At 69.1% G+C, this 54811-nt stretch carries 59 protein-coding genes (2 of these 59 cut by a window edge); 35 read left to right on the top strand and 24 right to left on the bottom strand.

The window, feature by feature from the left end; all coding sequences use genetic code 11:
• The 10 genes from LK533_RS12750 to LK533_RS12705 form a co-directional block, all read left to right on the top strand.
• A protein-coding gene (locus LK533_RS12750) for a murein hydrolase activator EnvC family protein (RefSeq protein ID WP_229363385.1) crosses the window boundary here: on the top strand, positions 1-650 show its 3' portion. The gene continues 529 nt to the left of window position 1, outside the view; the window shows 650 of its 1179 coding nt (coding positions 530-1179); its start codon lies beyond the left edge, outside the window; its stop codon occupies positions 648-650.
• Between the two features lie 80 nt (positions 651-730).
• Complete coding sequence (locus tag LK533_RS12745; protein WP_229363384.1) at positions 731-2068, top strand: S41 family peptidase; 1338 nt, start codon at positions 731-733, stop codon at positions 2066-2068.
• Positions 2068-2544 carry a disulfide bond formation protein B gene (locus LK533_RS12740; protein WP_229363383.1) on the top strand — a complete coding sequence of 159 codons (477 nt, stop codon included), beginning with the start codon at positions 2068-2070 and terminating at the stop codon, positions 2542-2544. Before LK533_RS12745 ends, LK533_RS12740 begins: the two co-directional genes overlap by 1 nt.
• Positions 2541-3077, top strand: coding sequence for a demethoxyubiquinone hydroxylase family protein (locus tag LK533_RS12735; protein WP_229363381.1), 537 nt, complete (start codon positions 2541-2543; stop codon positions 3075-3077). Before LK533_RS12740 ends, LK533_RS12735 begins: the two co-directional genes overlap by 4 nt.
• Before the next feature lie 40 nt (positions 3078-3117).
• Positions 3118-3522: a hypothetical protein gene (locus LK533_RS12730; protein WP_229363380.1), complete on the top strand. Its 405-nt coding sequence runs from the start codon at positions 3118-3120 to the stop codon at positions 3520-3522.
• An 84-nt stretch (positions 3523-3606) separates the two neighbouring features.
• Complete coding sequence (locus LK533_RS12725) at positions 3607-5094, top strand: hypothetical protein (RefSeq protein ID WP_229363378.1); 1488 nt, start codon at positions 3607-3609, stop codon at positions 5092-5094.
• A 162-nt stretch (positions 5095-5256) separates the two neighbouring features.
• Positions 5257-6504 carry a putative DNA modification/repair radical SAM protein gene (locus LK533_RS12720; RefSeq protein WP_229363376.1) on the top strand — a complete coding sequence of 416 codons (1248 nt, stop codon included), beginning with the start codon at positions 5257-5259 and terminating at the stop codon, positions 6502-6504.
• 67 nt (positions 6505-6571) lie between these two features.
• Complete coding sequence (locus tag LK533_RS12715) at positions 6572-7057, top strand: hemerythrin domain-containing protein (protein WP_229363375.1); 486 nt, start codon at positions 6572-6574, stop codon at positions 7055-7057.
• A gap of 1 nt (position 7058) precedes the next feature.
• Positions 7059-8456 carry a UdgX family uracil-DNA binding protein gene (locus LK533_RS12710; RefSeq protein WP_229363374.1) on the top strand — a complete coding sequence of 466 codons (1398 nt, stop codon included), beginning with the start codon at positions 7059-7061 and terminating at the stop codon, positions 8454-8456.
• A gap of 390 nt (positions 8457-8846) precedes the next feature.
• Positions 8847-9365: a biliverdin-producing heme oxygenase gene (locus LK533_RS12705; protein ID WP_229363373.1), complete on the top strand. Its 519-nt coding sequence runs from the start codon at positions 8847-8849 to the stop codon at positions 9363-9365.
• 8 nt (positions 9366-9373) lie between these two features.
• Here LK533_RS12705 and LK533_RS17995 read toward each other — a convergent pair whose 3' ends face one another.
• Positions 9374-11533: a histidine kinase dimerization/phosphoacceptor domain -containing protein gene (locus tag LK533_RS17995; protein WP_229363372.1), complete on the bottom strand. Its 2160-nt coding sequence runs from the start codon at positions 11531-11533 to the stop codon at positions 9374-9376.
• A gap of 101 nt (positions 11534-11634) precedes the next feature.
• Between LK533_RS17995 and LK533_RS12695 the strand changes: the two genes are divergently transcribed.
• On the top strand, positions 11635-12414 hold the full coding sequence (locus tag LK533_RS12695) for an SDR family oxidoreductase (RefSeq protein WP_229363371.1): 780 nt from the start codon (positions 11635-11637) through the stop codon (positions 12412-12414).
• A 42-nt stretch (positions 12415-12456) separates the two neighbouring features.
• On the opposite strand, the gene LK533_RS12690 is transcribed toward LK533_RS12695, so the two are convergent.
• Both LK533_RS12690 and LK533_RS12685 read right to left on the bottom strand, forming a co-directional pair.
• The gene (locus LK533_RS12690; RefSeq protein WP_229363365.1) at positions 12457-12912 is read right to left on the bottom strand and encodes an RcnB family protein; all 456 of its coding nucleotides are present in this window, start codon (positions 12910-12912) and stop codon (positions 12457-12459) included.
• Between the two features lie 126 nt (positions 12913-13038).
• Positions 13039-13530, bottom strand: coding sequence for an outer membrane protein assembly factor BamE (locus LK533_RS12685; RefSeq protein WP_229363364.1), 492 nt, complete (start codon positions 13528-13530; stop codon positions 13039-13041).
• Between the two features lie 117 nt (positions 13531-13647).
• Between LK533_RS12685 and LK533_RS12680 the strand changes: the two genes are divergently transcribed.
• The 10 genes from LK533_RS12680 (at position 13648) to LK533_RS12640 (ending at position 23238) form a co-directional block, all read left to right on the top strand.
• Positions 13648-14157 carry a ubiquinol-cytochrome C chaperone family protein gene (locus tag LK533_RS12680; RefSeq protein ID WP_229363363.1) on the top strand — a complete coding sequence of 170 codons (510 nt, stop codon included), beginning with the start codon at positions 13648-13650 and terminating at the stop codon, positions 14155-14157.
• Positions 14154-14675 (top strand): YceD family protein, encoded by a 522-nt coding sequence (locus LK533_RS12675; protein WP_229363362.1) that lies wholly within the window; start codon positions 14154-14156, stop codon positions 14673-14675. Before LK533_RS12680 ends, LK533_RS12675 begins: the two co-directional genes overlap by 4 nt.
• Before the next feature lie 52 nt (positions 14676-14727).
• A complete protein-coding gene (locus tag LK533_RS12670; protein ID WP_229363429.1) occupies positions 14728-15927 on the top strand; it encodes a spinster family MFS transporter in 1200 nt (399 codons plus the stop codon).
• A gap of 68 nt (positions 15928-15995) precedes the next feature.
• Complete coding sequence (locus LK533_RS12665) at positions 15996-17186, top strand: acetyl-CoA C-acyltransferase (RefSeq protein ID WP_229363361.1); 1191 nt, start codon at positions 15996-15998, stop codon at positions 17184-17186.
• 172 nt (positions 17187-17358) lie between these two features.
• Positions 17359-17976 carry a glycosyltransferase gene (locus LK533_RS17990; protein ID WP_324255299.1) on the top strand — a complete coding sequence of 206 codons (618 nt, stop codon included), beginning with the start codon at positions 17359-17361 and terminating at the stop codon, positions 17974-17976.
• Positions 17883-18728, top strand: a complete 846-nt coding sequence (locus LK533_RS17985) for a glycosyltransferase family 2 protein (RefSeq protein WP_324255298.1) — start codon at positions 17883-17885, stop codon at positions 18726-18728. Before LK533_RS17990 ends, LK533_RS17985 begins: the two co-directional genes overlap by 94 nt.
• Positions 18725-19810 (top strand): hypothetical protein, encoded by a 1086-nt coding sequence (locus tag LK533_RS12655; RefSeq protein ID WP_229363360.1) that lies wholly within the window; start codon positions 18725-18727, stop codon positions 19808-19810. Before LK533_RS17985 ends, LK533_RS12655 begins: the two co-directional genes overlap by 4 nt.
• Positions 19811-19850: 40 nt before the next feature.
• Positions 19851-20765: a sulfite exporter TauE/SafE family protein gene (locus LK533_RS12650; protein ID WP_229363359.1), complete on the top strand. Its 915-nt coding sequence runs from the start codon at positions 19851-19853 to the stop codon at positions 20763-20765.
• Positions 20762-21523: a TIGR02186 family protein gene (locus tag LK533_RS12645; RefSeq protein WP_229363358.1), complete on the top strand. Its 762-nt coding sequence runs from the start codon at positions 20762-20764 to the stop codon at positions 21521-21523. Before LK533_RS12650 ends, LK533_RS12645 begins: the two co-directional genes overlap by 4 nt.
• A gap of 80 nt (positions 21524-21603) precedes the next feature.
• The gene (locus tag LK533_RS12640) at positions 21604-23238 is read left to right on the top strand and encodes an ATP-binding protein (RefSeq protein ID WP_229363428.1); all 1635 of its coding nucleotides are present in this window, start codon (positions 21604-21606) and stop codon (positions 23236-23238) included.
• A 163-nt stretch (positions 23239-23401) separates the two neighbouring features.
• Here the strand turns inward: LK533_RS12640 and LK533_RS12635 are convergent, their stop codons facing one another.
• On the bottom strand, positions 23402-24886 hold the full coding sequence (locus LK533_RS12635) for a M23 family metallopeptidase (RefSeq protein ID WP_229363357.1): 1485 nt from the start codon (positions 24884-24886) through the stop codon (positions 23402-23404).
• Positions 24887-25251: 365 nt separating this feature from the next.
• Between LK533_RS12635 and LK533_RS12630 the strand changes: the two genes are divergently transcribed.
• The 5 genes from LK533_RS12630 (at position 25252) to LK533_RS12610 (ending at position 30317) form a co-directional block, all read left to right on the top strand.
• A complete protein-coding gene (locus LK533_RS12630; RefSeq protein WP_229363356.1) occupies positions 25252-27759 on the top strand; it encodes a helicase-related protein in 2508 nt (835 codons plus the stop codon).
• 25 nt (positions 27760-27784) lie between these two features.
• Complete coding sequence (locus LK533_RS12625) at positions 27785-28075, top strand: RNA-binding S4 domain-containing protein (protein WP_229363427.1); 291 nt, start codon at positions 27785-27787, stop codon at positions 28073-28075.
• A 36-nt stretch (positions 28076-28111) separates the two neighbouring features.
• Complete coding sequence (gene fdxA, locus LK533_RS12620) at positions 28112-28453, top strand: ferredoxin FdxA (protein WP_125959090.1); 342 nt, start codon at positions 28112-28114, stop codon at positions 28451-28453.
• Between the two features lie 248 nt (positions 28454-28701).
• Positions 28702-29235 (top strand): CarD family transcriptional regulator, encoded by a 534-nt coding sequence (locus LK533_RS12615; protein ID WP_125959091.1) that lies wholly within the window; start codon positions 28702-28704, stop codon positions 29233-29235.
• 392 nt (positions 29236-29627) lie between these two features.
• Complete coding sequence (locus LK533_RS12610) at positions 29628-30317, top strand: head GIN domain-containing protein (protein WP_229363355.1); 690 nt, start codon at positions 29628-29630, stop codon at positions 30315-30317.
• A 3-nt stretch (positions 30318-30320) separates the two neighbouring features.
• Here the strand turns inward: LK533_RS12610 and pdeM are convergent, their stop codons facing one another.
• The 3 genes from pdeM to LK533_RS12595 all read right to left on the bottom strand — a co-directional run bounded on the left by pdeM (position 30321) and on the right by LK533_RS12595 (position 33864).
• A complete protein-coding gene (gene pdeM / locus LK533_RS12605; protein ID WP_229363354.1) occupies positions 30321-30983 on the bottom strand; it encodes a ligase-associated DNA damage response endonuclease PdeM in 663 nt (220 codons plus the stop codon).
• A gap of 230 nt (positions 30984-31213) precedes the next feature.
• Positions 31214-33634 (bottom strand): ligase-associated DNA damage response DEXH box helicase, encoded by a 2421-nt coding sequence (locus LK533_RS12600; RefSeq protein ID WP_324255297.1) that lies wholly within the window; start codon positions 33632-33634, stop codon positions 31214-31216.
• A 44-nt stretch (positions 33635-33678) separates the two neighbouring features.
• Positions 33679-33864, bottom strand: a complete 186-nt coding sequence (locus tag LK533_RS12595; protein WP_229363353.1) for a hypothetical protein — start codon at positions 33862-33864, stop codon at positions 33679-33681.
• 101 nt (positions 33865-33965) lie between these two features.
• Here LK533_RS12595 and LK533_RS12590 point away from each other — a divergent pair, with 101 nt between their 5' ends.
• Positions 33966-34967, top strand: a complete 1002-nt coding sequence (locus LK533_RS12590) for a ligase-associated DNA damage response exonuclease (RefSeq protein WP_229363424.1) — start codon at positions 33966-33968, stop codon at positions 34965-34967.
• Here LK533_RS12590 and LK533_RS12585 read toward each other — a convergent pair.
• The 6 genes from LK533_RS12585 to LK533_RS12560 form a co-directional block, all read right to left on the bottom strand.
• Entirely contained in the window at positions 34943-36298 is a 1356-nt protein-coding gene (locus LK533_RS12585) for a chloride channel protein (protein ID WP_229363352.1), read from the bottom strand. The genes LK533_RS12590 and LK533_RS12585 overlap by 25 nt on opposite strands.
• A gap of 61 nt (positions 36299-36359) precedes the next feature.
• Positions 36360-37862, bottom strand: a complete 1503-nt coding sequence (rpoN, locus tag LK533_RS12580) for an RNA polymerase factor sigma-54 (protein ID WP_229363351.1) — start codon at positions 37860-37862, stop codon at positions 36360-36362.
• Between the two features lie 78 nt (positions 37863-37940).
• Positions 37941-38723: an LPS export ABC transporter ATP-binding protein gene (gene lptB / locus LK533_RS12575; protein WP_420705857.1), complete on the bottom strand. Its 783-nt coding sequence runs from the start codon at positions 38721-38723 to the stop codon at positions 37941-37943.
• Positions 38724-38847: 124 nt separating this feature from the next.
• On the bottom strand, positions 38848-39396 hold the full coding sequence (locus LK533_RS12570; RefSeq protein ID WP_229363350.1) for an LptA/OstA family protein: 549 nt from the start codon (positions 39394-39396) through the stop codon (positions 38848-38850).
• A gap of 6 nt (positions 39397-39402) precedes the next feature.
• Positions 39403-40041: an LPS export ABC transporter periplasmic protein LptC gene (lptC, locus tag LK533_RS12565; protein ID WP_229363349.1), complete on the bottom strand. Its 639-nt coding sequence runs from the start codon at positions 40039-40041 to the stop codon at positions 39403-39405.
• Positions 40042-40050: 9 nt separating this feature from the next.
• Positions 40051-40671: a ribonuclease D gene (locus tag LK533_RS12560; protein WP_229363348.1), complete on the bottom strand. Its 621-nt coding sequence runs from the start codon at positions 40669-40671 to the stop codon at positions 40051-40053.
• 354 nt (positions 40672-41025) lie between these two features.
• On the opposite strand from LK533_RS12560, the gene LK533_RS17980 reads away from it, so the two are divergent.
• Entirely contained in the window at positions 41026-41847 is an 822-nt protein-coding gene (locus LK533_RS17980) for a cold-shock protein (RefSeq protein WP_324255296.1), read from the top strand.
• A gap of 57 nt (positions 41848-41904) precedes the next feature.
• Positions 41905-42699, top strand: coding sequence for a glutaminyl-peptide cyclotransferase (locus LK533_RS12545; RefSeq protein ID WP_229363347.1), 795 nt, complete (start codon positions 41905-41907; stop codon positions 42697-42699).
• A 193-nt stretch (positions 42700-42892) separates the two neighbouring features.
• Here LK533_RS12545 and LK533_RS12540 read toward each other — a convergent pair whose 3' ends face one another.
• The 6 genes from LK533_RS12540 to LK533_RS12515 form a co-directional block, all read right to left on the bottom strand.
• The gene (locus LK533_RS12540; protein WP_229363345.1) at positions 42893-44509 is read right to left on the bottom strand and encodes a cisplatin damage response ATP-dependent DNA ligase; all 1617 of its coding nucleotides are present in this window, start codon (positions 44507-44509) and stop codon (positions 42893-42895) included.
• Positions 44510-44550: 41 nt separating this feature from the next.
• A complete protein-coding gene (locus LK533_RS12535) occupies positions 44551-45054 on the bottom strand; it encodes a DUF6265 family protein (RefSeq protein ID WP_229363343.1) in 504 nt (167 codons plus the stop codon).
• Positions 45055-45106: 52 nt separating this feature from the next.
• Complete coding sequence (locus LK533_RS12530) at positions 45107-45292, bottom strand: DUF1328 family protein (protein ID WP_229363341.1); 186 nt, start codon at positions 45290-45292, stop codon at positions 45107-45109.
• Positions 45293-45365: 73 nt separating this feature from the next.
• Positions 45366-45863 (bottom strand): Dps family protein, encoded by a 498-nt coding sequence (locus tag LK533_RS12525; RefSeq protein WP_229363339.1) that lies wholly within the window; start codon positions 45861-45863, stop codon positions 45366-45368.
• Between the two features lie 86 nt (positions 45864-45949).
• Positions 45950-46519 carry a hypothetical protein gene (locus tag LK533_RS12520; protein ID WP_229363337.1) on the bottom strand — a complete coding sequence of 190 codons (570 nt, stop codon included), beginning with the start codon at positions 46517-46519 and terminating at the stop codon, positions 45950-45952.
• A 14-nt stretch (positions 46520-46533) separates the two neighbouring features.
• The gene (locus LK533_RS12515) at positions 46534-46839 is read right to left on the bottom strand and encodes a hypothetical protein (protein WP_229363335.1); all 306 of its coding nucleotides are present in this window, start codon (positions 46837-46839) and stop codon (positions 46534-46536) included.
• 217 nt (positions 46840-47056) lie between these two features.
• On the opposite strand from LK533_RS12515, the gene rpmG reads away from it, so the two are divergent.
• The gene (gene rpmG / locus LK533_RS12510) at positions 47057-47224 is read left to right on the top strand and encodes a 50S ribosomal protein L33 (RefSeq protein ID WP_125959110.1); all 168 of its coding nucleotides are present in this window, start codon (positions 47057-47059) and stop codon (positions 47222-47224) included.
• A 31-nt stretch (positions 47225-47255) separates the two neighbouring features.
• Here the strand turns inward: rpmG and LK533_RS12505 are convergent, their stop codons facing one another.
• Complete coding sequence (locus LK533_RS12505; RefSeq protein ID WP_229363421.1) at positions 47256-47660, bottom strand: response regulator; 405 nt, start codon at positions 47658-47660, stop codon at positions 47256-47258.
• 39 nt (positions 47661-47699) lie between these two features.
• On the opposite strand from LK533_RS12505, the gene LK533_RS12500 reads away from it, so the two are divergent.
• The 4 genes from LK533_RS12500 to LK533_RS12485 all read left to right on the top strand — a co-directional run bounded on the left by LK533_RS12500 (position 47700) and on the right by LK533_RS12485 (position 50072).
• The gene (locus LK533_RS12500; protein WP_229363333.1) at positions 47700-47972 is read left to right on the top strand and encodes a DUF3572 domain-containing protein; all 273 of its coding nucleotides are present in this window, start codon (positions 47700-47702) and stop codon (positions 47970-47972) included.
• On the top strand, positions 47972-48598 hold the full coding sequence (locus LK533_RS12495) for an HAD family hydrolase (RefSeq protein WP_229363332.1): 627 nt from the start codon (positions 47972-47974) through the stop codon (positions 48596-48598). The genes LK533_RS12500 and LK533_RS12495 overlap by 1 nt, the downstream gene beginning before the upstream one ends.
• Positions 48599-48630: 32 nt before the next feature.
• Positions 48631-49092 carry a RidA family protein gene (locus LK533_RS12490; RefSeq protein WP_229363330.1) on the top strand — a complete coding sequence of 154 codons (462 nt, stop codon included), beginning with the start codon at positions 48631-48633 and terminating at the stop codon, positions 49090-49092.
• Between the two features lie 167 nt (positions 49093-49259).
• A complete protein-coding gene (locus LK533_RS12485) occupies positions 49260-50072 on the top strand; it encodes a TorF family putative porin (RefSeq protein WP_229363329.1) in 813 nt (270 codons plus the stop codon).
• A 292-nt stretch (positions 50073-50364) separates the two neighbouring features.
• On the opposite strand, the gene LK533_RS12480 is transcribed toward LK533_RS12485, so the two are convergent.
• From LK533_RS12480 to LK533_RS12465, 4 genes are all read right to left on the bottom strand, one after another.
• Positions 50365-50775 (bottom strand): DUF3035 domain-containing protein, encoded by a 411-nt coding sequence (locus LK533_RS12480; protein WP_229363328.1) that lies wholly within the window; start codon positions 50773-50775, stop codon positions 50365-50367.
• Positions 50768-51283: a signal peptidase II gene (gene lspA, locus LK533_RS12475; protein ID WP_229363327.1), complete on the bottom strand. Its 516-nt coding sequence runs from the start codon at positions 51281-51283 to the stop codon at positions 50768-50770. The genes LK533_RS12480 and lspA overlap by 8 nt, the downstream gene beginning before the upstream one ends.
• Entirely contained in the window at positions 51283-54153 is a 2871-nt protein-coding gene (gene ileS / locus LK533_RS12470; protein ID WP_229363326.1) for an isoleucine--tRNA ligase, read from the bottom strand. The genes lspA and ileS overlap by 1 nt, the downstream gene beginning before the upstream one ends.
• Positions 54154-54225: 72 nt before the next feature.
• Positions 54226-54717 (bottom strand): hypothetical protein, encoded by a 492-nt coding sequence (locus tag LK533_RS12465; protein ID WP_229363325.1) that lies wholly within the window; start codon positions 54715-54717, stop codon positions 54226-54228.
• An 89-nt stretch (positions 54718-54806) separates the two neighbouring features.
• Between LK533_RS12465 and rpiB the strand changes: the two genes are divergently transcribed.
• Positions 54807-54811 carry the beginning of a ribose 5-phosphate isomerase B gene (rpiB, locus tag LK533_RS12460; RefSeq protein WP_229363324.1) on the top strand. The gene runs 442 nt beyond the window's last position, so 5 of the gene's 447 nt are visible here — the first part of the coding sequence; it begins with the start codon at positions 54807-54809; the stop codon falls past the right edge of the window.

The raw sequence follows: 54811 nt of genomic DNA, 5'->3' as shown, positions 1-54811 counted from the left end.
GCCATCAGGCAGCGCTTGCCCTCCAGGCGCTCGGCACCAGCCGCCGCCGCCTGGAGGACGAACGCCTGCAGCTGGTGCGGGTGGAGGCGCAGCAACGGCTGCGGTCGCGAGACCTCGGCCGCATCGCGCTCGTCGAATCGGACCGCGCGATCGCGCTTGGCGAACGTGCCCGCGACATCGTCGACCAGATGGAGGAGAGCGAGGTTGCCGCCGTCACCGCGCACCAGCTGGAAACGCTGTCCGGCCCGCTGCTGCGCCCCGGCTCCGACGCCACGCCCTTCCACCGCTCGCCCTACCGCCTGCCGGTCGCCGGCCGCGTCGTCACGGGCTTTGGCGAAATCTCCGACGCCGGCGTACGCGCCCGCGGGCTGACGCTTGCGGTGGAGCCCGGCGCCCGCATCGTCGCCCCGCTCCCCGGACGCGTGCTCCTTGCTCGCAGCTTCCGCAGCTATGGCACCATCCTCCTGATCGACCATGGCGACGGCTGGACCACGCTGATCACCGGGCTCAGCCGCGCCAGCGTCGCGCGGGGCACGAACGTCGCCGCCGGTACGCCGCTCGGCATTGCGCCAGGCGGAGACGCGCCCCGGATCACCATCGAACTGCGCCGCCACGGCGAGGCGATCGACCTCGCCACCATGCTCGGCTGAGGCCACGCCCAGAGTTCCTTTTACGCAGCCTCGCTTTGACGCTATTCCGGTGCAGCATGTCCGTTCATAAGGTTCCCCGCATGGTTCGCCCGTTCCTTCAGGCCACTGCGATCGTGGGCGCGCTGGCGCTGGTTCCGATCGCCAACGGCGCGATGGCGCAGGTCGACAGTGACAGTTACCGCGAGCTCGACACCTTCATGGATGTCTATAATCGCGTGCGTGCCTCCTATGTCGACAAGGTCGACGACAAGGTGCTGGTGAAGGGGGCGATCCAGGGCATGCTCGCGGCGCTCGACCCGCACAGCTCCTATGTCGACGCGCTCGATTTCGACAACATGCGCATCGCGACCGAAGGCAATTACGGCGGCCTGGGCCTGACCGTCACCATGATCGACGGCGCGATCAAGGTCATCGCCCCGACCGAGGACACGCCGGCGGCACGCGCAGGTATCAAGGCCGGCGACTATATCACGCACATCGACGGCAAGCTGATCTACGGCGGCTCGCTGGACGAGGCGATTTCGCAGATGCGCGGACCCGCCAATACCAAGGTCACGCTGACGCTGGTCCGCCCGGGCCAGGAAAAGCCGATCACCGCTACCATGACGCGCGAGATCATCGTCCAGAAGCCCGTGAAGTGGGAGGTGAAGGACGGCATCGGCATCATCAACATCAACACGTTCTCCGCCCAGACCGGCGCCGACACCCGCGCCGCGGTCGCCGCGATCGACAAGGCGCTCGGCCACAAGCCGCTGGGCTATATCGTCGACCTGCGCGAGAACGGTGGCGGCCTGCTGAACGAGGCGATCGAGGTTTCCGACGTGTTCCTCGACCATGGCGAGATCGTCTCGCAGCGCGGCCGCGAGAAGACCGACATCGAACGCTATTATGCCGAGGCCGGCGACCTGACCCAGGGCCTGCCGATCATCGTGCTGGTCGATGCGGGCACGGCATCCGCGTCCGAGATCGTCGCGGGCGCGCTTCAGGACCATCACCGCGCGATCGTCATGGGCGAGCGGACCTTCGGCAAGGGCTCCGTCCAGACGCTGCTGCCGCTCGGGCCGGAGACGGCGCTGCGCCTCACCACCGCGCGCTACTACACGCCCTCGGGCCGCTCGGTGCAGGAGGGCGGCATCGAGCCCGACCTGAAGGTGCCGCAGATCTCCGACCCCGATTACAAGGACCGGCCGGTGTTCCGCGAGGCGGACCTGCGCCGCCACCTCATCAACGAAGCCAAGGTCGATAATTCGGTGCTGGAGGACGACGGCAAGCCCGATCCCCGTTTCACCGAGAGCGCCGAGGCGCTCAAGAAGCGCGGCATCGAGGACTTCCAGCTCCACTACGCCCTCCAGACGCTCGGCCGCCTGGGCCCTGCGCCGCGGGCGGTGGCGACGGCGACGCCGGCCCGGAAGCGTTGATGCGCGGCGGCAATCTTCAGGCGGCGCGCTGGCTCGCGCTGCTCGTCCCCGTGGCGTTGATGGCGGGCGCGCTCGGGTCGCAATATCTCGGCGGGCTCTACCCATGCGAGATGTGCCACTGGCAGCGCTGGCCGCATTATGCCGCCATCGTGCTGGCGCTGCTGAGCTTCGTGGCACCTCGCACCTCCGCGCGGGTCGCACTGGTGGTGCTCGCCGGCGTCGCCATTGCGATCAGCGGCGGCGTCGGCGTCTTTCACGCCGGCGTCGAATATGGGTGGTGGCAGGGCATCACCGGCTGCGCGACGCCGTTCTCGGGCAGCGGTGGCGACATGCTCGACGCGATCATGAAGGCGCCGGTGATCCGCTGCGACGTGCCGCAATGGACGCTGGCCGGAATTTCGCTCGCCGGGTTCAACGCGATCTTTTCGCTCGCCGGTGCGTTGGCAATCTTTGTGCTGGCAGGAAAACGCGCATGAAGCGATGGCGACCCGGCGACCGGCGGGAACCGGTCTCGCAGATGATCCGCGTGGATCAGGCGGGCGAATTTGGCGCGACGCGCATCTATGCGGGGCAGCTCGCCGTGATGGGCGATCGCACGCCGCTCGCGCGCGAGATCGTCGGCATGGCCAAGCAGGAGGAACGCCACCGCGCCTGGTTCGACGGCATGATCGCCGAGCGCGGCGTCCGCCCGACCCTGCTCCAGCCGTTCTGGAGCGTCGCCGGCTTTGCGCTGGGCGCGGTCACTGCCGCGATCGGCCCGGAGGCGGCAATGGCCTGCACCGCGGCGGTCGAGACCGAGATCGACAAGCATTACGACCAGCAGCTCGTTGAACTTCGCGATGAGGAACCGGAGCTGTCGGCCGCGGTGCTGGAGTTCCAGGCCGAGGAGCTGGAGCACAAGGAAGCCGCGCTTGCCCATGGCGCCGAACAGGCGATCGGCTATCCGGTGCTGTCGGCCGTGATCCGGCTCGGCTGCCGGGTGGCAATCGCCGCATCGAAACGCATATGAGATGTGCCGCGTTGTGACGGCGGCAACAGGAGAACGACCGATGGCGAAGTGGATGGTGATGGCGGCGATCGGGCTGGGTGCGCCGGTGCTGGGCCTGTCCGCCCCCGCGGTCGCGCAGAATGCCGCGCAGAACGGCGTGCTGGTCATCTATGGCAACGACAAATGCCCGACCAACGCCAATGGCGAGGAAATCGTCGTCTGCGTGCGCCGCGGCGAGGAAGAGCGGTTCCGCATTCCCAAGGAGCTGCGCACCACCGAGGCCTCGCCCGACCAGCAGAGCTGGGCCGTGCGCCAGCAGTCGGGGCTTGAGGCGGGCGCCACCGGCGTCGGCAGCTGCAGCACCGTGGGCGCCAGCGGCCAGTCGGGCTGCTTTGTCCAGAACGCCAACCGTTGGAAGGCGGAGCGCCGCGCCGCCAAGGCTCAGGCAGAGGCTGACGCGCCTTAAGCGGCGTCCAACCCGCGGCGCATTGCCTTGTCGCCGCTGCCGTCGTAGCCGCACCGTTCTTGGACGGTGGGTGACGGCGACGGCATGACGCGGCAGACGGGACTGAGACGCGATCCGATCGCCTGGGCCTTGTTCGTGCTGGTGTGGTTCTCCTGCGGCTGGTTCGGCTCGTGGGAGTTCAATCCCAACAACGCCACCCGCATGTACGCCGCCGTCTCGCTGGTCGAGCAGGGCGACGCCACCATCGATGAATATGCCGCGCTGACGATCGACCGCGCGCAGTTCGGCGACCATTTCTACACCGACAAGGCACCGGGCATGACGCTGATGGCGGTGCCCTTCGTCGCGCTCGCTGATGCGGTGACCGGCGACAATGCCGAGTTCCACCGCATCCGCAACGAAGATCCAGGCTTCAACCGCTTCATCAAGATCCGGGTCCGCCTGACCGCCGTCTTCACCTCCGCGCTGTTCGTCGCCATCGCCGCCATGCTGTTGTTCGACCTGGGCCGCGGCATCACCGGCAGCAGCGAGGCAGGGCTATTCGGGGCAGCCGGCTATGCGCTCGGCTCGATCGCCTGGGGTTGGGCGACCACCATCTTCGGCCATGCCGCGTCCGGCGCGATGCTGGTGATCGCCGTCTGGGCGGTGTGGCGCGGCACCCGCACGCCCGGCGGCACCCGCGCCAGCATCGGCTATGCCGCGATCGCCGGTCTGGCGCTCGGCTGGGGCGCGGTGATCGAGCCGCCTTTGGTGCTGGAGGCGCTGCCGATCGGCCTGTGGGCGCTGTGGCGGATGCGCGGATGGGCCTGGGCGCAGCGGCTGCCGGTGATGCTCGCTGCCGCCGGCGTCGCCCTCGTCGCGGTGCTGCCGCTGTTCGCCTACAACGCCTTTGCGTTCGGATCGCCGTTCCAATCCGGCTATTCCGGGGTCACCGACTTCGCCGGCATGCAGCAGGGGTTCTTCGGCCTCACCTATCCCAAGCCGCACGTGCTGTGGGAGATCGTGTTCGGCCCGCGCCGGGGCATCCTGTGGGTCTCGCCGGTGCTGGTGCTGGCGCCGATCGGCCTCGCCTGGCTCTACGGCGATCGCCGCCACCGCGACCTGGCCGTGCTCGCGATCACGCTGAGCATTCTGCCCTTCCTCTACAACGCCGCCTATTATTACTGGGACGGCGGCCATTCGACCGGCCCGCGCCATGCCGTCCCCGCGCTCGGCTTCCTAGCAATCGGCCTCGCCAGCTTCTGGTCGCTGCTGCGCACGCCGGTCGGCAAGCTGCTCGCAGCCCAGTTGCTGGCGATTTCGATCGCGATCAACCTGATGATCGCCTCGGCCGAAATCGCCGCGCCGGACTTCTTCGAGTACGCGGTCTGGCGCTCCGTCCTGTTGGAGCGGTTCGCGCCTGGCTACCTCCGCACCGTCGCCGACGAATGGCTGGGCTTCACGCCGTGGGAAGGCCTGGGCATCTGGGCGCTGGTCGCGCTGCCGCTGCTGGGATTCGTCGCGTGGTTGGCATGGCGCGCCGACGGCGGTTCTGTCGCTCTCTCACGACAGAAAGCCGTTCGTCCTGAGTAGCCATTGAGCGTAGTCGAAATGGCGTATCGAAGGATGCTTCGATACGGGCTTCGACAAGCTCAGCCGCTACTCAGCACGAACGGTGGATGCGAAGCGCTCGTCAACCTAACCCGCTGATCTTCCAGCCTTGCGCCACCACCCGTTCGAACATAGATAGAACAGATGGCGCAGCTCGACACCCGCGAAAAGCTGACGATCCTCGCGGACGCTGCGAAGTACGACGCCTCTTGCGCGTCCTCCGGTACCGCCAAGCGCAACTCGCGCGACGGCAAGGGGCTGGGCTCGACCGAGGGCATGGGCATCTGCCACGCCTATGCGCCTGACGGCCGCTGCATCTCGCTGCTCAAGATCCTGCTGACCAACAGCTGCATCTTCGACTGCCATTACTGCATCAACCGCAAAAGCTCGAACGTACGGCGCGCGCGCTTCACCGCGGAAGAGGTCGTGCGCCTGACCCTCAGCTTCTACCGCCGCAACTACATCGAGGGGCTGTTCCTCTCCTCCGGCATCATCCGCTCGTCCAACTACACGATGGAGCAGATGGTCGAGGTCGCCCGCTCCTTGCGCGAAGACCACGACTTCCGCGGCTACATTCACCTGAAAACCATTCCCGATGCCGATCCCGAGCTGATCCACCAGGCCGGGCTCCATGCCGACCGCGTGTCGATCAACGTCGAGCTGCCGACCACCAGCGGCCTCAAGCGCCTCGCGCCAGAAAAGTCGGAGACCCAGATCGAGGGCGCGATGGACGGCATGCGCACCGCGATCACCGACGGCACCGATGCGCGCAAGCGCTACCGCAGCGCCCCCCGCTTCGCGCCCGCCGGCCAGTCCACCCAGATGATCGTCGGCGCCGATGCCGCAACCGACCGCGACATCGTCGGCCGCGCCGCCACCCTCTACGACCGGTTCGAGCTGCGCCGCGTCTATTACTCCGCCTTCAGCCCCATCCCCGAGGCGTCGGCCGTGCTGCCGCTCCAGCGACCGCCGCTGATGCGCGAACACCGGCTCTACCAGTCCGACTGGCTGATGCGCTTCTACGACTACAAGCCCGACGAGGTGCGCGCCGCCGCCGACGACGCGACCGGCATGCTGCCGCTCGACATCGATCCCAAGCTCGCCTGGGCATTGAAGTTCCGCGACAACTTCCCCGTCGACGTCAACCGCGCCCCCCGCGAGGCGCTGCTGCGCGTGCCCGGGCTGGGCGTGAAGGCGGTCAACGCGATTTTGTCCGCCCGTCGCTGGCGCCGCCTGCGCCTCGACGACGTCGCCCGCCTCACCGTCTCGATCAAGAAGCTTCGCCCCTTCCTCATCGCCGACGACTGGCGACCGCTCGCACTCGCCGATCGTGCGGAGCTGAAGCCACTGGTCGCGCCCAAGAAGCAGCAGCTGGAGCTGTTCGCCGCCTGAGAGTGATTCGCGGGTGAAACGCCGCGCGCCGCCGCCGGTTGTCCCGTCGAACCCAGGGAGGATCATCATGGCGGACGCCCGCATCTACCAGGATCTGAAGCGCGACCACGACAAGCAGCGCACCATGCTCGCCGAGCTCGGTGACTTCACCACGCCTGCCGAAGAACGCCAGCAGCTGTTCGAGGAGTTCCGCCTCGAGCTGCAGAGCCACGCCGCCGCCGAAGAGGAGTCGCTCTACGCAACCATGCTCGGCGACCCCGAACTTCGCGACGACGCCCGCCACTCGGTCTCCGAGCACAAGGAAGTCGACGACGTGCTGGGCGAACTCATGAACCTCGAGTTCGACTCGGACGAATGGAAGGAGAAGTTCTTCCATATGCGCCGCCGCTACGAGCACCACATCGACGAGGAGGAGGAAGAGATGTTCCCCGCCGCCGCCGAGGAGCTGGACGACGCGACCGAAGAAAGGCTCGCCGACATCTACGAGGACCGCAAGCCCAAGGAGCTGGAGGAAGCCCGCGCCAACCCGCCCGGCAGCGACGAGCGCGAGTAACGTGCGCGGCGTCACCCTTCCGGCCCCCGATGATTTCGACGCGTGGCGCGACGCCGCGCGCGGGCTCGCGGCCGAGGGGGTGGCGCCCGACCAGGTGGTGTGGCGCACCGGCGACGCGGTCGCGGACCTGTTCGCGCAAGGGGCGCCCGAAGCACCCCCGGCGGCCTCCCCCGCAGGCCCCGGCTTCTCGGTCCCGCGCGCCTTCCTCGATCTCGCCCGCGACGTGGTCATGTCCTCGGCGCCCGATCGCTTCGCGCTGCTCTACACGCTGCTGTGTCGCCTCCGCACCCAGCCCCGGCTGATCGAGGACCGCGCCGACCCGCTCGTCCGCAAGCTGGAAGGCCAGGCCAAGGAAGTCCGCCGCGACATCCACAAGATGCGCGCCTTTTTGCGCTTCCGCGAAGTGCCGGAGGACGACGGCACCAGCCGCTACGTCGCCTGGTTCGAGCCCGAGCACCATATCGTGCGCGCCAACGCCGCCTTCTTCGTAAACCGCTTCGCCAGCATGCGCTGGTCGATCCTGACGCCAGAAGTGTCGCTGCACTGGGACGGCGAGTTGCTGACCGAAGGCCCCGGCGCCACCCGGGCCGACGCGCCCGAGGGCGACCCGGTCGAGGAGGTGTGGAAGACCTATTACGCCTCCATCTTCAACCCGGCGCGGCTCAAGAAGGGCGCGATGCTGAAGGAGATGCCGCGCAAATATTGGAAGAACATGCCCGAGACCGCGCTGGTCGGACAGCTGATCGCGGGCGCCCAGGCACGAGAGGCTGGCATGATCGACAAGGCCCGCACCCAGGTGGGCGGCAACATCCAGGCCGCATGGGAGGCGCTGCGCGAAGAGGCGATGGGCTGCAAGCGCTGCCACCTGTGGAAACCCGCAACCCAGACCGTGTTCGGCGAAGGCCCGGTCGACGCACGGCTGATGTTCGTCGGCGAACAGCCCGGCGATCAGGAGGACTTGGCCGGCAAGCCCTTCGTCGGCCCCGCGGGCCAGATGTTCGACCGCGCGCTCGCCCAAGCCGGCGTGGACCGTAGCACCGTCTACGTCACCAATTCGGTCAAGCACTTCAAGTTCGAGCCGCGCGGCAAGCGCCGCATCCACGCCAAGCCCGATGCGGGCGAGATCGACGCCTGCCGCTGGTGGATCGAACAGGAAACCGCGCTGGTGAAGCCGCAGGTGACGGTAGCCCTTGGCGCCACCGCCGCCCGCTCGCTGTTGGGTCGCACCGTCACCATCAGCCGCGAACGTGGCCAGGCGATCGCGCTCCCCAGCGGCGGCGAAGCATGGATCACCGTCCACCCCAGCTACCTCCTGCGCATCCCCGACAAGCCCAAGGCCGAGGAAGAATACGCCCGCTTCGTGGAAGACCTCCGCATCGCGGCGGCACGGCTGGGGTAGCGGCGGCCCTCCGTTGCCTGCGCCGGAAAGCTGGGACGCTGCGCCTCCAATCCAGCCGCGGCACGGCCGGAATCCAGGGCAGGCAGAGCAACAGCGGTCCTCGTGTAGAAACCCTGGGCTCCTGCCTTCGCAGGAGCACGCAAGCGCCTGAGAGATCACGCCGTTCGTCCGCTCGCGAACTGAGCCGCCGGCTCGGCTCGCGGCGTTCGCGAGACCTGCTTACTCCCAATCCGTGCTCCTGCGCAGGCAGGAGCCCAGGGTTTCAGAGCGCCTCGCGCTGTTCTGCCGCTTCAGCTGATCCCGGGATACGGCACTCAGGACACTAGGCTGCAATCCCCCTCCCCACCCATCAGGCTCGACCGCGGCGCCGCCCCTGTCTAGACCGCGCGCATGCTCGCCAGCGCCACCCTCCGCGAAACCACCCGCGCCGCCCACGACCGGGTCGATGCCGCCTTTGCGCGCTTCGACCTGCAGAGCCGCGACCGCTACGCCGCCATGCTGGTGGCGCACGCCCGCGCGCTCCCCGCAGCCGAAGCGGCGATGGCCGCCGAGCCCAGCCTGCCCGCCTGGAGCCCACGCACCCCGCTGCTGGAGGCAGACCTCCACGACCTGGGCTGGGCGCTGCCGCCCCGGCTGCCGCTGGCGCTCCCGCCCGGTGCCGCTGCCCTCGCGGGCCTCACTTATGTGATCGAAGGATCCCGCCTGGGCGGCGTCTATCTCGCGCGGCAGGTCGGCACTGGCCTCCCGGCCCGCTATCTCTCCGCCGCGCATGGCAAGGGGGATTGGCGCGCGCTGCTCGCCTGGCTCGACCGCGCAGGCGAAAACGGGGGCAACGCCTGGATCACGCAGGCGCTCGCCGGTGCCGCCGCTGGCTTCACGCTCTTTCAGCAGGCAGCCGAAGCCGCCTGACGGCAGGGTCAGCCCCGCCGGTCCTCGATCGGCGCGGACAGGATCACGCGAAGCCCGGGTTTGTTGTCTTCATAGATCAATTCCCCGCCCAGGCGCCCGACCAGCGCACTCATCATCCGGCTGCCAAAGCCTTCGCCATTGCCGCTCTTGCCGCGGCCCTGATCCTCGACGATCAGCCGCAGGTCGGCGCGGTGCTGCTCCAGCATCACGGTGATCGGACCGGTGCTGCCGGGATAGGCATATTTGGTCGCGTTGATGACCAGCTCGGTCGCGATCAGGCCGATATCCACCGCACGACCGGTCGGCACCAGCACCGGCGCCAGGTAGACGCGCAGCGCCGATCCCCAATCCGCGCCCAGCGAGCCGCGCATGTCGGCCATCAGCTCATCGAGGTAACGGCTCAGCTCCACCGCTTCGACCTGATCGTCGCGATACAGGCGGCGATGCACCAGCGCCACCGCCGACAGCCGCGCCTGTGCCTCGGTCAAGTGGCTGGTCAGCGCCGCATCGCCCACCGCACGCGCCTGCATGCCCAGAAACGCCGACACCAGCTGCAGGCTGTTCTGCACGCGATGGTTCACCTCGTGCATCAGCACGTCCTTCTGCCGCAGCAGCAGCTCCTGCTCCTGGTTCGCGACCGACAGCTGGCGATTGAGCTCGCGCAGCCGCGCACTCTGGCGCAGGTCGTGCAGCACGCCGCGCAACCGGTGGGCGGCGTTTACTTCTTCAAGTGTCCAGCGGCGCGACTGGCCACGCACGATCTGCGACCAGCTTTCGAACGAGGCGCGCGGCGTCAGCACTGCCCCCGGTACGGCCTCGACGGCCTTGTGCGGGTTGCCCGCCCAATTGACGCGCTGCACTTCTTCCATGCGGAACCACAGGGCCACGCAATCAATGCCGTCGATCGGCATGGCGAGCAGCCCGCTCCCCACCGCGGCATAGCGCTCGGCCGGCGCAAACACCGTGGCCAGTTCCCGGCTGACGACCAATCCGCCGCCCTGTCCGATCACCCATTCGGCCAGCTCGAGCAACTCCGGTGCTTCCGGACAGTGGCCGCTGCGCGTGACGGTCTCGCCGCAGACCAGCGCAAAGCCGTCCGCGTCCAGGAAATCCGCCATTTCCTTGCCGCACTTGCCCAACTGGATCCGCAGCGGCACGTCGTCGGTCAGCCGCGCCGTCACCATGTCCTCGCCCGCGTGCAGCCGCAGCCGCTCGCGATAGCTTTCGGCCTCCTCCTGCGCGCGGATCTGGCGCGCGAGACCGCTTGCCAGCGCTCGTGCGGCAGCGCGGACCTCAGGGTCCATCCGGCGCGGGCTGCTATGGTGGCAGGCGACCAGCCCCCACAACACGCCGTCGCGCACGATCGAAATCGACGCCGATGCCCCGACCCCCATGTTGCGCAGGTACTGCACATGGATCGGCGACACGCTGCGCAGCGCCACGTCGGACAGGTCGATGCCCGCCAGATTCGCCGAACGGGGCCGGATCGGCGCCGGCACATAGTCCGCATCCGGAATCACTCGCACCCGGTTGCGCACGTAGAGCGCCCGCGCCTGGCGGGGGATGTCGGACGCCGGGAAATGATGGTTGAGGAAGCTGTCCAGGCCCTCCGCGCGATCCTCCGCCAGCACGACGCCCGCGCCATCGTCCAGGAAGCGGTAGATCATTACCCGGTCGAACCCGGTGAGCTGACGGAAAGCGAGCGCAGCGCGCTCGCACAGCTGCAACAGGTCGGCGGCACGCTCGAACGTGGCGGCCGAGCGCTCCAGCCCGACCAGCACCTCGCCCGCCGATCGCGGGGGAAGGGGCGTCGGCTCCAGCTCGACGATCAGCATGTCGCCGGACCGATGCAGGCTGGCCTCCAGCAAACCTTCGGGCGCAGCCACCGGCGCCAGGCGCAGCGTTCCGCCCGGCCCCACGTCCGCCCCTTGCAACAGCGTGCCGACGTCCTGATCGATCAGCGCCTCGATAGGCTGGTCGAGCCAGTCCGGCGTCAGCCGCGTCTCCAGATCGCCCGCACCCGCCACGGTGCGCAGCGTCGCTGCATCGACGATCAGCATCAATCCATGCGGCTGGATCGCACCCGATTGATGAATGGGCTCCCGATCGCAGGCGGTAAGATCCTGGCCAAGCGGCGCGTCACTCTGGAACTTCTCAACCGTCGTCACGCGCTACTCTACCCATTGACCGGCGTCTAAAATGCCGCATGCGGGCTGGTAACGCAAATGTCCGCGCGCGTCGCCGGATGGACAACAGACGGGAGCAGAGCATGGATCTTGGTATCGCCGGCCGGACGGCCATTCTTTGTGCCTCCAGCGCGGGGCTCGGCCGCGGCTGTGCGGAGGCGCTGGCCCGCGCCGGCGCCCGCGTCGTCCTGAACGGCCGCGACCCGGCACGGCTCCAAGCGACGGCAGCGGCACTCCGGGCCGAAACGGGTGCGGAGGTCATCACGATCGCCGCCGACGTCGGCACCGAGGAGGGCCGACAGGCGCTGCTCGCCGCAGCACCGGACGCCGACATCCTGGTCAACAACAATGCCGGCCCGCCGCTGCGCCCGTTCGAAGAGCTGGACGCTGACAAGATCCGGGCCGGGCTGGAAAGCAACCTCGTGACGCCGACGCTGCTCATCCACGCGCTGCTGCCCGGCATGATCGAGCGGCGGTTCGGCCGCATCGTCAACATCACCTCCGGCTCGGTGAAGATGCCGCTCCCCGGCCTCGACCTGTCGAGTGGCGCGCGTGCCGGGCTCACCGGGCTGGTCGCGGGCGTCGCGCGGTCGGTCGCCCACGCGAACGTCACGATCAACAACCTGCTGCCGGGTTCATTCGACACCGACCGCATCGCCAGCATCGTCGCCCAGGCGGCTGCAAAATCCGGCGCCACCGAGGCCGAGGAACGCGCCAGGCGCGAAGCCTCGATCCCGGCAAAGCGGCTCGGCACCTCGGCCGAATTCGGCGCTGCCTGCGCCTTTCTCTGCTCGGCCCAGGCCGGCTACATCACCGGTCAAAGCCTGTTGATCGACGGCGGCGCCTTTCCGGGAATCCTGTAGCCCCGCACGGGCGGCCGGGATCGCAACCCCGGCCGCTCGCCGTTACCAATAGAAGCCGCGGATCACGTCAACGACACGGCCGCGGCGCTGGTCGACCAGCAGCACGTCGTCATAGTGGCGCACCCACCGCTGGCCGGGGCGCACAGGCGGCAGGCGATAGCGCCACGGATCGGCGATCACGTAGCGCGTGCCGTAATAGGACGGCGCGATGCGGCCGCCGGCGCGAAAGGTGGAATAGCGGAACGGCGCCTGCCAGCCGCCACGGGCATAGAGCCGGCGGTTCTGAGTGCGATAGTCACGCCAGTCGTTGCGGCCCCAGCGATGGTCGCGGGCATAGCGGCGATCGTCCCGGCGCCATTCGCCGCGCCGCTCGACATGCCGGTCGCCGGGTCGCTCGAACCGGGGATCATAGCGGGACTGGGCGCTGGCCGCGGCAGGATTCGCCACGCCCGACAGCGTCGTAGCGGCGGCCAAGGCAGCAAGGATCAGGGTACGCATCACAACCTCCTCTTACACAGCGGGACCATGCCCGATGCGAAGAGGAATAGGCGTGCGTCGCTGAACGGGCGGCAAACCGCCTGGTCAGCGAAACGAAAGCTGCGCCACGCGGCGCAGCCGCCGTTCTTACTGCTGGTTCGGGTTGCCGCTGCCCGCGCCACCCATGCCGGCGGCGCCCACGGTGCCGATGTTGCCGAACAGATCCTGGAAGAAGCTGTGATGGCGGCCCAGCGTCGGCGTCTTCTTGCCCGTCGGGCTGATCGACGCGACCTGGTCGAGGCCCGTACGATCGATCGCCCGAACCGTGCCGTTCTGGTCGAAGCGGACACGGATCGTGGTCTGTTCGACCGGGTTTGGCCGGTTGAACGCCAGGTTGCGGCTGTCGCGCGACAGGTAATACCATTCGCTGTCGCCGCCGCCGAACTGGCTGGTGAAGGTCGGACGGCCCAGCGTGCTGGTCACCGAGTCGCGATTGTCGACGCCTGGCTGGACGGCGTTCACAAGGTCGGCATCGATCACATAGCCCTGGTGCGTGCGCACGCGCGTGCAGCCTCCAAGGGACAGTGCGGCCAGCGCCACGGCTGCAACGGCAACGCCGTGGTGCGCAAACAGCTTCATCGACTTCCTCCAGCAAACCCGGCGGGCGATTGCATCGCGCGCCGATCGCCTCAATATGCGGGCTGACGGTGCGCGACAAGGCCGCCCGCCGTTTCCATATGTCTTTCGAAAGCCGTCATGCGCCTGCTCGACCTGTTCCGTACGCCGCCGCCCGATCCGCTCGACCCCTTGTACAACGCGGTGGTCGCACGCGCCCGGCAGCCGCACTGGTATGTCGAGGGGGCAGTGCCTGACACTACCGACGGCCGGTTCGACATGCTGGCGGCGGTGCTGTCGATGGTGCTTCTGCGGCTGGAGGACACGGCCGAGGGGGCGATGCCGGCAGTGCGGCTGGCCGAGCGGTTCGTGGACGACATGGACGGACAGCTGCGCCAGTCCGGGATCGGTGACATCGTGGTCGGCAAGCATATCGGCCGGATGATGGCGATGCTCGGCGGCCGGCTTGGCGCCTATCGCGAGGGGCTGGCGGCAGGCGCGCTGGCGCCCGCGCTGCTGCGCAACCTCTACCGGGGCGAGAACCCGGGCGCAGCGCCGCTCACCCACGCCGTGACGTCGCTGGAGGCGCTGCACGCCGGACTGGCAGCGACGGCGATCGACACCCTGCTTGCTGGAAGGCTTCCCCAATGACCCCCACGCCCGAATTCAGCCGACCCCACCGGCTCGACCGCATCGGCACCGGCGACAGCGAAGTTCAGGTAGAGGCGACGCCCGAGGAGCGCGCAGCACTGGCCAAGCGGTTCCGGCTCGTGTCGATCGACGCGCTGGCTGCAGACTTCACGCTCCGGCGCGATGCGGCGGGGGTGATCGCGTCGGGGACCCTCAAGGGGGCGGTGGTGCAAAGCTGCGTGGCGACCGCCGAGCCGGTGCCGGCCAAGATCGACGAGCGTTTCCAGCTGCGCTTCCTGCCCGAGGGCACGCCCGAGGGCGACGAGCTCGAGCTGTCGGCCGAGGAATGCGACACGATGTTCTTCGAAGGCGGGGCGATCGACCTGGGCGAGGCGGCGGCAGAGACGCTGGCGCTGGCGCTTGATCCGTTCCCGCGCGCGCCGAACGCGGATGAAATCCTGCGTGAGGCGGGCGTGGTGCGAGAGGACGAGGTCGAGCCGTTCACGGCGTTCTCGGTGCTCAAGGACAAGCTGAAGTAAGGTGCCGGCACCTGCTGGTTCGCCGCACCGCCGGCCCGGTGTGGTGCTGGCGATGCTGCTGCTCGTCTACAGCTTCAACTTCCTCGACCGGCAGATCCTGAGCATCCTGGCGATGCCGGTGAAGGCGGACCTTCGCCTCTCCGATGCGCAGCTGGGGATGCTGGGCGGGCTCGCCTTTGCGGCGCTTTATTGCACGCTGGCGATTCCGCTCGCGATGCTGGCCGACCGGACAAGCCGCAGCTGGGTGATCACCGTCAGCCTGGCCGTCTGGAGCGGGTTCACGGCGCTGTGCGGGACCGCGCAAGGCTTTGCGCAGATGTTCCTGTTCCGGGTGGGCGTGGGCGTCGGCGAGGCGGGGGGCGTCGCGCCCTCCTATGCCTTGATCGCCGACACCTTTCCGCCGGGCAAGCGCGCGCGGGCGCTGGCCATTTACGGACTGGGGATCCCGATCGGGTCGGCCGTCGGCGTGTTGCTGGGCGGCGCGATCGCGGCGGCGGTCGAATGGCGCACGGCGTTCGTGGTGATGGGCGTCGCAGGGCTGCTTACCGCGCCCGTGTTCCGGCTGCTGGTGCGCGATCCGCCGCGAGGCGGCCCCGTCGAGCGCGGCGCGATGCGGCCGGTGTTCGGGATGCTGGCGCGCAAGCCGAGCTTCTGGCTTCTCTCGCTGGGCGGCGCCGCCGGATCGACCGCCGGCTATGGCATCGCCTTCTGGCTGCCGAGCCTGATGATGCGCAGCTTCGGGCTGGACCTGGCGGAGACCGGGCGGTTCGTCGGGGCGCTGCTGCTCACCGGCGGGGTTGCGGGCATCCTGCTGGGCGGGGGGATCGCCGATCGCTGGGGAAGGCGGACCAAGCGTGCCTATACGCTGGTGCCGGCGATCGCCTATGTCGCGGGCGTGCCGCTGATGGCGGCGGGGCTGCTCTCGGCGTCTTGGGCCGCGGCGTTCGCGCTGTTCGTCGTGCCGCAGGCGCTGGTCTATGCCTGGCCCGGGCCGCTGCTGACCGCGGTGCAGCAGCTGGTGCCGGGTGCCCTCCGCAGCACCGCAAGCGCGTGCTTCCTGCTGATCAACAACCTGATCGGGCTGGGGCTGGGATCGTGGCTGGTGGGCGCGCTGTCAAAGGCGCTGACGCCGCAGTTGGGCGATGAGGCGCTGCGCTATGCGCTGCTGGCGGCGCTGGTGTTCTATCTGCTGGCAGGCGCGCTGATGGCGGCGGCGGCGCGGGTGCTGCCGCGCGACTGGGTGGACGAGTAGCGACAGCGGGAACGGCGCGCCCTATATCGGCCCGGCAGGCGCAACGACGCCTGCGCAGGAGAGATGCCATGACCGCCGACCCGACCGTGATCCTGTCCTATGCCCGTACGCCGATGGGCGGGTTCCAGGGGGCGCTCGCGGCCGTGCCCGCCACTCGGCTGGGCGCCACCGCGATCCGTGCGGCCGTCGAGCGCGCAGGCGTCGCCCCGGAGGACATTGAGCGCGCCTATATGGGCTGCGTGCTGTCGGCCGGGCTGGGCCAGGCGCCGGCGCGGCAGGCGGCGCTCCATGCCGGGCTGCCGCAGTCGGTCGAGGCGACCACGGTCAACAAGATGTGCGGATCGGGCATGAAGGCGGCGATGATGGCCGCCGACGCGCTGGCGGCCGGGTCGTGCGACCTGATCGTCGCAGGCGGCATGGAGAGCATGTCCAACGCGCCCTACCTGATGACCAAGCATCGCGCCGGCGCGCGCATCGGCCATGACACGATCTACGACCACATGATGCTCGACGGGCTGGAGGACGCCTATGAGCCGGGCCGTGCGATGGGCACCTTTGCCGAGGACAGCGCGCGCGAATATCAGTTCACGCGAGCGGCGCAGGATGCGTTCGCGATCGAATCGCTGACGAGGGCGCAGGCGGCGCAGGCCTCCGGCGCGTTCGACCGGGAGATCGTTCCCGTCGAGGTGGTCGGCCGCAAGGGCAGCGTCACTGTCGCCGCTGACGAGCAGCCGGCGAAGGGCGACGTCGCGCGCATCCCGACGTTGAAGGCGGCGTTCGCCCAGGAGGGCACGATCACCGCGGCCAATGCCTCCTCGATCTCGGACGGGGCGGCGGCGCTGGTGCTGACGCGCCAGTCCGTGGCGGAGGCCCGTGGGCTCACGCCGATCGCGCGCATCGTCGCCCATGCCGCCCATGCCCGCGCACCCGCCCAGTTCACCACCGCCCCGGTGGGCGCGGTGCAGCGCGTGCTCGACAAGGCGGGCTGGTCGGTGGCCGATGTCGACCTGTTCGAGATCAACGAGGCGTTCGCCTGCGTGGCGATGATCGCGATGCAGGACCTGGGAATCGCGCAGGACCGGGTGAACGTGCATGGCGGGGCGACGGCGCTTGGCCACCCGATCGGCGCCTCGGGTGCGCGGGTGCTCGCCACGCTGTTGTCGGCGATGGAAGCGCGTGGCGCCCGGCGCGGCGTTGCGACGTTGTGCATCGGCGGCGGCGAGGCAACGGCGATGGCAGTCGAGCGAACGGGTGTGTGAAGCATAAGCCTTCCCGCGCACGTCCACGCTTCCTGCGAAACCTGTTCGTGGCGGGACAATTCTGAAACTTCGGGTCCGGCTTCCGCGACTTGCTTAATATCGTGTTTACTACATAGTTACTTCAACCGAATCGGAGGGGGTTCGCTTGGGGGGCTTGGCGGGGGCACTCGGGTTGCTCGACGGCGCGCTGCACGAGGTTGTGCTGTTCGCCGCCTTTGGCTTCCTGATCGGCGGGATCGACGATCTCGGGACCGATCTGGTTCATTTCGGACGACGTTTTCGTCGCCCTGCGATCGAGACGCCGCGCCCTCCCCGATCCTCCCTGCCGGGTCGGCTGGCGATCTTCGTGCCGGCCTGGGATGAGTCGGCCGTCATCGGCCTGATGCTGCGCAGCGCGCTCGCGCGCTTCGAACACCCCGACTATCGCATCTATGCCGGCGCCTATCCCAACGATCCCGCAACCATCGCTGCCATCCAGGCGGTCGCGGCACTGGATGGGCGGGTCCGGCTGGTGGTCTGTCCGCGCCCCGGCCCCACCACCAAGGCCGACTGCCTGAACGCCCTGTGGCACGCCCTGCTCGCCGACCAGCGCGCCGAAGCGCGACCGTTCAAGGGCGTGGTGCTCCACGATGCGGAGGATCTGGTCCATCCCGAAGAATTGCGGCTGCTCGACGAGGGCTGGACCATGCCACCACCGTGCAGCTGCCGGTGCTGCCGCTGCCCGATCCGCGTTCGCGCTGGATCTCGGGCCACTATATTGACGAATTCGCCGAAGCCCATGGCAAGCTGATGCCGGTACGCCAGGCGCTCGGTGCCGGGTTGCCGCTGGCTGGCACCGGCTGCGCGATTGCGGTGCCGATGCTGTCGCGCATCGCCATCGCGCGGGGCGGCATGCCCTTCGACGAGGCGAGCCTGACCGAGGATTATGAACTCGGGCTCACCATCGCAATGCTGGGCGGTCGGGGCCTGTTCCTGAACGTGCGCGAACGCGGCGGTGACCAGCCCGTGGGCGTGCACGCCTATTTCCCCGCGACACTCGACGCCGCCGTCCGGCAAAAGGCGCGGTGGATGGTCGGCATCGCGCTGGCCGGCTGGGACCGCACCGGCTGGGCGGCGCGCGGGCGTGCGACCGACCACTGGATGCGGATGCGCGATCGCCGCACCATCCTCGCCATCCCCGTGCTCGCCGCCGCCTATGTCGCGCTGGTCGGCTGGGGCATCACCGAAGCCGCGCACTGGCTCACCGCATCCCATCGGCCGGATGTCTCGCCCGCGATGCGCCTCCTGCTGATGTGCAACAGCGCACTCCTGGCGTGGCGCATCGCCATGCGCGCCCATTTCGTCGGCAGCCGGTGCGGCTGGAAGGAAGGCGCGCGCTCCATCCCGCGCGCGATCATCGCCAATCTGGTCGCGCTGCTAGCCGCCCGCCGTGCGATCTTCCGCTACCTCTCGATGCTGCGCGGCGCCGAGCTGCGCTGGGACAAGACCGCGCATCATTTCCCCGAGCTGGCGCCCGACTCGCCCGGCGGAGTCGTGCCATGAGGGGCGGCCAGCCCCTCAAGTTCCTGCTGGTGGTGCTCGCCGGCTGGACGGGCGCGCGAGCCGCACTGCTGTGGCCCGGCGCGCCGCTTGCGGTGCCCGCCGCGGCAAGCGCCTCCCTGCCCGCCATGGCCGACACGCTTCCGACCACACGCCCACTGGCGGCACGCGCGTTGGCAGGCATATCGGCGGACGCGGCCGTGCCGCCCTATGCGGGTACCGATCCGGAAGTGACGCTTCTTACGGCGCAGGATCTGGTCGCGGAAGCGCCGCCGCCGCCGCCTGGAACGACACCGACCCTGGGTTTGGCTGAGCCGCTCACCATCCTGGCCGCCGCCGCGGACCCGCCGCGCACACCTGTGCCTGCACCCGCGCCAGCCACCAGCTCGCCACCGCCCGCCCAGAACGCCGCTCCGGTCGAACCCGCGCTCGTGCCGCGTCCACCCGGACCCGGTCGCTGGTCGGCCAGCGCCTGGGCAGTCGTGCGCGGCGGCAGCATGGCGGGGAACGGCGTGTTCGGTCCCGCGCAGCTCGGCGGCAGCCAGGCCGGCGCCCGCATCCGCTATGCGCTTGCCCGGACGCTGTCGCTGTCCGGCCGCCTCTCGACCCCGTTGAAGGGCATCGGTCGCGAGGCCGGGCTCGGCTTCGAATGGCAGCCGCTGACCTCGCCCATCCCCCTGTCCTTTCTGCTCGAACGCCGCTTCGCGCTCGATTCGGGACCCGGCGGCACGGCCCTTGGCGCGATCACCGGCATCAATCCGACGCGAGTCTACGGGCCGCTGGAGCTGGAGGGCTATGGCCAGGCAGGCGTGGTCGTGCGCAACCGGCGGGAGCTCTATGCCGATGGGGCGCTGCGCCTGCTGTACCCGCTAGTCGAGGACCGGCGCTTCCGGCTGTCGCTCGGCGCCGGGACCTGGGGCGGCGCCCAGCGCGGCGCCCGCCGACTCGACGTCGGCCCTGCGGTCGTCGCGACCGTGCCCACCGGCGGCCCGACGCTGCGAGTCGCCGCCGAATGGCGCCAGCGCGTCGCCGGCAACGCCGCGCCCGGCTCAGGCCCGGCGCTCACGCTCGGCACCGACTTCTGAAGGCTTTGTCCCGCCCCGCCGAACGGCTATCGAGAGGGGGATGGATCTCTACCTCCCCGTCGCGAACCTTTCGGTCAACGCGCTCGTCATCATCCTGCTGGGCGGCGGCGTCGGGTTCCTGTCGGGCATGTTCGGAGTGGGCGGCGGATTTCTCACCACGCCGCTGCTGATCTTCTACGGCATCCCGCCGACCGTGGCCGCGGCCTCGGCCGCAAGTCAGGTGACCGGCGCCAGCGTGTCGGGCGTGTTCGCCCACTTCCGTCGCGGCGGGGTGGACGTGCGGATGGGCGGCGTGCTGACGGTCGGCGGCGTGGTCGGATCGATCGCGGGCGCCGGCATCTTCCGGCTGCTCCAGGCGAGCGGCCAGATCGATACCGTGATCGCCATCATCTATGTGCTGCTGCTCGGCTCGATCGGCGGGTTGATGCTGAAGGAGGCGATCGGCAGCATCCGCGTGCTGCGCGGGGCAAAGGCACCGCCGGCCGCACGCCGCCGCCACCATCCACTGGTCGCCGCCCTCCCGTTGCGCTGGCGCTTCTACGCCTCGGGCCTGTACATTTCGCCGTTCGCACCGCTGCTGCTGGGCTTCGGCGTCGGCATCCTCACGGTGCTGCTGGGCGTCGGCGGCGGCTTCGTCCTGGTGCCCGCGATGCTCTATCTGCTCGGCATGGGCACGCGCGTCGTGGTCGGCACGTCGCTGTTCCAGATCCTGTTCGTGACCGCCTCCGCCACGCTGGTCCATGCCATGACCACCAAGGCGGTCGACATCGTCCTCGCGGTGTTGCTGCTGATCGGCTCGGTCACGGGCGCGCAGATCGGCGCGCGCTTTGCCCAGGTGCTGAAGCCCGAATATCTCCGCCTGATCCTGGCGCTGATGGTGCTCGCCGTCGCCGGACGCATGGCACTGGGCCTCGGCTGGCGCCCGGACGAGATCTACACGATCGAGCTGTCGTGAGGCGCGCGCTCGCCCTCCTTCTGGCACCCCTGCTGCTGAGCGCTGCGCCCAAGCCGGTGCTGGTGCCTGACGTGTCGCGTCGCGACATCCAGATCGCGTACAGCTTCACGGGTGCCGAACTGCTGCTGTTCGGCGCGATCCTCTACCCCGGCGGCCGCGAACCCGATGCCGCTCATCCCGCCGACGTGGTCGTGGTCGTGAAGGGCCCGTCGCAGTCGATCATGATGCGCGAAAAGGAAAAGGTCGCGGGCATCTGGGTCAACGCGTCGCGCACCCGCTTCCGTTCCGCGCCTTCCTTCTACGCGATCGCCTCGTCCAAGCCGATCGCCCAGCTGGTCGACGACCGCACCCGGGCAATCTACGAGCTCGGCCTCGACAGCCTTCAGCTTTCCCCCGCCTCTGCCGCGACCGCCGAGGAGCAGGCCCGCTTTGCGGCCGGCCTGGTCGACCTTCAGCGCCGCACCGGCCTGTATTATGAGGCACCGGGCGCAGTCGAGATCACCGATGGTGTGCTCTACCGCGCCCGCGTCGACATTCCCGCACGGGTACCGGTCGGGCGCTTCACCGCCGAGACCTTCCTGATCCGCGACGGCCGCGTGCTGGCAGCGGCGGTGCGGGAGATCGACATCCGCAAGTCGGGCTTCGAGCGCTTCGTCGAACAGGCGGCCGAGCATGATTCGCTGCTCTACGGCCTGGTCGCCGTCGCGCTTTCGGTGCTGTTCGGCTGGGCTGCCGGCGCCATCTGGCGGCGCTTCTAGCCTCTACGCCAACGCAATCTTTACCCTCCACCATGCATCTGTCGGGCAACGAACCCAAGGAGTTGCCGGTGACAGACGTGATGGGCGCACGATCCTATGATGCCGGCAGCGTGCGCTCCGGTCCCCTGCGCGCGATCGGTGCCGTCACGGAGGTTGCCGGCTCGGCCAGCCAGATCCTGCTGGATCTGGAAACGGTGGCCGCGCTCACCAATGACGGCGACACCGCCATCGCCGCCGCTGGCCAGATCGGCAGCCAGGTGAAGATCCGCGCCGGCGGCAACTGGCTGATCGCCAACGTGCGCGCGATCCGCGCCGCACCGGACGAGGAGCGCCAGGCGCTCGCCGCCATCGACTTCCTGGGCGAAGCGGACGAGGAACGCGGCGGCGGCCTCCGCGGCTTCCGCCGCGGCGTCACCCGCTTCCCGATGCCGGGCACGCCGGCATACCCGCTCAGCACCGCCGACCTGCGCCAGATGTATGCCGCAGGCGACGGTGCGCATATCGAGATCGGCACCGTCTACCCCACCACCGACATTCGTGCCGCGCTTCAGATCGACGCCATGCTCGGCAAGCACTTCGCGCTGCTGGGTTCGACCGGCACCGGCAAGTCGACCGCGGCTGCGCTCATCCTCCACCGGATCTGCGCGCTGAGCCCGGAGGGACACATCGTGATGATCGACCCGCACGGCGAATATTCCGCCGCCTTTTCCGGGATCGGCGCGCTCTACGACGTGTCCAACCTGCAGATGCCTTATTGGCTGATGAACTTCGAGGAGCATTGCGAGGTGCTGCTTACCACCTCCGGCTCCGAGCGGCAGGTGGATGCCGACATCCTCGCCAAATGCCTGCTCGCCGCCCGCTCCAAGAACCGGCTGGCGCAGGAGATCGGCAAGCTCACCGTCGACGCGCCGATCCCCTATCTGCTGTCGGACCTGTCCAGCATCCTCGCCCAAGAGATGGGCAAGATGGACCGCGCGGGCGACACCGCGCCCTACCTGCGGCTCAAGGGCAAGATCGACGAGATCAAGGCCGATCCCCGCTACGCCTTCATGTTCTCCGGCATGCTGGTGGCGGACACGATGGCCTCGTTCCTGTCGCGCGTGTTCCGCCTGCCTTCCGACGGCAAGCCGATCTCGATCATCGACGTGTCGGGCGTGCCGAGCGAGATCACCTCGGTGGTGGTCGCGGTGCTCAGCCGCATGGTGTTCGATTTCGCCATCTGGTCGCGCAACGAGCCGCAGCGGCCGATCCTGCTCGTGTGCGAGGAAGCGCACCGCTACGTCCCTAACGAGCGCAACGCCGACAGCTCCTCGGTCGGCCGCATCCTCAGCCGCATCGCCAAGGAAGGCCGCAAATACGGCGTGTCGCTGGGCCTCATCACCCAGCGCCCGTCGGACCTGGCCGAGGGTGTGCTGTCGCAATGCGGCACCATCCTCTCGATGCGCCTCAACAACGACCGCGACCAGGCGTTCGTGCGCGCGGCGATGCCGGAGGGCGCGCGCGGCTTCCTCGACACCATCCCGGCGCTGCGCAACCGCGAGTGCATCATCTCGGGCGAAGGCGTGACTACGCCGGTGCGCGTGCGGTTCGACTCGCTTGACGAACACCAGCGCCCCGCCTCGGGCGATCCGGTCTTCTCGCAACTCTGGCGCGAAACCGGCGGCGAGGAGGCGATCCTCGAACGCACCATCCGCCGCTGGCGCGCGGGGCGGTAGGGCTCAACCACCCGCTCGGACCCTAGCGAAGGCGAGGCTGCGCGATGAACGCCCACCGCGCGCCCAAACCCCGCTCAGCTACTGCGAAAGCAGGAGCACGACGCGAACTTCTGCAAAGATCTCGTGCCCGCAGGAGCACATGGGTGCGGAGTGGCGCTACCCCTCAGTCCGCCTTCGCAGCCCCGGTCGGCACCGCCATCAGCTGCGCATAGATCGACCGGAACCGGCGCAGGTCCGCGCCCGTCAGCTGCTGGACGCTCGCCAGCGACACCGACCGCGGGTTCACCGCAGCCCCGTTCTTCCACAGCTCATAGTGGAGGTGCGGACCCGTCGAGATGCCGGTCGAGCCGACATAGCCGATCACCGCGCCCTGCTGCACCCGCTGGCCCGCCCGCACCGCGATCCGGCTCATATGGCCATAGCCGGTGGCAAGCCCGCCATTGTGGTTGAGCTTCACGAAATTGCCATAGCCGCCCGCACGCCCGGCACGCGCGACCACACCGTCGGCGGCCGCGCGGATCGGCGTGCCGCTGGGTGCTGCGATGTCGAGCCCCTTGTGCATGCGGCGGAAGTGCAGCAGCGGATGAACGCGCACGCCGAAGTTGGACGTCAGCCGCCCGCTTACCGGCATCGTCATGCCGCCGCGCCGCTCCCCGATCCCCTTGGGGTCGAACCAGCGGCTCTTGCCGTCCTCGTCCCAACGCAGCAGCTGCACCGAGCGCTTGCCCTGGTCGAGCCCGGCATAGAGCAGCTTGCCTAGCTCCACCTCGCCCGTTTCCGCCCGCTGGCGCTCGATGATGAGGTCGAACCGGTCCTGGCTGCCGATGCGGCCCATCGGCACGCGCGTCGACAGCGACTTGATATAGGCCTCGACCGCCTTTGCGGGCGCGCCGGCCGCGCGGGCAGCGCGGTACAGGCTGCTGCCGACCCGCCCCTGGATGCGCAGCGGCGTGCGATCGATCGCGATCGGGATCGACTTGAGCGCAAGTCCGGCCTCGCCGCGCCCGAGTTCCAGTGCCAGGTCGAACCGCGCCCGGAACGCCAGTCTCTCCAGCGGCCGCGGCTCGGACTTGCTCGCCCGCCGCCCGAGCGTGATATCGAGCCGCGTACCCGGATTAAGGTCGCCGGATCCGACACGGCTGTCGATCAGCGCCACGGCGCGCGCGGCGTCGTCCGCTCCCACGCCCGATCGCTTGAGCACGCCGGCCAGCCCGCTGCCATTGCCCAGGCTTGCGGTCAGTTCGATCCGCGGGCGCTCGGGCGTGTCGGCCAGCGGGCGCACGCCCGGGGTCGCTGCCATGCGCATGCCGCTGGTGGCGCCCAGCGCCCGCGCGCCAAACGCCTGCGCGCGCGCCTCTTCCCAGTCCCGGCCTTCGAGTGCGGCCGGAACCGCTGCCCGGATCGGCTGGCCGATGCCGGGCGCAAACATCCAGCCGGTCGCCAGCAGCGCCGCACAGGTCGCAGCACCCCGCCACCATTCGCGCGAGCCGATCTGCGCGCCCAGATCAGGCGCCAGTTCAAAGTGGGGGAAGCGCAGCTGCAGCCGCTCGCCCAATGTCGGCGCCCGTGCGGGTGCTTCCATCCGGCCGAACGAGCGCGCGCTGGCGCCACCGGCGAAGTGCAGTTCGTGATCGCTGCGCAGAAACAAGAAAAGCGCGCCCCTTGTGCCGACCGCCCGACCCGGTCGAGCCAGATCCCTCTGCAACCAAGGATTTAAAGTCAAATGAACGCGCGACCTGAGCAGCCGCTTGCGCGGCGGGCCGTGCCGGCAGGGCGGTCAGCGGCGAGCGGGCACGCGGAATTCCGGGAACCCTTTCACCGTTGGCCGGCACGGCACGCCCGCTACTAACCCCGTCGCGCCATGCTGACACGAGTCAGCATCCAGACGCACAGCTGAATGCGTGAGCGGTGCAGCAGTGAATTCCGGCTTCCTTCAGGACGACGAGCAAGCAGGAGGTTCGCCCCCGCCTCCCCTTGCACTTCGCGCGGCCAAGGCCGATGTTTCTCCATGATATGAGCCAGTTCGCGCGTAGCCCGCTCACCGCCGTGCTGGGACCCACCAACACCGGCAAGACCCATCTCGCCATCGAGCGGATGTGCGGCCATGCGTCGGGCATGATCGGCTTTCCGCTGCGCCTGCTCGCGCGCGAGGTCTATGACCGGGTGGTGGCGATCAAGGGGGCGCATCAGGTGGCGCTCATCACCGGCGAGGAGCGCATCGTGCCCCCGGGCGCGCGGTGGTTCCTGTGCACGGCCGAGAGCATGCCGCTCGACCGCGAGGTCGCGTTCGTGGCGCTGGACGAAGCGCAGCTCGGTGCCGATCCGGAGCGCGGCCATGTCTTCACCGACCGGCTGCTGCGCGCCCGCGGGCGCGAGGAGACGATGATCCTGGGGTCGGAGGCGCTGCGGCCGATGGTGCGCGCACTGGTACCCGATGCGGAGATCATCAACCGCCCGCGCTTCTCCACCCTCTCCTATGCCGGCGCGCGCAAGCTGTCGCGCCTGCCCCGCCGCTGCGCGATCGTCGCCTTCTCGGCCGAGGAAGTGTACGCGGTGGCCGAGACGATCCGCCGCATGCGCGGCGGCGCCGCGGTGGTGATGGGGGCGCTCTCCCCCCGCACCCGCAACGCCCAGGTGCAGATGTTCCAGTCGGGCGAGGTCGACTATCTCGTCGCCACCGACGCGATCGGCATGGGCCTGAACATGGACGTGGCGCACGTCGCCTTCGCCTCGCTGCGCAAGTTCGACGGCCGCCGCCAGCGTCGCCTGACCATCTCGGAAATGGCGCAGATCGCCGGGCGCGCCGGGCGCCACCAGCGTGACGGCACCTTCGGCGGGCTGGTCGAGGAAGGGCCGAGCGCCTTTACGCCGGAGGAAGTGCTGGCAATCGAGGGGCACGTTATCCCCCCGCTCGAACAGCTCTACTGGCGCGAGGGCAGCCCCAGCTACGCCAGCATCGACGCGCTGATCGAGAGCCTGGAGCGCAAGCCCAGCCACCCCGCGCTGCGCGCCGCGCCCCAGGCGATCGACCTCGCCGTGCTCAAGCGGCTGGCCGAAGAAGATTGGGTACGCGCCCGCGCCCGCCACCCTGCCATGGTCGCACGGCTGTGGTCGGCATGCGGCCTGCCCGACTTCCGCAAGCTGGGCGTCGACCCGCACGCGCGCTTCGTCGGGCGCATCTTCCAGCATCTGAGCGAAGGCCGCGGCCACATCCCCCACCAATGGTTCGCCGACGAGATCGCGCGGCTCGACAATGTCGGCGGCGATGTCGAGACGATCGCCGGGCGCATCGCCGCCGCGCGCAGCTGGGCCTATATCGCCCACCGCGCCGACTGGCTGGCCGAGCCGGCGCACTGGGCCGACCGCACCCGCGCGATCGAAGAGCGGCTGTCGGACGCGCTCCACGATCGCTTGCGCCAGCGCTTCGTCGATCAGCGCACCACCGTGCTGCTGCGCCGCATCGGTGCGGACGCGAGCAACCTGCCGGTCGAGGTCAGCGAGGACGGCGAGGTCAGCGTCGACGCGCATGTACTCGGGCGCCTCGAAGGCTTCCGCTTCCATGTCGCGCCCGACGCGCGCGTCGCCGACAAGCGCCTGCTGATCTCGGCCGCCGAGAAGGGCCTGGCGGGCGAGCTGCGCCGCCGGGGTGCCGCGCTAGCGGGCGCGGCGGACGAGGCCTTCGTGCTCGATGCCGAGCCGGGCGAGCGACCGGCGATCCGCTGGAACGGCCTCCCTGTCGCGACGCTCGTCAACGGGCCGACGCTGGACCGTCCGGCCGTCAAGCTCGACCGCAGCCTCGACTGCCTCGACCGTGCCGCCCAGACCGCCGTGCGCGAGCGGATCGTCGCGTGGGTGGAGGGCGAGATTGCCCGCCGGGCGCCGGTCCTCGCCCGCCTGGCCGCACTGTCGCGTGACCCTGAAGCCACCGCGCCCCTCCGCGCAGTCGCGGCAGCGCTCACCGAAGTGGGCGGGATCAGCCCGCGCGAGAGCGCCGACCCTGCGCTGGACGTGCTCGCGCCCGAGGATCGCCGCCGCCTGCGTCAGGCCGGCGTGACGGTCGGCACGCTCGACCTGTTCGACGCGCGCCTGTTCCGCCCTGCCGCCGCCCGCTGGCGCGCGGCCCTGCTGGCGGCGCGCGACGGCCGCCCGGTCGAGCCGTTGCCGCCCGCCGGCGCCACCGTGCTGCCAGGCGACACCCGCGCCTGGGGCTTCCGGCGGCTGGGTGCCCAGGCGGTGCGCGTCGACCTGGTCGAGCGCATCGCCCGCGCGGCGCATGACGCGCGCGAGGGGCACAAGCCGTTCGCCCCGGACCCAGCGCTGGCGACCTCGATCGGGCTCCAGGCGGAGACGATTGCCAAGCTGATGGCGCGGCTCGGCTTCCGCAGCGCCAAGCCCGAGGGCGACCAGCCGCGCTGGGCGTGGCGCGGCCGCCCGCGTGCGCCGACACCGCGCACGCCGGCGGCACCCCGCCCCGGCAATGCCTTTGCCGCACTTGCCGGGCTGGACCTTTCGCGTGGCTGATCCCACCCCACACGGTGCCGAGTCGATGCGGCTCGATCGTTTCCTGTGGTTCGCGCGGCTGGTGAAGACCCGCAGCGCCGCGCAGAGCCTTGCCGAGGGCGGGTTGCTGCGCATCGACGGCCGCCGCATCGACCGCGCGCATTGCCCCGTACGACCCGGGGTGGTGGTCGCCTTTCCCCGCAACGGACGCGTGCTGGTGCTGCGCGTGCTGGCCCTTCCCAGGCGCCGCGGACCGGCCGCCGAAGCCGCCGAGAGCTACCAGTTGCTGGAACCCGCCCCCGCCGTGCCCGTTGACGAGGCGGGACTGCCCGCATAACGCATCCCCGTTCGAACCCCTGGAGCCTTTTCCCCAATGACCTACGTCGTCACCGACGCCTGCATCCGCTGCAAGTACATGGACTGCGTCGAGGTCTGTCCGGTGGATTGCTTCTACGAGGGCGAGAACATGCTCGTCATCAACCCGTCCGAGTGCATCGACTGCGGCGTGTGCGAGCCCGAATGCCCGGCCGAGGCGATCCTGCCGGATACCGAATCCGGCCTGGAACAGTGGCTGGAGCTCAACAACACCTTCTCGGCCCAGTGGCCCAACGTCACGCGCAAGCTCGACCAGACGCCGCCCGACGCGGATGCGATGAAGGGCGTCGAGAACAAGTACGAGCAGTTCTTCTCGCCCGAACCCGGCAAGGGCGACTAAGCCCCCGGCGCCACCCCGCGCGGCTACGTACGGGAAGAAAGCGCGGTTTTCCGGGCCGTTTCGTGCGGGTACGGCAACTCGCCGCTGGCAATTTTGCTCCGGACGCGCTATATCCCTGCGCGACGGCGGCATTTGGTTGCCCGCCGGTGGAGACGCACCCTTAGAATAGCCCCAGCGCGGCGCGGATCGGCCTGAGCCCCTCCCGTCCAGGCGCGACCCCGGGGCGAACCGGTCACGAAAGGCTACCAATGGCTGCCAAGGCGCTGTCCTTTGATGTCGGCGATTATGTCGTTTACCCCAAGCATGGCGTTGGCCGTGTCATCGAGCTTCAGAAGCAGGAAATCGCGGGCATGCAGCTGGAGCTGTACGTGCTCCGCTTCGAAAAAGAGCGGATGACGCTCCGCGTCCCGACCAACAAGGCCGAGAGCGTCGGCATGCGCAAGCTGTCGTCGGACAAGACGCTGCGTGAGGCGCTCGACACGCTCAAGGGCAAGCCCAAGGTCAAGCGCACCATGTGGTCGCGCCGCGCTCAGGAATATGAGGCCAAGATCAACTCGGGCGACCTGGTGTCGATTGCCGAAGTGGTCCGCGACCTGTTCCGCGCCGACGACCAGCCCGAGCAGAGCTATTCCGAGCGGCAGATCTTCGAAGCGGCGGCCAGCCGCCTCGCTCGCGAACTGGCGGCGATGGAAGAGGTCGAGGAGCCCAAGGCGCTCGACAAGATCCTCGACATCCTGCGTGCCTCGGCCGCGATCTACAACAAGGAGAAGACCGCGGCCTGAGCTGCGGTTGATCCTTGGGAATGGAAAAGGAGGGCGGCCCCTGTGGTCGCCCTTTTTCTTTTGGGGCGCACATCTCGCGAGTTCGCCCTTCCCTCCCCTCCTCCCAATCCGTTCATCTCGAGCAGGGATCGAGCTTGTCGAGAGCCCGTGTCGAGAGAGCCGCGGCCGGTTCCCGGGGCGCCACCTCGAGCTTGGCGGCTCCCTGAGACGAACGGGCTCGTGCGGCCAATAGCACCCTCCACCATCTGTCCCCGCGCAGGCGGGGACCCAGGGCCAAGCAGAAGCACGCCGGGTAGCACCCGCAACCCTGGGCTCCCCCCTGCGCGGGAGCACGGCGAGCGGCTACGACGCGTGACTTGCCAGCCGGACGGTGGCGGTGCGAAGCATCGGCCATGTTCCTGCTGCCCCTCCTTCTGGCGATGACCGGCGCGGCTCCTCCCCCGCAGGCGCCCGCCCGCACAGTGATGCTCACCCGCTTCGATCGACTGCGCGTCAGCGGGCCTTATGTGGTGGAGGTCGTCACCGGCGGGCGCACCGGTGCCGAGCTGCTTGGGGACCGCAGGGCCGCCGAGCTGGTGGACGTGCAGGTCGATTCGGGCGTGCTGACGATCCGCCCCGCCCCGCGGACGCAGGACGGCTTTGCAGTCGCCCGCGCGCCCGTGACCATCCGCGTGCGGACCACCGCGCCGCTCCAGGCGATCACGCTGCTGGGCGGCGGCAAGCTCAGCGCCGACCGGCTCGCCGGCACCCGTGCGGAGGTCGCCCTCAACGGCACGGGCGTGCTGACGGTGGCGAACATTGCGGCCGAACAGCTGGTCGCGACGCTGGTGGGCAGCGGTACCCTCAGCCTCGCGGGCAGCGCGCGCCAGGCGCGGGTCGCCGCCTCCGGATCGGGCAGCGTGGACGCGGCAGCGCTCGACGCCCGCGAGCTGGTGCTGCGCCAGGAGGGTGCGGGCGACGGCCGCTTCCGCGCCCGCTTCACCGCCGACGTGACGGCGAACGGCGCCGGCAGCGTGACGGTGGAGGGAACGCCGAAGTGCCAGGTCCGCGGCACCGCGGCGGTGCGCTGCGGGAAGGACTGAGGCTCAGGCGGCGACGGGGAAGCGCAGCAGCCGGTCTTCCAGCGCCACCAGCGCCTCCGCGCCGCGACCGACCGCACGCACGATCTCCGGGTGATGCGGCTCCAGTCCGCCGGTCAGCGATCCGAAGGCCGGCAGGATCAGCTTGCTGGCGGTCGCGACAAAGCAGCGCCGCGCGATCGTTCGCCCCCGCACGGTGACGCGCAGCTTCGGGTGGAAATGCCCGGACAGTTCAGGGCGGGACTCCCGCGGGTCGGCTTCGTGGCGCAGCACCAGGCCGTCCACCACCGCCTCCTCCAGCACGGCACCGCCGCAGGTGGTGGCAAAGCCCGCGTCATGGTTGCCGGTGATCCAGGTCCAGTCACATGCCGCGGTCAGCGCCCGCAACCGCTCCTGCGCCGCGACTGGCAGGCGCGCGCAGCCCTTGGGATCGTGGAAGCTGTCGCCCAGGCACCACAGCTCCGCCGGCTGAACCCGTGCGACCACCGCCTCCAGCGCGTCCAAAGTGGCGAGCGTGTCGTAGGGCGGCAGCATCTGGCCGAACTGGGCGAACCAGCTCGCCTTTTCGAAGTGGAGATCGGCAACCAGCAGCGCGCGCCGTGCCGGCCAGTACAGCGCGCCCGCGGCCAGCGCGACCAGCTCGTGCCCCGAGAACGAAAAGCGAACCATGAAGCCGCTATGCCGCGGTGGTGCGAGAACGGCAAGTCCTGCGGCCGAGACCTGTGCCACACCCGTTTGCCTCGAGCAGCCGTCGAGCGTGTTGAGACGGAGTGTCGAGAGATCGGCGGTCGCGGTTCTCTCGATACGGGCTCTCGACAAGCTCGATCCCTGCTCAAGACAAACGGGCGTGGAGGAGGGACGGGTGCGGGACGGAAGAACGGCCCGAAGCAAGCCCAACCTCAATCCAGCCGCATCGCCTCTGCCGCCATCTCTTCCGCCTCGGTGAGCAGCGCGTCCTCGGCGCTGCCCTGCGGCACTTGCTCGCGACCGATCAGCACCATCACCGGCACCGCAAGCGGGCTGATGCGCTCCAGCGTGACGTGCAGCATCCGCGCCTGCGCCGTCTCCAGCAGCGTCGCGAGGCGTCCGACATCGGTCATGCGCGCGCGCGCATCCTCCCATGCCGCCTGGAGCAGCAGATGGGTCGGCTCATATTTGCGCAGCACGTCATAGATGAGGTCGGTGGAAAAGGTGACCTGCTTGCCCGACTTGCGCTTGCCCGGATGCTGGCGCTCGACGAGCCCGCCGATCACCGCCACTTCGCGAAAGGCGCGCTTGAGCAGGTTGGAGCCCTGCACCCATTCGACGAACTCATGCTCGAGGATGTCGGGCGAGAACAGCGCGGCCGGATCGGTGATCGGCTCCAGCCCGTAGCAGGCCAGGGCATAGTCGTTGGAGACGAAGCCGATCGGTTTGAGGCCCAGCGCCTCCATCCGCCGCGTGATCAGCATGCCGAGCGACTGGTGCGCGTTCCAGCCTTCGAAGCTGTACGCGACCATGAAGTGCCGCCCCTTGTGCGGAAAGGTCTCGACCAGCAGCTGCCCGGGTTCCGGCAGGCGCGAGCGGCGGCCCTGGATCTCCAGCCAGTCGCGCACGTCGTCGGGAAAGCGCTGCCATTGCGTCCGGTCGTGCAGGAAGCTGCGGACGCGCTGGGCCAGGTTGGTCGACAGCGCCATGCGCGTGCCGACATAGGTGGGGATGCGCGCCGGCCGGCTGGACGCGCGCACGACCAGGTCGGTGAGCTCGATCCGCTCCACCTCCAGGCTGAGGCCGGCAAAGAAGAAGGTATCGCCGGTCGAAAGCGTGGAGGCGAAATATTCCTCGACCGTCCCAAGCTTGCGGCCGTTGCGGAAGCGTACGTCAAGCGTCGGCGCGTCGACGATGATGCCAGCGTTCAGGCGATGCTGCTGCACAAAACGGGGATGGCTGACCCGCCACAGCCCGTCCGCGCCCTGGGTCAGCCGCTTGAACCGGTCGTACGCTCGCAGCGCATAGCCCCCTTCCGCGATATAGTGGAGCACGCGGTCGAACGTCTCCGCATCCAGCGCGGAATAGGGTGATGCTGCACGCACTTCCTGCAGCATATCCGCAGCATCGAACGGCTCCGCGCACGCGCAGGCCATCAGATGCTGAGCGAGCACGTCGAGCGCGCCGGGGCGGAACAGCTCGGCATCGAGTTCGCCGGCTTCCACTGCGTCGAGCGCCGCCCGCGCCTCCAGATATTCGAAGCGATTGCCGGGCACGACCACCGCCTCCGACGGTTCGTCGAGCCGGTGGTTGGCGCGGCCGATCCGCTGCAACAGCCGCGACGAGCCCTTGGGTGCGCCCATCTGGATCACGCAATCGACGTTGCCCCAGTCGACGCCAAGGTCGAGGCTCGCCGTCGCTACCAGCGCGCGCAGCCGCCCGTCCGCCATCGCCTGCTCGACCTTGCGGCGCGCCTCCACCGCCAGGCTGCCGTGGTGGACGCCGATCGGCAGGCTGCGCTCGTTCGACTTCCAAAGATCCTGAAAGATCAGTTCGGCGAGGCTGCGCGTGTTGCAGAAGACGATGGTGGTGGCATGCGCCTCGATCGCCGCCATCACTTGCGGCGCGGCATAGCGGCCGGAATGACCGGACCAGGGGATGCGGTCGCTGGGCAGCAGGATCTCGATGCGCGGATCGGCGCCCGGATCGCCCTCGACCAGCGTCACCGCGTCGATGTCGCCATGCGGCGCCAGCCATGCGCGGTAATCGTCCGGATCGGCCACCGTCGCCGACAGCGCCACCCGCCGCAGCCCGGGGCTCAGTTGCTGCAGCCGGGCGAGGCCGAGCGCGAGCAGGTCGCCGCGCTTGCCGGCCGCAAAGGCATGCACCTCGTCGATGACGATGGTCCTGAGGCTCCCCAGCAGCCGGTCGGCGTCAGGATAGGAGAGCAGCAGGCTGAGCGATTCGGGCGTGGTCAGCAGGATGTGCGGCGGCTTCACCCGCTGCCGTGCCTTGCGGTCCGACGGCGTGTCGCCGGTCCGCGTCTCGACCCGGATGTCGAGGCCCATCTCGGCAATCGGGGTGAGCAGGTTGCGCTGCACATCGACAGCCAGCGCCTTCAGCGGTGAAATGTAGAGCGTGTGCAGCCCCTCCCCCGGCGCTTCGGCAAGCTCGGCCAGCGTCGGCAGGAAGCCGGCAAGCGTCTTGCCCGCGCCGGTCGGTGCGACCAGCAGCGCGTGGCGGCCGGCGCGCGCAGCCGCCAGCATCTCGCGCTGATGGCGTCGCGGCGACCAGCCGCGTGCGGCAAACCAGTTGGAAAGGGCAAGCGGAAGATCGGAGGAGTCACCAGGCACGTCGCCGATGTGGCGATCCGCCGGGCGTAACGGAAGGGATCGGCTCAGGGCAGGCGCTTTTCGCGGTCGATCCGGTCCTGCTCGTCATAGAGATTGGCCGTCGCGCGCTCGCTTTCTTCGTGCCGCCGGCGCGAGACCCGGTTGTTGAGCACCGCCCAGATGATCACGCCCAGCAGCACGATCGGGCCGATGATCGTCAACACACCCCACAGGCTTACTTCGTCCGCCACGGTCTGGGTCTCCTCTCCCGAAGAACGCCCGGCCTAAACGACGCAAACGGCTGCTTCGATCCCCTTGGGGCTCGGAAGCAGACCTCGTGCGTTTGTCCTGTATGCCGCGCCTCGCCGACTGGATCGAACCCAAGCCCCAGGGCATCTACCTGCCGCACGCCGATGCGTGGATCGACCCGTCGATCCCGGTGCCACGCGCGCTGGTCACGCATGGCCATGCCGACCATGCGCGCGGGGGGCATGAGACGGTATGGGCGACGCCTGAGACGCTTGCGATCATGGACGCGCGCTACGGGGCGCAAAACGGGCGGCCGGTCGCCTATGGCGAGACGGTCCGGCTGGGCGACATCCAGGTCTCCTATGTGCCCGCAGGACACGTGCTGGGATCGGCGCAGATCCTGCTGGAGCATCGCGGCGAGCGGGTGGTGGTGTCGGGCGACTACAAGCGCCGGCCCGATCCCACCTGCACCCCCTTTCAGCCGGTGGCGTGCGACGTGTTCGTGACCGAGGCGACCTTTGGCCTGCCCGTGTTCCGCCACCCGGAAACGCGCGACGAGATCGACAAGCTGCTCACAGCCCTGCGCGCCGAGCCCGAGCGGTGCGTGCTGGTCGGTGCCTATGCGCTGGGCAAGGCGCAGCGGGTGATCGCAGAGGCGCGGGCGATGGGCTTCGACGACCCGATCTACCTGCACGGCGCGCTCCAGCGGCTATGCGACCTCTATGTCGCACATGGCGTGGAGTTGGGAGAACTGCGGCCGGCGACCGGCGCGACCAAGGCCGAGCTGGCCGGGCGCATCATCCTGGCGCCGCCCTCGGCGCTCAACGACCGCTGGTCGCGCCGCCTGCCCGATCCGATCAGCGCGATGGCGTCCGGCTGGATGCGCGTGCGCCAGCGTGCCCGGCAGCGCAACGTCGAGCTGCCGCTGATCCTGTCCGACCATGCCGACTGGGACGAGCTCACCCGCACGATCGAGGAGATCGCGCCCCAGGAAGTATGGGTCACCCATGGCCGCGAGGACGCGCTGGTCCACTGGTGCAGCATGCGCCAGATCCGCGCCCGCGCGCTCGACCTGGTCGGCTATGAGGATGAGGACGACGACTGAGCCGGTGCGGTCGGCGGCGCGGCGTTGGTCTCCGCCACGAACGGGCGGGCAAGGCCGTGGTAGAGCCGTTCGCGACACACCTGAGCACTCACCCAGTCGGCGATCAACGCGGCCGCGAACATCGGCAGGATCAGGCCGCGGGCAGCCGTCGTCTCGCTGACGATGATGACGGCGGTAAAGGGCGCGCGCACGACGCCGACGAAATAGGCGACCATGCCGATCACCACCACCGCACCCGGCGGGGAGTATGGGAACAGCGCGGTCAGCAGATTGCCGAAGCCCGCGCCGATCGCGAGCGAGGGCGCAAAGATGCCACCCGGCGCGCCCGTCAGCGTCGTGGCAAGCGTCGCCACCAGCTTGGCAGGCCCGAACCACCCCGAGAGCGCCCCGCCCTCCACCAGCGTGCGGGTCGCGCCATAGCCGGTGCCCCAGGTCGCCCCGTGGGTCACCACGCCCAGCACTGCCACCACCACGCCGCACAGCCCGGCGAACAGCACCGGGCGCGCCTTGAGTGCGCGCGCCCAACCGATCCGACCGTCGCTGAACCCCAGTACCGACCGGGTGAACAAACCACCCGCGATCCCGCCGAGCACGCCGGCAAGCGGCGCCAGCAACAGCACGCGATGGAATCGCAGCGTCTGGTGGACGGCGCCGAAATAGACATAGTCGCCCGCCACGCCCAGGCTGACCATGCCGGCGATCATCACCGCGCCCATCACCAGAATGGCGACCCGCTGCTCATAGGCGGCGGCAAGCTCCTCGATCGCGAAGGCGACGCCGGCAAGCGGCGTGTTGAATGCGGCGGCGACACCCGCCGCACCCCCTGCGATCAGCACCCCGGCGGTGACCGGCACGCGCAGCACGCGATGCAGCGCGACCATGATCGCGGCGCTGACCTGCACGCTCGGCCCCTCGCGCCCGACCGACGCGCCGAACAGCAGCATGCCCACCGTCAGCACCAGCTTCTTGGCGGCAGTGCCCAGCGACAGCATCCGCTGCGCTGCCATCCTGTCGGTCGCCTGGCCTGCCGCAATCACCTGGGGAATGCCGGACCCTCGCGCAGCAGGTGCCCAGCGGCGCGTGGCCCAGACGATCGCCGCAAAGGCGAGCGGCGTCGCCACCAGCGGCGCATAGGGCCAGCGCGCCACCGCATGGCCGAACAGCTCCTGCGCAAGGTCGCTCGCGCGAGCGAAGGCGAGCGCCACCAGTCCGAGCAGCACCGCACCGGCCGCGGTTGCGATCCGCCGCTTGAGGATCGGCCACTGCCCCAGAGCACCGCGCCGGGTACGGATTCGCCACAGGCGGCGCGTGCGATCGGACAGGAATGGCATGCTGCGGCTCTTGGGCCAGATCGGTTGCGACGAAAACCGCGATTCGCGGGAAACCCCCGCTTCAGCCGCCTTGCAGCGCCTTTTGCCGGCGACGCTGCACCGAGGAGCCGATCCCCATCGACTCGCGGTACTTGGCCACCGTCCGCCTGGCGATGTCGAAGCCCTTCGCGTTGAGCAGCTCGACCAGCGTGTCGTCGGACAGGATCTTGCGGGGATCCTCGGCGGCGATCAGCGTCTTGATCGCATCCTTCACCGCGGCCGCCGACACCGCCTCGCCCCCGTCCGCGGACTGGATCGCGGAGGTGAAGAAATATTTCAGTTCGAACAGCCCGCGCGCGCAGCTGAGATATTTGTTCGAAGTCACGCGGCTGACGGTCGATTCGTGCATCTCGATCGCATCGGCCACCTGGCGCAGCGTCAGCGGGCGCAGCTGTGTCACGCCCTTGCGAAAGAAGCCCTCCTGCTGCTTCACGATTTCGGCGGCGACCTTGATGATGGTGCGCTGGCGCTGGTCGAGCGCCTTCACCAGCCAGTTGGCGCTGGCGAGGCATTCGGACAGCCAGGCGCGCGACGCCTTGTCCTGCCGCCCGCCCGCAAGCTCGACATAGTAAGCGCGGTTGACGAGCAGCCGCGGCAGCGTGGCCGCGTTGATCTCCACCGCCCAGCCGCCCCCGCGCGGCGCCACGAACAGGTCCGGCACCACCGCCGGCGTCCGCTCCCCGCCGAAACGGCAGCCGGGCTTGGGATCATAGCCGCGCAGCTCGCGGATCATGTCGGCGAGGTCCTCGTCATCCACCCCGCACAACCGCTTGAGCTGCGGCAGCGCGCCCCTTGCCACCAGATCGAGATTGTCGATCAGCCGCGCCATGCAGGGGTCGTAGCGGTCGGCCTCCTTCGCCTGCAGGATCAGGCATTCGGCCAGGGTGCGCGCCCCCACGCCGGTCGGGTCGAAGCTCTGGATGGTCGCGAGCGCCGCCTCGACCTCGGCGAGTGGCACCCCCAGCCGGTTGGCGACGTCCAGCAGCGAACCGGTGAAATAGCCGCACTCGTCGATCTGGTCGATCAGCTGCTGCGCCACGAACAGCGCGGGGCCGGACAGCGCCGCCCCCGCCTGTGCCAGCAGATGGTCGGCAAGCGAGGGACCGTCCGCGGCGAGCCCGTCGAGGTCGATCCCCTCTTCGCCCGAGCCGCCCGCGCCAGCGCCGCTCGCCCCCAGGCCGCCGTCGAGGGCGCCGATCGCGTCGCCGGGGCCATCGTCGATGAACCGCTCTGCCGCCATGTCGACGTCAAGCGCTTCGCCGCCTGCTTCGCCCACCAGCACCAGCTCGTCGGCGCCCGCAGGTTCGTCGCGCACGACCGCGACGTCGGCTGGCGAGGTCGCCTCGCCGTCGCCCGCGTCCTCACCGCCTCCCGCCTCCAGCAGCGGGTTGCGCTCGACCTCCTCGGCAATGACGCCTTCGATCTCTAGGTTGGAGAGCGCGAGCAGGCGAATCGCCTGCTGCAGCTGCGGCGTCATCACCAGCGACTGGGACTGGCGAAGATCGAGGCGGGGACCGAGCGCCATCAACCCTGCCCCGCTCGAGCGCGATCAGCCTGCCGGTGCCGTGCGAGACGCAAAAGGCGCCCGGCCTGTGCCATGGCTCTAAAGCGAGAAGCCCTCGCCCAGATACAGGCGGCGGACGTTGGCGTCGGCCACCAGTTCTTCGGGCGAGCCGGTGAACAGCACGCGGCCATCGTAGATGATGTAGGCGCGGTCGACGATGTCGAGCGTCTCGCGCACATTATGGTCGGTGATCAGCACGCCGATGCCGCGCTGCTTCAACTGCCCGACCAGGTCGCGGATATCGGCGATCGAGATCGGATCGATGCCCGCGAACGGCTCGTCGAGCAGCATGATCGACGGATCGGCCGCAAGCGCGCGCGCGATCTCGGCGCGCCGCCGCTCGCCGCCCGACAGTGCCATCGCCGGCGCATCACGCAGCCGGGTGAGGCCGAACTCGTCGAGCAGCCGTTCCAGCCGCGCGCCGCGCGCCTTTGCATCCGGCTCGGCGAGTTCGAGCACCGCCAGGATGTTCTTCTCGACCGTAAGACCCCGAAAGATCGAGGTTTCCTGCGGCAGATAGCCCAGACCCAGGATCGCGCGGCGGTACATCGGCAGGCTGGTGATATCGTCGCCGTCGAGCATGATGCGCCCGGCATCCGGCTTCACCAGACCCATGACCGAATAGAAGCTCGTCGTCTTGCCCGCGCCATTGGGGCCGAGCAGGCCGACGACCTCGCCGCGGCCGACCGACATGGACACGTCCGACAGCACCACGCGCTTGTCATAGGATTTGGCGATCGACACGACCGACAGGCCATGCGCCATCGTCGGCTCCGCTTGGGGTGCCGTGGTCGGGCTGGCGAGGGTGGTCACATCGTCCATCTGGGGCTCCCTGCTGGCATGCCGCGGGTCAGGGCCCGGGACACGCACGCAGCTGGCAAGGGTGGTGCATGATTCTGGGGCGCAGGGAAAGGGGGCACACCGCCCCCCTTCGCCTGGCCGTGCGTCAGTTGCGCTTGGGGACCGAAAAGCTGCCGCTCACGCGACCGCCCTGTTGCGTCACGCCGCCGGCCGACCCGCTGCTGCTGCCGCTCGCCACGCCCGACCCGTCGATGGTCGCACGGCCCGTGTCGAGGTCGATCGACAGGCGTCCGCCGTTCAGCCGGTTGGTTCCTTGCGTCAGCGTCACATTGCCGATCATCGTCACGACGCGGCGATTGACGTCATAGACGGCGAAGTTCGACTTGGCGGTTTGATCCGGGCGGGTGACCGTGACACCACCGGCGGCGTCCAGCCGCGATGCCTGTGGCGATCCGGAGGCCACCTGGCCCGTATAGGCGACAGTCACGCGGTTCGCGGTCAGCGTCATGGTGGCCTGTCGGATGGTCACGCCCCCGGTCAGGATCGCACGGTTGGCACGGTCCTGCAGCTCGATCGACTGCGCGCTGAAGTCGATCGGCGCGCTGGAATTGTGACTCACCTGTCCCGAGGCGGCATGCGCCACCAGCAGTACTACGGGTGCCGCGACGAGCAGGAGGTGCGAAACACGGTTCATGGCTGCCTACTTCGTTCGCCCGGGCTGAATGCGCAAGCGGGCATTGCCGTCCAGACGCACGGTTCGCGCCTCCAGGTCGGCCGAAAGCCGGTCGCCGCTGAAAGTTCCAAGCGGCGTGGTGCCGTCGGCCGCACCCCCGCTGCGCAGCTTGCGAGTCTTCAGATCGACCGTCGCGTCGCGCGTGTCGAGCCGATAGCCGTCGGCGGCCCGGAACGCGATCGGCCCGTCGATCGCCATCTGCTCGCTGTCCAGGTCATAGCGGCCGTGGTTGGCGTTGAGCCTGGCGGGGCCGTCCCGCAGCTGGATCTCGGCCGCGAGCTTGTCGAGCTGCACGATCGGCTCGGCCGAGCTCTTCTGGACGGCGGAACCCGCGGTCAGCGCGAACGGCTGGCCCTTGCTATCCTGACCCGAATAGCGCGCGGACTGGATACGCAGCCGCTCCTTGGCGACCTCCACCTTGTTCTTGTCGAGCACGAAGCTGACGTCGCCGCGCATGAACAGCGGTGCCAGTACCAGAAACGCCGCCAGGATCCCGATCCCCACCGGCAACGCGACCAGCGACAGCCGGATCAGCCGGTCATGGCGACTGCCGGGAAGCGCCCATCGCTGGCGCTCGGTCCGTTCGCGGCGGGCAATCTCCGACATGGGCGACCCTTACATATGTGCGAAGATGTCGACTTCGGGCCAGCCGGCGAGGTCGAGATCAGCGCGATGCGGCAGGAAGTCGAAGCAGGCCTTGGCCAGCGCACTGCGGCCTTCGCGTGCCAGGCGGCGGTCGAGTTCCTCGCGCATCGCGTGCAGGTAGCGCACGTCCGACGCGGCATATTCCTTCTGCGCATCGCTCAGCACCGGCGCGCCCCAGTCCGACGACTGCTGCGCCTTCGAGATTTCCTGGCCCAGCAGTTCGCGCACCAGTTCCTTCAGCCCGTGCCGGTCGGTGTAGGTGCGCACCAGCTTGGAGGCGACCTTGGTGCAATACACCGGCGCGGCGACGGTTTCGAGATAGTGGCGGATCGCCGCCAGGTCGAAGCGGGCGAAGTGATAGAGCTTCACACGGTCGGGATCACCCAGCACGGCGCGCAGGTTGGGCGCTGCATAATCGCTGCCGGCTGCGAAGCGGACCAGGTGCTCGTCGCCCCGCCCGTCGGAGATCTGCACCACGCACAGCCGGTCGCGGTGGGTGTGCAGCCCCATGGTTTCGGTATCGACGGCAACGTCGGCGCCCGGCGCGAACACGTCGGCGGGCAGGTCTTCTTCGTGCAGGTATACAGCCATGTGCCACGCCTAGACGCTTCATGGGGCGGGCTCAATGGCCGGAAGTTTTCTTCGAGTCGGCAATCCCGATTCGAGCGGCCGCGCGGCAGGGACGCGGTCCAAGGGCGCTTGCAGTCGCCAGCCGATCGGTAGAAATACCGGTTCAAAGAGCCAAGCTGTGCCGTCTCCGCCACGGTTCAGGCCCGATCGTGCACCCATTGCCGCAAAAATGTCGAAAAGGTTTTCGCCTTGGGGCGTTTCGGCTATGGTGGCGACGTGGCGCATCTGCCTGTGCGCCCAGAGACCTGCGTCATTCGTCCGACGCTTGGGTTCTGATGGTGAGGATTTGGGCGAGCCGGGAAGACGAACAGGGCAATGAGTTTCGATCGAGGGCGCCGCGGAGATCGCGGCGGGCGCGGCAAGGACAAGCGCGACAGTTTTGGCGACGAGAGCTACGGCGGCTATAGCGACCGCGGCGGCTTCGGCGGCGGCAGCAGCTACGGCGGCGGCGGCGATCGCTTCGGCGGCGGTGGCGGCGGCTTCGGCGGCGGCGATCGCTTCGGCGGTGGTGGCGGCGGCTTCGGCGGCGGGGATCGCTTCGGCGGTGGCGGCGGCGGTGGCGGCTTCCGTGGTGGTGGCGGCGGCGGTGGCCGCGGCATGCCCCCGCAGGTCGTTGGCGAAGCCACGGGTGTCGTGAAGTTCTTCAACGGGCAGAAGGGCTTCGGCTTCATCGTGCGCGACGACGGCGGCGAGGACGTGTTTGTTCACATTTCCGCAGTCGAGCAGGCAGGCCTGACCGGTCTGGCCGAGGGCCAGCCGCTCGGCTTCACCCTGGTCGATCGCGGCGGCCGCATCTCGGCCACCGAGCTGAAGATCGACGGCGAGCCGATGCCGGTGACCGAAGGCGGCGGCGGTGCACCGCGCGACCGTGATGCCGGCCCGCGTGGCGGCGGCATGGGCGGCCCGCAGCGTCAGCTGACCGGCGAGCGTGCTTCAGGCACGGTCAAGTTCTTCAACGCGATGAAGGGCTTCGGCTTCATTCAGCGCGACGATGGCCAGCCGGACGCGTTTGTTCACATCTCGGCCGTCGAGCGCGCGGGCATGCCCACGCTCAACGAGGGCGACAAGCTCGAATTCGAGCTTGAGGTGGACCGCCGCGGCAAGCACGCCGCCGTGAACCTCCAGCCCAAGGGCTGATCCGGAATGCCGTCCGGCCGCCCGTCGGCCAGGCGGTTCCGCAACCGTGTCGCCGCGATGGTCCTTGCCATCGCGGCGACACTGGTTTCGGGCGCCCCTGCCCCCGTTGCCGCGATCGGGCAGACGGCGCCTGTACCCGCGCCTGCCCCGGCGCCCGTTTATCCGATCACCGCGCGGATCGTCGCGCGATACCCGCATGATCCGTCGGCCTTCACCGAAGGCCTGCTGTGGCATGACGGCGCGCTCTACGAGAGCATCGGGCTGGAGGGCCGTTCGGAGGTCCGCCGGGTGCGGCTGGAGGACGGCAAGCTGCTCGCCCGCGCGACGCTGCCCGCCAGCCAGTTTGGCGAGGGGCTCGGGCTATGGGGCAACACGCTGGTCAGCCTGACCTGGACCACCGGCATCGGCCATCGCTGGGATGCCGCCACGCTCAAGCACCTCGGCAGCTTCCGCTACAGCGGCGAAGGCTGGGGCCTGGCGAGCGACGGACAGGCATTGGTCCAGTCGGACGGCTCAGCCGTTCTGCGCTTCCGCGACCCGAAGAGCTTCGCCGTGCGGCGCGAGCTGACCGTCACCGCCAACGGCCGGCCCGTCCGCAACGTCAACGAGCTGGAGGTGATCGACGGCGCGATCTTCGCCAACGTCTGGCACCGCAACTATCTGATCCGCATCGATCCGGCGAGCGGAGCCGTGACCGGGCTGGTCGACCTCTCCACGCTGGTGGCGGAGATCGGGGCGGCCGATCCGGAAGCCGTGGCCAACGGCATCGCCTGGGACCCGGTGAAGCGCCGCCTGTTCGTGACCGGCAAACTGTGGCCTACCGTGTTCGAGATCGCACTGGAGGCGGAATAGGCGATTCTTCGCATCGCACTAGGTTGCGAGCGAACCCCGCCCATTGTCCTGAGTAGCCATTGGGCGAAGTCGAAATCGCGGATCGAAGTACCGCCACGGATGCTTCGATACGGGGCTTCGACAAGCTCAGCCCCTACTCAGCACGAACGGTTGTGCCAGATCCTTGCGGCACCAGCCGGAACGGAGGGGAAGCTCACGTCGCCATCCCCAGCAGCGTGTCGATCCGGTCCGCCTCCGCCGCCGGCTTGTCGCGACGGATGCGCGCAATCCGGGGGAACCGCATCGCCAGACCCGACTTGTGGCGTTTCGAGGCATGGATCGAATCGAACGCGACTTCCAGCACCAGCGTCTTCTCGACCTCGCGTACCGGGCCGAAGCGCTGCACCGTGCTGGTGCGCACGAACCGGTCGAGCCATTTCAGCTCCTCGTCGGTGAAGCCCGAATAGGCCTTGCCTACCGGCAGCAATTCGCCGCCCTCGGCCGGGTCGCCGGTCCAGCAGCCGAAGGTATAGTCCGAATAGAAGGACGACCGCTTCCCGTTGCCGCGCTGGGCGTACATCATCACGCAATCGGCGGTGAGCGGATCGCGCTTCCACTTGTACCACAGCCCCACGCGCCGGCCCGCCACATAAGGGCTGTCGCGGCGCTTGAGCATGACGCCTTCGATCGCGGCGTCGCGCGCGCCCTCGCGGATCGCCTCCAGCGCGGTGAAATCAGGCGCCTCGATCAACTGGGAGACGTCGAACCGGTCGGGGTCCAGCGCACCCGCGAACCGTTCGAGTGCCGCCCGCCGCTCGGTCCAGGGCAGCGCGCGCAGGTCCTGCGTTCCGTCGAACAGAATGTCGTAGAGGCGGACGAACGCCGGATAGTCGGCCAGCATGCGCTTCGACACGGTCTTGCGCCCCAGCCGTTGCTGGAGCGCGTTGAAGCTTGCGGCACCATCGGCGCCGCCCAGCGCATGACCCTGCGCCTCGCCCTTCACCAGCAGCTCGCCATCGAGCACGCCAGGCGTGCGAAACGCCTCCGCAACCTCTGGAAAGCTGCCGGTGATGTCGTCACCGGCACGGCTGTAGAGGCGAGTCTCGCCGCCGGCATGGACCAGCTGCACGCGGATCCCGTCCCATTTCCACTCCGCGGCATAGTCGGCGAGGTCGACTCGCCCGTCGTCGAGCGGATGGGCGAGCATGAACGGCCGGAACACGGGCAGCTCGGCGCTGTGGGGCTGCGGCGCCTGCCCCTGCCCCCATGCGAACAGCGGGCCATAGGGAGGCGTGAGGCCATGCCAGACCTCCTCCACCGCATCCACGTCCAGCCCGAACGCCTGCGCGAGCGCGGTTTTCGCGAGGCGGGCCGAGACGCCGGCGCGCAGCCCGCCGGTCGCGAGCTTCAGCAGCGCGAAACGTTCGTCCGAGTCCAGCCGGTCGAGCATGGCCGCAAGCACCGCCGGCGCATCGCCGCGCGACAGCGCCGCCAGCGTGTCGACCACCTCGCCCAAAGGCAGCGGCCCTGCCTCGCGCGCAGCCGCGCTCCCGGCGACCGGCTCGGGCCAGAGCAGCGCCACCGTTTCCGCAGTGTCCCCGACGAAGTCGCGGCTCATGCCGAACAGGACGGGGTCGACACGCGCCTCGATCATCTGGCGGATGATGGCGGGCTTCACCGCGGGCAGATCGAGGTCGCCGGTCAGCGCCGCGATCGCCCAGCCGCGGTCGGGGTCCGGCGTGGTCCGCAGATAATCGCCGATCAGGCGGAGCTTGGCATTGCGCGACCGGGTGTAGATCAACCGGTCGAGCAGGTCGGCGAACGCACGCATGATCGATCAACCCGCCGGCCCGGCGCTTGGTTGCGCGACGCTCAGCGAATGCGGCGGTACCGGAACGGCACGTCCTGCGCAGCTTTGCCGTCCTCGGCGATCTTCACCCAGACGGTGAATGTGTCCGGCCCCTCCCGCACCAGGGTCAATCCGTCGAAGAAGAAGCGATTGTCCTCGACCGCCACCAGCGGGAACTCGACTGCCTTGCCGCCCTTGGCGTCTTCCCAGCCCGTCAGGTCAGCGTTGAAGTGGCGCAGGCGGTAGACCAGCGTCTGACCGCGTGGCACGATCTGCAGCAGCTCGTAAAAGAGGACTGCGCCCTTGCCGTCCTCCTGCAGGAAATGGCCGGCGATGCCGCCTGCTTGCGGCGCCGAGTAGACTTCGGTCGCGGGGCCGCCGTAGCCGTCCCCGTGCCACTCGCCCTGGAGCCATGCGAGATCGGCGATGCGGGCGTGCGGCGGCGGCGTTCCAGGAAGGGCCGCCCGGGTCTGCGGATCGGCTGCGGCCAGCACCAGCAAGCCCGCGACGATTTCCGTCAGCCCCACAGCGCCTCTCCCCGCCGGCATAACCGGCGGGGAGAATAGATCGGAATGCGGGCTAGTCTATCGCCTTCTTGATGCCCCTGCCGGCAAGCAGCCCGAGCACCAGCAGCACGACAAAGATCGCGACCGCGATGTAGAACAGGACCTTTGCGATATCGACGAACGCGCCGCCGATCCCGCCAAAGCCGAGAACGCCGAGCACAAGCCCCGCGATCAGAAAGATGATGGCCCAACGCAGCATGATGTCTCCTCCTGTTGCCTGAGCCCTCAACCGAGCGGGCCGGCCGATCGTTCCATCGGCCGGCCTAGCGCGCTCAGCTGCGGCGGCCGGCTTCGAACAGGAACCAGGCACGCTCCTCGGCCTGGTCGATCCACTCGTCGGCCAGGCTGCTGGTGGCGGTGTCGCCCGCCCCCTCGGCAGCTTCGCGCGCGGCGCGCATCGATTCGACCAGCTTGAGATTGTCGTCGCGCAGGATGGTCAGCATCTCGCCCGGCGCCACGAAGTCGCGGTCGTCATCGGCCAGCTGCTGGCGGCGCGCGATGTCGCCGATCGAGCGCAGCGTGGTACCGCCGGTCTTGCGAACCCGCTCCGCGATCACGTCGGTGATGGCCAGGATCTGCGCCGCCTGATCGTCGAGCATCAGGTGATAGTCGCGAAAGTGCGGGCCCGACACATGCCAGTGGAAGTTCTTGGTCTTGAGGTAGAGCGCGAAACAATCCGCCAGCGTGCCGTTCAGCGCGTCCGCGACGGAGCGGACCTTGTTGCTGTTCAGGTCGGTGGGGGTGTCGAGCGCCGGGTTCGTGTCGGCCATGGAGTCCTCCGGGTGTATGGTTCGGTAGGGCAACGAATTCTGCCCCGAATCGCTCCCGTTCAAGGGCAGCCGTCAAAAAACCCCGCCTAGCCGAGCCGCAGTGCCCGCAGGGCAAGCACGGCTCCGGTGACGAGCAGCACCGTGGCAACCCCGATCCGCGCCGCGTCGCGTCCGGGCCAGCCACACCACGTCCGCTCGCCCAGCGACACGGCCACGCCCCCGACTGCCACCGCCGCCACGCCTGCGCCGATCGCGGCAAGCACCGGGCTGGCGCCCCAGGCGGCGAACCCGACCACCAGGAACTGGCTGCGGTCGCCGAATGCGAGGATGAAAATGCCGAGCAGCGTGGTTGCGAAGCTGCCAATGCGCCAGCCCGCAAGCCGGTCGGCGAGCCTGGACCGGAGAAAGCCGCCCGCCCCCGCGAATACCAGCGCGAGCGCCAGCAGCAGCGCGCGCGCATTGGGGCTCATGCCCGGTGCCAGCAGCGCGCCGCCGGCCGCTGCCAGCGCGAAGCCGGCACCTTGCGCCACCACCAGGCCGAGAATCACGCTTCCTCTGGCGCCGAACCGGTCGCCGAGCACGGCTGCGAGCCGGGCCGGCGGATCAAAGACCTGGGTGAGCAGCACCGCGACGAAGGCAGGAACCAGTGTCTCCATCCGCGGTCCGGCGTTCAGCCGGCGAGTCGCACCGAACAGGCCGCGGCATAGACCGAGCCCGAGTCGCCCGCGCCACGCTGGGCCAGCGCATCCTCAAGGATCGAGACCAGCCCCTGCAGCAACGGGCCGCACTCGCCGCGCGCCAGCGCCGAGTCGATCGCGCGGATCACCGGCGTCGCCGCCACCAGCCCCTGCGCCGCGGCCAGGCGACGAATCCCCTCGACCTCCGCGGCGAGCTGGCGAACCGGGCTGCCGCTCAGGCGAAGCGCCGCCAGGCCGTGCTGGAATTCGATGGGCGTGCCGACACCTGCCTCGATCATCGCTTGGGCCCTCTCCTTGGGTGCTGCGGCAATGTGCCGTCTTTGCGTGAAGGAACGATGAAACAGGAGTGCCAGTACACGCAAGCACCGTCTCGGCCTTGACATCTGCGGGCGAGTGACGCATGCGGCCCAGCCTGTGGGCGGCCGCGGTTTGCGCGCGCCGCTTTTTTGTTTTTTCCACGCTGTCCGGTACCGCGAACCGAAGGATTTCAGGGTCATGGCAAAGCCGACCACCGTCAAGATCAAGCTCGTCAGCACGGCCGACACCGGCTTCTTCTATGTCACCAAGAAGAACCCGCGCACCCAGACCGAGAAGTTCAGCTTCCGCAAGTATGACCCGATCGTGCGCAAGCACGTCGAGTTCAAGGAAGCCAAGATCAAGTAATCGGCCTGCCGCTCCCCACGACGGAGCGGCCTCAGCCGGCCAGCGCCGCGTCCGCCGATCCCTCGGCCTGACGCGGCAGCAGCGCCCGCACCTCCTCGACGAAGCGCACCACCGAGATCGGCTTGGTGACATAGGCATTCGCGCCGGCTGCGCGAATCCGCTCCTCGTCCTCACGTCCCACATAGGCGGTCACCGCCATGATCGGGATGTGCCGCAGCTTTGCATCCAGCTTCAGACGCCCGATCAGCTCCAGTCCCGTCATGTGCGGCAGCTGGATGTCGGTGATGATCAGGTCCGGCACGAACGCGCGCGCCCGTGCCACCGCCTCGCGCCCGTCGCGCACCGGCTCGGTCGCGAACCCGTGTGCGCGCAGCAGGTCGCAAAACAGCTTCAGATTGAGTTCGTTGTCCTCGACAACGAGCACCCTTTTTGTCACGTCCCAGGCCCGCTTCATTGATGCCAGGGGATGTAGGGCATGCCGCCCGACGAAACAAATGCCGAAGCCGCCGCCACGCTGGCACTCGGCGCGCTGAGCTGGGTGCTCGCCGATTCGGAGCGGGCGCGCCGCTTCCTCGACATCACCGGCATCACGCCCGATGATCTGCGCGCCAGCGCCGGTACGCCGGCCTTTCTGGCGGCGGTGATCGGCTTTCTCGAAAACCATGAGCCCGACCTGATCGCCTGCGCGGAGGCGCTGCAGGTGACGCCGGAGCAGCTGACCCGCGCACGCCGCGTTCTGGAGCAATGATGAAGCCACTGCTGATTACCGATTGCGACGAAGTCCTTCTCCACATGGTGCGCCACTTCGGCGACTGGCTTGGCGAACATCACGACATCGACCTGCGCATGGACGAACCGAGCTTCGAGACCGCGATGCGCCACCGCGACGGCGGTGCGCCGGTTACGCGCGAGACGATGTGGTCGATGGTCGACGGCTTCTTTCCGGCCGAGCTGGAACGGCAGACCCTGGTTCCGCATGCGGACACGGCGCTGGCGCTGCTTGCCGAGCGGGCCGACATCGTCATCCTGACCAATCTGCGCGATCATTGCCGCGAGTCGCGGATTGCCCAGCTTTCCACCCACGGCATCGAGCACCGGGTCGAATGCAACCAGGGGCCCAAGGGCGCAGCGGTCGCCCGGCTGGTGGCTGAGCATGGCAATCCGGTCACCGTGTTCGTGGACGATCTGCCCAGCCACCACGAATCGGTCGCGGAGCATGTGCCCGGCGTTCACCGGCTGCACATGATCGCCGAACCGCAGCTGGCGTCGCACGTCGCCCCTGCGCCCGCCGCCCACGCGCGGATCGACGACTGGCGCGAGGCGGCGGCGTGGATCGGCCGGCGGTTCGACGCGGGGGTGCCGGCAGAGGCTTGACCCTTGTCCAGCCCCGCGGGATGACCCTTTCTATGGCAACTGACATCCCTGCAAAGCTGGCCGAACTCGGCCTCACCCTCCCCGAAGCGGCGGCGCCGGTCGCCGCCTATGTGCCCGCCGTCGAGGCGGGCGGCCTCCTCCACATCTCGGGACAGCTGCCGTTCCAGGACGGCGCGCTGATGACCGGCCGCCTGGGTGAGGACCGCGACCTGGACTATGGCGTGGAGGCAGCGCGTCGCTGCGCGCTGATGCTGCTGGCACAGGCGGAAAAGGCGCTCGGCACCCTCGACCGCGTGGGCCGGGTCGTGAAGCTTGGCGTGTTCGTCAACAGCGCAGGCAGCTTCACCGACCAGCCCAAGGTCGCCAACGGCGCGTCGGAGCTGATGGTCGCGGTGTTCGGCGACGCCGGCAAGCACGCCCGCAGCGCGGTCGGCGTGCCCGTCCTGCCGCTGGGTGCCGTGGTGGAAGTGGACGCGATCCTGGAAGTCCGCTGACCGCACGTTGTTGCTGCAGCGCAACTACGCCCTGCAAAATGTAACATCCCGGAAACAGACGTTGTGCGCCGCCCCTGCCAGCGGCACCTTGGTGTCGCGGCACAGGGGACGCGCACGACGTCCCAGGCCGCAAGCAGGAGGAGAACCATCACCTCAGGGAGGTTGCGATGCGTTTCTCCAAGTTACTTCTTTCTGTCTTTGCTGCCATCACTAGCCTTGCGCCAGCCTGGGCGCAGGAAACCGATCCGCCCGAACCCATCACCGTCAGCGGCAGCGCGACCGTCGCGTCCGACTATCGCTTTCGCGGCGTCTCCCAGAGCGACAAGCAGGTGGCGGTCCAGGGCGGCCTCACCATCGCACATGAAAGCGGCTTCTATATCGGCACCTGGGGCTCGAACCTGGCCGGCTGGGGCACGTTCGGCGGCGCCAACCTCGAGCTGGACCTGATCGCGGGGTACAAGGGAGAGGTCGGCAACGGCGCGGTCGACGTCGGCGTGACCTGGTACACCTATCCCGGCGGGGCGGACGAGACCGATGTCGTCGAGCTCTATGGCAAGCTGTCCGGCACTGCAGGTCCGGCGAACCTCACCGCAGGCGTGTTCTACGCGCCCAAGCAGACGTCGCTTGGCAACTTCATGGCGCATCCCGACGGCGACCGCGGCGACAATCTCTATCTGTCGGGCGATGGCACGGTCGGCATTCCCACGACGCCGCTGACGGCAAAGGCGCATATCGGCTATTCGCACGGCAATCCGGGCCTGGGGCCGAACGGTACCAGCCTGGCGCCAACCGGTGAATATTTCGACTGGCTGCTGGGCGTGGATGCGACGTGGAAGCAGCTGACGCTGGGCGTCGCCTATGTCGACACCGACATCAGCCGCCGCGAGTCGGCCTATCTCGGCTCCGGCTTTGCGAAGACCAAGGACGGCAGCCCGATCGCGGCGAGCACGGTGGTGGTGTCGCTGACCGCAGCGTTCTGAGGACGGGGCCACGGGCGTTGTCGCGCGTGGCCCTGGCCGCCTGTCCGACAAGGCCTCTCCGTAGGCGCTACAACCGCCGCTAAAGCTGCCGCAACCCTGCGGAGGCAGGAATCCAGGGCGAAGCAGAACAGCCGACCGCGTATGACGCCCTGGGCTCCTGCCTCCGCAGGAGCACGGAAACAGGCTGCGCAAAGATGTCGCCCTTCGCCGGTCACAGGGCAGGTGTGACGGGCACATAAAAAGGGCCGCGACTCGCGTCGCGGCCCTTTTCCGTTTCCGGCTGCCGAACCGCTTACGGCGTGGTGCGCGCGGCCTGGCCGTCGCCTTCCGGCGCCGCGATGATCTGCTGGGTGGTCGAGCCCTTGTCGACCACCGCCGTGTCCGGATCGGCGACGGCCGAGCGGACGCCAGCATCGGCCGCGGCAGTGCCGCCGGCCTGCTGGAGCGCGGCGCGCTCGCCGGCGCTGCGCTGGGCTTCGCCGCCGAACATCGCCTGGAGCGCCTGGGTGGAAGCGCCGGCTTCCTGCGGACGCGGCGCGCCCGGCTGCGGCGGCACCAGCGCGAAATCGGGCGGGATCACCAGCGGCGCCTGACGCGCGACGGCGAACTCGTCCGGACGGGCACGGTTGAGCCCCCCCGACGAGCCGCAGCCCGCGAGGGCAAGGGCGAGCGCAACGCTCGCGGCGGCATGAATTTTACGCATTTACCTTCTCCCCAGCGGGCGTTTCGGCAGGCTTGTCGCGCACCAGCACCGCGCGGACAAGCAGGATCAGCACGCCGATGGTGATGGCGGCATCGGCGACGTTGAAGATCAGGAACGGGCGCCACGTCCCGAAGTGCAGGTCGAGGAAGTCGACCACATAGCCGAACCGCACCCGGTCGAGGATGTTGCCGAGCGCACCGCCCAGCACCAGCCCAAGCGCGAACAGGTCGGGCCGGCTCTTTTCGCGCAGCATCCACCACGCGACGCCGCACGCGATCGCGGCAGTGAGCAGCACCAGCAGCCAGCGCATCACGCTGCTGTCGGCCGGAAGCAGCCCCAGCGACACGCCGACGTTCGGCACGAAGCGGAGGTCGAAGATCGGCAGCAGGATGCGCTCGTCGCCCGGCCGGGCCACGCCCAGCGGACCGGTGACGACGAACTTCACCAGCTGGTCGACGATGAAGATCAGCCCTGCGAGCAGGAAGCCGTGAAAGCGGGTGCGTTGCATCAGGATACTACCTCTGCACAGCGGTGGCACAGCGCATCGTCCTCTGCAACTTCCGGCAGGTGACGCCAGCAGCGACCGCATTTGAGCTTGTGCGTGCGGGCGACGCCCACGCCGTCCTCCGAGCCCTTGGCCACCGACGCCACGATGAACGCCTCCGTCAACGCGCTTTCGGCGAGCGGAAGCTCTGGCACGGTCACATCCGCCTCCAGGCTGGAGCGCACGATCTTTTCGCGGCGCAGCGGCTCGATCGCCTCAGTGACCCGCTCGCGGAGACGTCGGACGTCGTCCCAGCTGGTGGCAACCGCGTCGTCGGCGGGCAGCGCCGGCAGCTCGGGCCATTCGAGCAGGTGGACCGAACCGTCCTCGCTCGGATAGCGCGCCTGCCACACTTCCTCGGCCGTGAAGGCCAGGATCGGCGCGGCATAGCGGACCAGCGCGTGGAACAGCAGGTCGAGCACGGTGCGATAGGCGCGGCGCTTGGGATCGTCCGCGGCGTCGCAATAGAGCGAGTCCTTGCGGATATCGAAGAAGAACGCCGACAGATCCTCGTTGGCGAAATCGGTCAGCGCGCGCGCATAGCGGTTGAACTCGTACGCCTCGGCCGCTGCGCGCAGCTCGACGTCAAGCTTGCCGAGCAGGTGGAGCACGTAGCGCTCCAGCTCGGGCATGTCGGCGACCGCGACCCGCTCCGCGTCGGTAAAGCCGTCGAGCGCGCCGAGCAGATAGCGGAAGGTGTTGCGCAGCTTGCGATAGGTGTCGCCGGTGCCCGCCAGCACCTCCTTGCCGATACGCACGTCCTCGAAATAATCGGTCTGCGCAATCCACAGCCGCAGGATGTCGGCGCCCGACTCGCCGATCACCTTCAGCGGATCGACGACGTTGCCCAGGCTCTTGGACATCTTGCGCCCGTTGCCGTCGAGCGCGAAGCCGTGGGTCAGCACCGCGTCGTACGGCGCGCGGCCGCGGGTGCCGCAGCTTTCCAGCAGCGACGACTGGAACCAGCCGCGATGCTGGTCCGACCCCTCCAGGTACAGGTTCGCGCGGGTGCCGGCGCCGTAGCGCGCCTCGACCACGAAGGCGTGGGTCGAGCCCGAGTCGAACCACACGTCGAGGATGTCGGTGACGACTTCATAGTCGGCGAGCGCATAGTCAGGGCCGAGCAGCGCCTGGTGGTCGGCCGCGAACCAGGCATCCGCGCCGCCGGTGCGGAAGGCGTCGAGGATGCGCGCGTTCACCGCCGGGTCGCGCAGGTATGCACCGGTCTGGCGATGGACGTAGAGCGCGATCGGCACGCCCCAGGCGCGCTGGCGGCTGATCACCCAGTCGGGACGTCCCGACACCATCGAGGCGATGCGATTGCGACCCTTTTCCGGCACGAAGCGGGTCTGCGCGATCGCGTCGAGCGCGAGTTCGCGCAGGGTGGCACCGTTGCCGGCGGCGGTCTCGGCGCCCTGCTCCACCGTGTCCGCCGCGCTCTGGTCCATCGGGATGAACCACTGCGGCGTCGCGCGGAAGATCACCTTGGCCTTGGAGCGCCACGAATGCGGATAGCTGTGGCGGAAGTCGTCCGACGCGGCGAGCAGCGCGCCCGCTTCGCGCAGGTCGCGGCAGATTGGCCCTTCCTCCAGCTTCGCGCCGTTACCGGACGCGGTGAACTTGGGGTTGATGACGCTGCCCTGGCCGCCGAGCCACGCCCAGTCGTCGCGATACTTGCCGTCGCCGGTGACCGCGAACACGGGGTCGATGCCGTACGCCTTGCACAGCGCGAAGTCGTCCTCGCCATGGTCCGGCGCCATGTGGACGAGGCCGGTACCCGCGTCGGTGGTGACGAAGTCGCCCGGCAGCATCGGCCGCGGCTTGGCGAAGAAGCCGCCGAGCGCGTGCATCGGGTGGCGGACAACGGCGCCGGCGAGTTGCGCGCCGGTGAAGCTTTTGAAGATGTCACCCCATTTCAGACCGGGCTCGACGCCAAGACGGTCCTTCCGGGCAGGCAGCGTTCCGCCGCTCAGCCGCGTCAAGAATGCTTCGACGAGCGGAACTGCGACGAGGACGCGGATGCGGCCGAGTTCTACAAGCGCGTACTCGATCTCCGGGCCATAAGCCAAAGCCTGGTTCACCGGGATCGTCCACGGCGTGGTCGTCCAGATCACCGCATGCGCACCGACCAGCTCGGGCGCGTTGGGCGCCTCGACGATCTCGAACGCGACGTCGATCTGGGTGGAGACGATGTCTTCATACTCGACCTCGGCCTCGGCGAGCGCGGTCTTTTCGACCGGGCTCCACATGACCGGCTTCGCGCCGCGATAGAGCTGGCCCGACTCGGCGAACTTGAGCAGCTCGCCCGCAATCGTCGCCTCGGCCTCGAACTTCATGGTGAGGTACGGGTCTTCCCAGTCGCCGAGCACGCCCAGCCGCTGGAACTGGCCCTTCTGCACGTCGACCCAATGCGCGGCATAGGCGCGGCATTCGGCGCGGAACTCGGCCGGGGGCACCTCGTCCTTGGACCGCTTCTTGGCGCGATACTGTTCCTCGATCTTCCACTCGATCGGAAGGCCGTGGCAGTCCCAGCCGGGAACATAGGGCGCGTCCTTGCCCATCAGCGTCTGCGAACGGACGATGATGTCCTTGAGGACCTTGTTCATCGCATGGCCCATGTGGATGTCGCCATTGGCGTAGGGCGGGCCGTCGTGGAGGATGAACCGCTCGCGGCCCGCGCGCTCGCGGCGCAGGCGGTCGTACAGCCCGATGCGCGCCCAGCGATCGAGGATCGCCGGTTCCTTGGCGGCAAGGCCGGCCTTCATCGGGAAGTCGGTCTTCGGCAGGAAGACGGTGTCGCGCCAGTCGCGCTTCGCGTTCGGTTCGTCGGTCATGGAACCGCGCCGATTAGAGGATGCGGGGCCGGGGGTGAAGCGCGAAGTGTCAGGCCGCCGTCCCAGCCGCGATCAGTCGCGGCAATAGCCCTCGCCCAGCGACACGGTCAGGCAGTCCTTCTTGCCTGCCAGCCACTTCAAACCGGTGGCATCGCCATCGGTCGCGCGCAACGTGTGCGCGCCGTCCGGACGGGTGAAGCGGATGGTGTCGCCCTCCGCCACGCCGTCGAAGCTGCCCTTGTCGTCGAGCGTATACTGCATCGCGACCGTATAATGGCGGGGTCCGCGCTCCGGATCGGCGGCGATGTCGAGGAACAGGCCCTCCACCCCGCGCCACCGCCCGATCCAGGCGTCGGCGGTCGCGGCGCTGGTGGCAGCAGGTGTCGGCGTGACGGACGGCGTGGGCGTCGGTGTGGGAGTCGGTTCAGGAGCCGGCGTCTCGGTGGCGGCAAGGCTGCTGTTGTGCACCGCGCGCTCCACGGCTTCCCCTTCGGCGCGCCGCTCGGCCCGCTGTTCGCATCCTGCCAGCATCACCAGCATCGTCACAAAGATCGTAGCGCGCATCGCGTTCCTCCCGCGTTGTGCCGCCTGTCTAGCGTTCGCAGGCGCACACGGCTAGGCAGCAGCCGACCCAGTTTGCCAAGGCTTTCACCATGTC

It is taken from the genome of Sphingomonas sp. PL-96, from assembly GCF_020707215.1.
Lineage (GTDB): Bacteria > Pseudomonadota > Alphaproteobacteria > Sphingomonadales > Sphingomonadaceae > Sphingomonas.
Note: the sequence above shows the minus strand (reverse complement) of the source record. Positions and strands in the feature narration are given on the sequence as shown.

What these genes read in the sequence shown, in the direction of transcription:
- LK533_RS12745 (WP_229363384.1), top strand. Translation starts at nt 731, where the DNA reads ATGGTTCGCCCGTTCCTTCAGGCCACTGCGATCGTGGGCGCGCTGGCG.
- LK533_RS12740 (WP_229363383.1), top strand. Translation starts at nt 2,068, where the DNA reads ATGCGCGGCGGCAATCTTCAGGCGGCGCGCTGGCTCGCGCTGCTCGTC.
- LK533_RS12735 (WP_229363381.1), top strand. Translation starts at nt 2,541, where the DNA reads ATGAAGCGATGGCGACCCGGCGACCGGCGGGAACCGGTCTCGCAGATG.
- LK533_RS12730 (WP_229363380.1), top strand. Translation starts at nt 3,118, where the DNA reads ATGGCGAAGTGGATGGTGATGGCGGCGATCGGGCTGGGTGCGCCGGTG.
- LK533_RS12725 (WP_229363378.1), top strand. Translation starts at nt 3,607, where the DNA reads ATGACGCGGCAGACGGGACTGAGACGCGATCCGATCGCCTGGGCCTTG.
- LK533_RS12720 (WP_229363376.1), top strand. Translation starts at nt 5,257, where the DNA reads ATGGCGCAGCTCGACACCCGCGAAAAGCTGACGATCCTCGCGGACGCT.
- LK533_RS12715 (WP_229363375.1), top strand. Translation starts at nt 6,572, where the DNA reads ATGGCGGACGCCCGCATCTACCAGGATCTGAAGCGCGACCACGACAAG.
- LK533_RS12705 (WP_229363373.1), top strand. Translation starts at nt 8,847, where the DNA reads ATGCTCGCCAGCGCCACCCTCCGCGAAACCACCCGCGCCGCCCACGAC.
- LK533_RS12695 (WP_229363371.1), top strand. Translation starts at nt 11,635, where the DNA reads ATGGATCTTGGTATCGCCGGCCGGACGGCCATTCTTTGTGCCTCCAGC.
- LK533_RS12690 (WP_229363365.1), bottom strand. Translation starts at nt 12,912, where the DNA reads ATGCGTACCCTGATCCTTGCTGCCTTGGCCGCCGCTACGACGCTGTCG.
- LK533_RS12685 (WP_229363364.1), bottom strand. Translation starts at nt 13,530, where the DNA reads ATGAAGCTGTTTGCGCACCACGGCGTTGCCGTTGCAGCCGTGGCGCTG.
- LK533_RS12680 (WP_229363363.1), top strand. Translation starts at nt 13,648, where the DNA reads ATGCGCCTGCTCGACCTGTTCCGTACGCCGCCGCCCGATCCGCTCGAC.
- LK533_RS12675 (WP_229363362.1), top strand. Translation starts at nt 14,154, where the DNA reads ATGACCCCCACGCCCGAATTCAGCCGACCCCACCGGCTCGACCGCATC.
- LK533_RS12670 (WP_229363429.1), top strand. Translation starts at nt 14,728, where the DNA reads ATGCTGCTGCTCGTCTACAGCTTCAACTTCCTCGACCGGCAGATCCTG.
- LK533_RS12665 (WP_229363361.1), top strand. Translation starts at nt 15,996, where the DNA reads ATGACCGCCGACCCGACCGTGATCCTGTCCTATGCCCGTACGCCGATG.
- LK533_RS12655 (WP_229363360.1), top strand. Translation starts at nt 18,725, where the DNA reads ATGAGGGGCGGCCAGCCCCTCAAGTTCCTGCTGGTGGTGCTCGCCGGC.
- LK533_RS12650 (WP_229363359.1), top strand. Translation starts at nt 19,851, where the DNA reads ATGGATCTCTACCTCCCCGTCGCGAACCTTTCGGTCAACGCGCTCGTC.
- LK533_RS12640 (WP_229363428.1), top strand. Translation starts at nt 21,604, where the DNA reads ATGGGCGCACGATCCTATGATGCCGGCAGCGTGCGCTCCGGTCCCCTG.
- LK533_RS12630 (WP_229363356.1), top strand. Translation starts at nt 25,252, where the DNA reads ATGAGCCAGTTCGCGCGTAGCCCGCTCACCGCCGTGCTGGGACCCACC.
- LK533_RS12625 (WP_229363427.1), top strand. Translation starts at nt 27,785, where the DNA reads ATGCGGCTCGATCGTTTCCTGTGGTTCGCGCGGCTGGTGAAGACCCGC.
- fdxA (WP_125959090.1), top strand. Translation starts at nt 28,112, where the DNA reads ATGACCTACGTCGTCACCGACGCCTGCATCCGCTGCAAGTACATGGAC.
- LK533_RS12615 (WP_125959091.1), top strand. Translation starts at nt 28,702, where the DNA reads ATGGCTGCCAAGGCGCTGTCCTTTGATGTCGGCGATTATGTCGTTTAC.
- LK533_RS12610 (WP_229363355.1), top strand. Translation starts at nt 29,628, where the DNA reads ATGTTCCTGCTGCCCCTCCTTCTGGCGATGACCGGCGCGGCTCCTCCC.
- pdeM (WP_229363354.1), bottom strand. Translation starts at nt 30,983, where the DNA reads ATGGTTCGCTTTTCGTTCTCGGGGCACGAGCTGGTCGCGCTGGCCGCG.
- LK533_RS12590 (WP_229363424.1), top strand. Translation starts at nt 33,966, where the DNA reads ATGCCGCGCCTCGCCGACTGGATCGAACCCAAGCCCCAGGGCATCTAC.
- LK533_RS12585 (WP_229363352.1), bottom strand. Translation starts at nt 36,298, where the DNA reads ATGCCATTCCTGTCCGATCGCACGCGCCGCCTGTGGCGAATCCGTACC.
- rpoN (WP_229363351.1), bottom strand. Translation starts at nt 37,862, where the DNA reads ATGGCGCTCGGTCCCCGCCTCGATCTTCGCCAGTCCCAGTCGCTGGTG.
- lptB (WP_420705857.1), bottom strand. Translation starts at nt 38,723, where the DNA reads ATGGACGATGTGACCACCCTCGCCAGCCCGACCACGGCACCCCAAGCG.
- LK533_RS12570 (WP_229363350.1), bottom strand. Translation starts at nt 39,396, where the DNA reads ATGAACCGTGTTTCGCACCTCCTGCTCGTCGCGGCACCCGTAGTACTG.
- lptC (WP_229363349.1), bottom strand. Translation starts at nt 40,041, where the DNA reads ATGTCGGAGATTGCCCGCCGCGAACGGACCGAGCGCCAGCGATGGGCG.
- LK533_RS12560 (WP_229363348.1), bottom strand. Translation starts at nt 40,671, where the DNA reads ATGGCTGTATACCTGCACGAAGAAGACCTGCCCGCCGACGTGTTCGCG.
- LK533_RS17980 (WP_324255296.1), top strand. Translation starts at nt 41,026, where the DNA reads ATGAGTTTCGATCGAGGGCGCCGCGGAGATCGCGGCGGGCGCGGCAAG.
- LK533_RS12545 (WP_229363347.1), top strand. Translation starts at nt 41,905, where the DNA reads ATGGTCCTTGCCATCGCGGCGACACTGGTTTCGGGCGCCCCTGCCCCC.
- LK533_RS12540 (WP_229363345.1), bottom strand. Translation starts at nt 44,509, where the DNA reads ATGCGTGCGTTCGCCGACCTGCTCGACCGGTTGATCTACACCCGGTCG.
- LK533_RS12530 (WP_229363341.1), bottom strand. Translation starts at nt 45,292, where the DNA reads ATGCTGCGTTGGGCCATCATCTTTCTGATCGCGGGGCTTGTGCTCGGC.
- LK533_RS12525 (WP_229363339.1), bottom strand. Translation starts at nt 45,863, where the DNA reads ATGGCCGACACGAACCCGGCGCTCGACACCCCCACCGACCTGAACAGC.
- LK533_RS12520 (WP_229363337.1), bottom strand. Translation starts at nt 46,519, where the DNA reads ATGGAGACACTGGTTCCTGCCTTCGTCGCGGTGCTGCTCACCCAGGTC.
- LK533_RS12515 (WP_229363335.1), bottom strand. Translation starts at nt 46,839, where the DNA reads ATGATCGAGGCAGGTGTCGGCACGCCCATCGAATTCCAGCACGGCCTG.
- rpmG (WP_125959110.1), top strand. Translation starts at nt 47,057, where the DNA reads ATGGCAAAGCCGACCACCGTCAAGATCAAGCTCGTCAGCACGGCCGAC.
- LK533_RS12500 (WP_229363333.1), top strand. Translation starts at nt 47,700, where the DNA reads ATGCCGCCCGACGAAACAAATGCCGAAGCCGCCGCCACGCTGGCACTC.
- LK533_RS12495 (WP_229363332.1), top strand. Translation starts at nt 47,972, where the DNA reads ATGAAGCCACTGCTGATTACCGATTGCGACGAAGTCCTTCTCCACATG.
- LK533_RS12490 (WP_229363330.1), top strand. Translation starts at nt 48,631, where the DNA reads ATGGCAACTGACATCCCTGCAAAGCTGGCCGAACTCGGCCTCACCCTC.
- LK533_RS12485 (WP_229363329.1), top strand. Translation starts at nt 49,260, where the DNA reads ATGCGTTTCTCCAAGTTACTTCTTTCTGTCTTTGCTGCCATCACTAGC.
- LK533_RS12480 (WP_229363328.1), bottom strand. Translation starts at nt 50,775, where the DNA reads ATGCGTAAAATTCATGCCGCCGCGAGCGTTGCGCTCGCCCTTGCCCTC.
- lspA (WP_229363327.1), bottom strand. Translation starts at nt 51,283, where the DNA reads ATGCAACGCACCCGCTTTCACGGCTTCCTGCTCGCAGGGCTGATCTTC.
- ileS (WP_229363326.1), bottom strand. Translation starts at nt 54,153, where the DNA reads ATGACCGACGAACCGAACGCGAAGCGCGACTGGCGCGACACCGTCTTC.
- LK533_RS12465 (WP_229363325.1), bottom strand. Translation starts at nt 54,717, where the DNA reads ATGCGCGCTACGATCTTTGTGACGATGCTGGTGATGCTGGCAGGATGC.